At 41.3% G+C, this 57,671-nt stretch carries 50 protein-coding genes and 1 riboswitch (1 of these 51 running past the window's edge); of the genes, 17 read left to right on the forward strand and 33 right to left on the reverse strand.

The genetic code is table 11. The annotated features are described in order from the left end of the window. Positions 1-271: 271 nt before the first annotated feature. A complete protein-coding gene (locus AB4153_RS07390) occupies positions 272-1,174 on the reverse strand; it encodes a LysR family transcriptional regulator (RefSeq protein WP_371996886.1) in 903 nt (300 codons plus the stop codon). Between the two features lie 265 nt (positions 1,175-1,439). On the opposite strand from AB4153_RS07390, the gene AB4153_RS07395 reads away from it, so the two are divergent. Together AB4153_RS07395 and AB4153_RS07400 are read left to right on the forward strand one after the other, a co-directional pair. Beyond that, the gene (locus AB4153_RS07395; protein ID WP_102529620.1) at positions 1,440-1,844 is read left to right on the forward strand and encodes a VOC family protein; all 405 of its coding nucleotides are present in this window, start codon (positions 1,440-1,442) and stop codon (positions 1,842-1,844) included. Between the two features lie 62 nt (positions 1,845-1,906). Beyond that, positions 1,907-2,452, forward strand: coding sequence for an NADPH-dependent FMN reductase (locus AB4153_RS07400; RefSeq protein WP_303516399.1), 546 nt, complete (start codon positions 1,907-1,909; stop codon positions 2,450-2,452). Positions 2,453-2,471: 19 nt separating this feature from the next. Here the strand turns inward: AB4153_RS07400 and AB4153_RS07405 are convergent, their stop codons facing one another. The 3 genes from AB4153_RS07405 to AB4153_RS07415 form a co-directional block, all read right to left on the reverse strand. Then, positions 2,472-3,104 (reverse strand): GNAT family N-acetyltransferase, encoded by a 633-nt coding sequence (locus AB4153_RS07405; protein ID WP_371996889.1) that lies wholly within the window; start codon positions 3,102-3,104, stop codon positions 2,472-2,474. Positions 3,105-3,149: 45 nt separating this feature from the next. Then, a complete protein-coding gene (locus AB4153_RS07410) occupies positions 3,150-3,806 on the reverse strand; it encodes a Bax inhibitor-1 family protein (RefSeq protein ID WP_102529618.1) in 657 nt (218 codons plus the stop codon). A gap of 85 nt (positions 3,807-3,891) precedes the next feature. Then, on the reverse strand, positions 3,892-4,242 hold the full coding sequence (locus AB4153_RS07415) for a DUF4870 domain-containing protein (RefSeq protein WP_229370595.1): 351 nt from the start codon (positions 4,240-4,242) through the stop codon (positions 3,892-3,894). 439 nt (positions 4,243-4,681) lie between these two features. Here AB4153_RS07415 and AB4153_RS07420 point away from each other — a divergent pair, with 439 nt between their 5' ends. Together AB4153_RS07420 and AB4153_RS07425 are read left to right on the forward strand one after the other, a co-directional pair. Continuing rightward, positions 4,682-6,655, forward strand: a complete 1,974-nt coding sequence (locus tag AB4153_RS07420) for a diguanylate cyclase (RefSeq protein ID WP_303516394.1) — start codon at positions 4,682-4,684, stop codon at positions 6,653-6,655. Between the two features lie 357 nt (positions 6,656-7,012). Then, positions 7,013-8,467, forward strand: a complete 1,455-nt coding sequence (locus tag AB4153_RS07425) for a methyl-accepting chemotaxis protein (protein WP_371996892.1) — start codon at positions 7,013-7,015, stop codon at positions 8,465-8,467. A gap of 128 nt (positions 8,468-8,595) precedes the next feature. Here the strand turns inward: AB4153_RS07425 and AB4153_RS07430 are convergent, their stop codons facing one another. The 5 genes from AB4153_RS07430 to AB4153_RS07450 all read right to left on the reverse strand — a co-directional run bounded on the left by AB4153_RS07430 (position 8,596) and on the right by AB4153_RS07450 (position 16,179). Beyond that, the gene (locus tag AB4153_RS07430; RefSeq protein WP_102529614.1) at positions 8,596-10,338 is read right to left on the reverse strand and encodes a sugar phosphorylase; all 1,743 of its coding nucleotides are present in this window, start codon (positions 10,336-10,338) and stop codon (positions 8,596-8,598) included. 205 nt (positions 10,339-10,543) lie between these two features. Then, entirely contained in the window at positions 10,544-11,764 is a 1,221-nt protein-coding gene (locus AB4153_RS07435) for a glycosyl transferase (protein WP_102526971.1), read from the reverse strand. A 1-nt stretch (position 11,765) separates the two neighbouring features. Further along, positions 11,766-12,620 carry a mannosyl-3-phosphoglycerate phosphatase gene (locus AB4153_RS07440; RefSeq protein ID WP_102526972.1) on the reverse strand — a complete coding sequence of 285 codons (855 nt, stop codon included), beginning with the start codon at positions 12,618-12,620 and terminating at the stop codon, positions 11,766-11,768. A 371-nt stretch (positions 12,621-12,991) separates the two neighbouring features. Then, positions 12,992-14,914 carry a diguanylate cyclase gene (locus AB4153_RS07445; RefSeq protein ID WP_371996894.1) on the reverse strand — a complete coding sequence of 641 codons (1,923 nt, stop codon included), beginning with the start codon at positions 14,912-14,914 and terminating at the stop codon, positions 12,992-12,994. 395 nt (positions 14,915-15,309) lie between these two features. After that, positions 15,310-16,179 (reverse strand): LysR family transcriptional regulator, encoded by an 870-nt coding sequence (locus tag AB4153_RS07450; protein WP_371996896.1) that lies wholly within the window; start codon positions 16,177-16,179, stop codon positions 15,310-15,312. Positions 16,180-16,291: 112 nt separating this feature from the next. On the opposite strand from AB4153_RS07450, the gene AB4153_RS07455 reads away from it, so the two are divergent. After that, complete coding sequence (locus tag AB4153_RS07455; protein ID WP_371996897.1) at positions 16,292-16,687, forward strand: nuclear transport factor 2 family protein; 396 nt, start codon at positions 16,292-16,294, stop codon at positions 16,685-16,687. Positions 16,688-16,824: 137 nt separating this feature from the next. Here AB4153_RS07455 and AB4153_RS07460 read toward each other — a convergent pair whose 3' ends face one another. Next, a complete protein-coding gene (locus AB4153_RS07460) occupies positions 16,825-17,586 on the reverse strand; it encodes a class I SAM-dependent methyltransferase (protein WP_267869166.1) in 762 nt (253 codons plus the stop codon). A 139-nt stretch (positions 17,587-17,725) separates the two neighbouring features. Between AB4153_RS07460 and AB4153_RS07465 the strand changes: the two genes are divergently transcribed. Continuing rightward, complete coding sequence (locus AB4153_RS07465) at positions 17,726-18,568, forward strand: 23S rRNA (adenine(2030)-N(6))-methyltransferase RlmJ (RefSeq protein WP_102526976.1); 843 nt, start codon at positions 17,726-17,728, stop codon at positions 18,566-18,568. Between the two features lie 150 nt (positions 18,569-18,718). Here AB4153_RS07465 and AB4153_RS07470 read toward each other — a convergent pair whose 3' ends face one another. Genes AB4153_RS07470 through AB4153_RS07480 form a run of 3 tightly spaced genes read right to left on the reverse strand, consistent with a single transcriptional unit; the run spans position 18,719 to position 21,680 of the window. Then, on the reverse strand, positions 18,719-18,964 hold the full coding sequence (locus AB4153_RS07470) for a hypothetical protein (protein WP_371996898.1): 246 nt from the start codon (positions 18,962-18,964) through the stop codon (positions 18,719-18,721). A gap of 56 nt (positions 18,965-19,020) precedes the next feature. After that, positions 19,021-20,403 carry a M28 family peptidase gene (locus AB4153_RS07475; protein ID WP_371996899.1) on the reverse strand — a complete coding sequence of 461 codons (1,383 nt, stop codon included), beginning with the start codon at positions 20,401-20,403 and terminating at the stop codon, positions 19,021-19,023. 8 nt (positions 20,404-20,411) lie between these two features. After that, positions 20,412-21,680: a lytic transglycosylase domain-containing protein gene (locus AB4153_RS07480; protein ID WP_371996900.1), complete on the reverse strand. Its 1,269-nt coding sequence runs from the start codon at positions 21,678-21,680 to the stop codon at positions 20,412-20,414. A 595-nt stretch (positions 21,681-22,275) separates the two neighbouring features. Between AB4153_RS07480 and AB4153_RS07485 the strand changes: the two genes are divergently transcribed. After that, complete coding sequence (locus AB4153_RS07485; protein WP_371996901.1) at positions 22,276-23,907, forward strand: AbgT family transporter; 1,632 nt, start codon at positions 22,276-22,278, stop codon at positions 23,905-23,907. Between the two features lie 55 nt (positions 23,908-23,962). Here the strand turns inward: AB4153_RS07485 and AB4153_RS07490 are convergent, their stop codons facing one another. The 4 genes from AB4153_RS07490 to AB4153_RS07505 form a co-directional block, all read right to left on the reverse strand. Further along, complete coding sequence (locus AB4153_RS07490; protein WP_229370576.1) at positions 23,963-24,433, reverse strand: TlpA disulfide reductase family protein; 471 nt, start codon at positions 24,431-24,433, stop codon at positions 23,963-23,965. Positions 24,434-24,623: 190 nt separating this feature from the next. Beyond that, positions 24,624-27,776 carry an efflux RND transporter permease subunit gene (locus AB4153_RS07495; RefSeq protein WP_102526980.1) on the reverse strand — a complete coding sequence of 1,051 codons (3,153 nt, stop codon included), beginning with the start codon at positions 27,774-27,776 and terminating at the stop codon, positions 24,624-24,626. A 9-nt stretch (positions 27,777-27,785) separates the two neighbouring features. Further along, positions 27,786-28,940 carry an efflux RND transporter periplasmic adaptor subunit gene (locus AB4153_RS07500; protein ID WP_229370571.1) on the reverse strand — a complete coding sequence of 385 codons (1,155 nt, stop codon included), beginning with the start codon at positions 28,938-28,940 and terminating at the stop codon, positions 27,786-27,788. A 378-nt stretch (positions 28,941-29,318) separates the two neighbouring features. Then, positions 29,319-30,410, reverse strand: coding sequence for an MBL fold metallo-hydrolase (locus tag AB4153_RS07505; RefSeq protein WP_371996903.1), 1,092 nt, complete (start codon positions 30,408-30,410; stop codon positions 29,319-29,321). A 106-nt stretch (positions 30,411-30,516) separates the two neighbouring features. Between AB4153_RS07505 and AB4153_RS07510 the strand changes: the two genes are divergently transcribed. After that, on the forward strand, positions 30,517-31,137 hold the full coding sequence (locus tag AB4153_RS07510; protein ID WP_371996904.1) for a TetR/AcrR family transcriptional regulator: 621 nt from the start codon (positions 30,517-30,519) through the stop codon (positions 31,135-31,137). Between the two features lie 6 nt (positions 31,138-31,143). Here AB4153_RS07510 and AB4153_RS07515 read toward each other — a convergent pair whose 3' ends face one another. Both AB4153_RS07515 and AB4153_RS07520 read right to left on the reverse strand, forming a co-directional pair. Next, positions 31,144-31,833 carry a DNA-3-methyladenine glycosylase I gene (locus tag AB4153_RS07515; protein WP_371996961.1) on the reverse strand — a complete coding sequence of 230 codons (690 nt, stop codon included), beginning with the start codon at positions 31,831-31,833 and terminating at the stop codon, positions 31,144-31,146. A 43-nt stretch (positions 31,834-31,876) separates the two neighbouring features. After that, positions 31,877-32,431 carry a thioesterase family protein gene (locus AB4153_RS07520; protein ID WP_102526984.1) on the reverse strand — a complete coding sequence of 185 codons (555 nt, stop codon included), beginning with the start codon at positions 32,429-32,431 and terminating at the stop codon, positions 31,877-31,879. Between the two features lie 238 nt (positions 32,432-32,669). Then, a riboswitch (FMN riboswitch) is annotated at positions 32,670-32,845 on the forward strand. Between the two features lie 92 nt (positions 32,846-32,937). On the opposite strand from AB4153_RS07520, the gene ribB reads away from it, so the two are divergent. Then, a complete protein-coding gene (gene ribB / locus AB4153_RS07525; RefSeq protein ID WP_229370566.1) occupies positions 32,938-33,594 on the forward strand; it encodes a 3,4-dihydroxy-2-butanone-4-phosphate synthase in 657 nt (218 codons plus the stop codon). 175 nt (positions 33,595-33,769) lie between these two features. On the opposite strand, the gene AB4153_RS07530 is transcribed toward ribB, so the two are convergent. From AB4153_RS07530 to prlC, 5 genes are all read right to left on the reverse strand, one after another. Beyond that, entirely contained in the window at positions 33,770-34,630 is an 861-nt protein-coding gene (locus AB4153_RS07530) for an alpha/beta hydrolase (RefSeq protein WP_303516366.1), read from the reverse strand. Positions 34,631-34,657: 27 nt separating this feature from the next. Beyond that, on the reverse strand, positions 34,658-34,867 hold the full coding sequence (locus tag AB4153_RS07535; RefSeq protein ID WP_102526987.1) for a helix-turn-helix transcriptional regulator: 210 nt from the start codon (positions 34,865-34,867) through the stop codon (positions 34,658-34,660). Further along, positions 34,867-35,442 carry a DUF2975 domain-containing protein gene (locus tag AB4153_RS07540; protein ID WP_303516363.1) on the reverse strand — a complete coding sequence of 192 codons (576 nt, stop codon included), beginning with the start codon at positions 35,440-35,442 and terminating at the stop codon, positions 34,867-34,869. Before AB4153_RS07540 ends, AB4153_RS07535 begins: the two co-directional genes overlap by 1 nt. Positions 35,443-35,623: 181 nt before the next feature. Further along, positions 35,624-36,295 carry a PilZ domain-containing protein gene (locus AB4153_RS07545; protein ID WP_371996906.1) on the reverse strand — a complete coding sequence of 224 codons (672 nt, stop codon included), beginning with the start codon at positions 36,293-36,295 and terminating at the stop codon, positions 35,624-35,626. 248 nt (positions 36,296-36,543) lie between these two features. Continuing rightward, positions 36,544-38,598, reverse strand: a complete 2,055-nt coding sequence (prlC, locus tag AB4153_RS07550; protein ID WP_371996908.1) for an oligopeptidase A — start codon at positions 38,596-38,598, stop codon at positions 36,544-36,546. A 322-nt stretch (positions 38,599-38,920) separates the two neighbouring features. Between prlC and AB4153_RS07555 the strand changes: the two genes are divergently transcribed. The 3 genes from AB4153_RS07555 (at position 38,921) to gorA (ending at position 41,895) form a co-directional block, all read left to right on the forward strand. Continuing rightward, positions 38,921-39,646: a hypothetical protein gene (locus AB4153_RS07555; RefSeq protein WP_371996910.1), complete on the forward strand. Its 726-nt coding sequence runs from the start codon at positions 38,921-38,923 to the stop codon at positions 39,644-39,646. 121 nt (positions 39,647-39,767) lie between these two features. Continuing rightward, complete coding sequence (locus AB4153_RS07560; protein WP_371996912.1) at positions 39,768-40,268, forward strand: hypothetical protein; 501 nt, start codon at positions 39,768-39,770, stop codon at positions 40,266-40,268. Between the two features lie 271 nt (positions 40,269-40,539). After that, positions 40,540-41,895 (forward strand): glutathione-disulfide reductase, encoded by a 1,356-nt coding sequence (gene gorA / locus AB4153_RS07565; RefSeq protein WP_371996913.1) that lies wholly within the window; start codon positions 40,540-40,542, stop codon positions 41,893-41,895. 121 nt (positions 41,896-42,016) lie between these two features. Here gorA and AB4153_RS07570 read toward each other — a convergent pair whose 3' ends face one another. Next, positions 42,017-43,969 (reverse strand): BCCT family transporter, encoded by a 1,953-nt coding sequence (locus tag AB4153_RS07570; RefSeq protein ID WP_303516352.1) that lies wholly within the window; start codon positions 43,967-43,969, stop codon positions 42,017-42,019. A gap of 568 nt (positions 43,970-44,537) precedes the next feature. Here AB4153_RS07570 and AB4153_RS07575 point away from each other — a divergent pair. Both AB4153_RS07575 and AB4153_RS07580 read left to right on the forward strand, forming a co-directional pair. Next, positions 44,538-45,314 (forward strand): hypothetical protein, encoded by a 777-nt coding sequence (locus AB4153_RS07575; protein WP_371996915.1) that lies wholly within the window; start codon positions 44,538-44,540, stop codon positions 45,312-45,314. A gap of 25 nt (positions 45,315-45,339) precedes the next feature. Continuing rightward, entirely contained in the window at positions 45,340-45,978 is a 639-nt protein-coding gene (locus AB4153_RS07580; RefSeq protein WP_371996917.1) for a type 1 glutamine amidotransferase, read from the forward strand. Between the two features lie 58 nt (positions 45,979-46,036). On the opposite strand, the gene AB4153_RS07585 is transcribed toward AB4153_RS07580, so the two are convergent. After that, the gene (locus AB4153_RS07585) at positions 46,037-47,560 is read right to left on the reverse strand and encodes a DUF3612 domain-containing protein (protein WP_371996919.1); all 1,524 of its coding nucleotides are present in this window, start codon (positions 47,558-47,560) and stop codon (positions 46,037-46,039) included. 198 nt (positions 47,561-47,758) lie between these two features. On the opposite strand from AB4153_RS07585, the gene AB4153_RS07590 reads away from it, so the two are divergent. Both AB4153_RS07590 and cynS read left to right on the forward strand, forming a co-directional pair. Beyond that, on the forward strand, positions 47,759-48,277 hold the full coding sequence (locus AB4153_RS07590; RefSeq protein ID WP_102526999.1) for a malate synthase: 519 nt from the start codon (positions 47,759-47,761) through the stop codon (positions 48,275-48,277). Positions 48,278-48,535: 258 nt separating this feature from the next. After that, entirely contained in the window at positions 48,536-48,976 is a 441-nt protein-coding gene (cynS, locus tag AB4153_RS07595) for a cyanase (protein ID WP_371996921.1), read from the forward strand. Positions 48,977-49,069: 93 nt separating this feature from the next. On the opposite strand, the gene AB4153_RS07600 is transcribed toward cynS, so the two are convergent. From AB4153_RS07600 to AB4153_RS07615, 4 genes are all read right to left on the reverse strand, one after another. Beyond that, a complete protein-coding gene (locus AB4153_RS07600; protein WP_371996923.1) occupies positions 49,070-50,848 on the reverse strand; it encodes a protein kinase domain-containing protein in 1,779 nt (592 codons plus the stop codon). 70 nt (positions 50,849-50,918) lie between these two features. Then, positions 50,919-51,755 (reverse strand): formate/nitrite transporter family protein, encoded by an 837-nt coding sequence (locus AB4153_RS07605; RefSeq protein ID WP_102527002.1) that lies wholly within the window; start codon positions 51,753-51,755, stop codon positions 50,919-50,921. Positions 51,756-51,965: 210 nt separating this feature from the next. After that, positions 51,966-53,471 (reverse strand): cytochrome c oxidase accessory protein CcoG, encoded by a 1,506-nt coding sequence (gene ccoG, locus AB4153_RS07610; RefSeq protein WP_371996924.1) that lies wholly within the window; start codon positions 53,469-53,471, stop codon positions 51,966-51,968. Positions 53,472-53,661: 190 nt separating this feature from the next. Beyond that, on the reverse strand, positions 53,662-55,104 hold the full coding sequence (locus tag AB4153_RS07615) for a sigma-54 interaction domain-containing protein (protein WP_371996926.1): 1,443 nt from the start codon (positions 55,102-55,104) through the stop codon (positions 53,662-53,664). A 192-nt stretch (positions 55,105-55,296) separates the two neighbouring features. On the opposite strand from AB4153_RS07615, the gene AB4153_RS07620 reads away from it, so the two are divergent. Further along, positions 55,297-56,235 (forward strand): YeiH family protein, encoded by a 939-nt coding sequence (locus tag AB4153_RS07620; protein WP_102527005.1) that lies wholly within the window; start codon positions 55,297-55,299, stop codon positions 56,233-56,235. Between the two features lie 104 nt (positions 56,236-56,339). Here the strand turns inward: AB4153_RS07620 and AB4153_RS07625 are convergent, their stop codons facing one another. From AB4153_RS07625 to AB4153_RS07635, 3 genes are all read right to left on the reverse strand, one after another. Next, a complete protein-coding gene (locus AB4153_RS07625) occupies positions 56,340-56,558 on the reverse strand; it encodes a hypothetical protein (protein WP_102527006.1) in 219 nt (72 codons plus the stop codon). A gap of 182 nt (positions 56,559-56,740) precedes the next feature. Next, complete coding sequence (locus tag AB4153_RS07630; RefSeq protein WP_371996928.1) at positions 56,741-57,403, reverse strand: paraquat-inducible protein A; 663 nt, start codon at positions 57,401-57,403, stop codon at positions 56,741-56,743. A 160-nt stretch (positions 57,404-57,563) separates the two neighbouring features. After that, positions 57,564-57,671, reverse strand: the 3' end of a protein-coding gene (locus AB4153_RS07635) for an HD-GYP domain-containing protein (RefSeq protein ID WP_371996929.1). 1,071 nt of this gene lie beyond the right edge of the window; 108 of the gene's 1,179 nt are visible here — the last part of the coding sequence; its start codon lies off the right edge, out of view — the gene reads right to left on this strand; its stop codon occupies positions 57,564-57,566.

Consider the following 57,671-nt stretch of genomic DNA (forward strand, 5'->3'; position numbering starts at 1 on the left):
CAAAATGAAGTTTAAAGCTGGATCATTCTCCGTTGGAAATTTTGCTGTTTAAATTTCGTCGGAGCGGCAAGGGATATCGAAAAGGGAAATGCTGTTGTTTCCCTTTCGTCTGGTGTGGGCGAAGCGCCACGACCTTGATTAAGACCTTGATTAAGATCTTGATTTAGATTTTGATTTAGATTCTATTCAAATAAAATCATTAGCTAACTAAAGCTGCTAACAAGTTTTGGGGCAGAACCGTGCATCTTGAAGTAGCTTAGGCACGTGTGCTTTAAGCCGGCATTTGCTCCACCAGCAAATCAATAAAACTTCTAACTTTGGGGGTTAAATGCTTACGGCTTGGGTAGATGGCATAGATATCAATTTCAGGTTGAAGGTAATCTTCAAACAGTAATGTCAGTTTATTTTCTGCCAATGCATCGCCAAGATAAAACGATGGCAAGCGGCATATACCATGATGGTCGAGTACCATTGCCAGCTCCATATCAGCATTATTACAGCCAATGACTTGCGGGACATCAATGGTCACAGTCTCTTTTTCTCGATGCTCGAACACCCAGCGATTTGGCTGTTTTAGATTGCTATAACAGATGCATTGATGAGTAATGAGATCTGCTGGGGTTTGCGGTATTCCATACTTAGCTAAGTAAGCAGGTGTCGCAATGGTATAGGCATTAAATTGACTAATACGCTTACAAATCAGACTGGAATCATCCAATTGATGTGTCGCTCTAATCGCTAAATCATAACCATCTTGAACTAAATCCACATGGCGATCGCTGAAATCCAACTCTAGTTTAACCTCAGGATATAAGCGCATATACATCGATAGAATCGGTTGTAAGTGCTTTAGTCCAAATGTCACAGGACAGCTTAACTTTAACGTGCCCGAAGGCGTTTGCTGGCTACTGTCGAGCATGACCACGGCCTGCTCAGCATCACTGACGATTTGCAGGCACTGTTGATGAAACAGTTTTCCTTCAGGCGTTAAACTTAATGAACGCGTTGTACGGTGCAGTAATCTGGTTTTTAACCTTTGCTCTAAGCGGGTAACTGCTTTGCTAATATGCGAAGTTGAATGGCCCATTTTATCTGCTGCCTCTGAAAAACTGCCAGATTCAATCACCTGTGTGAAAATAACGATTCCGTCAAATAACTTAGTATCCAATTTCACTTCACATTCCTTTTCTAGCAACAGAGCTGTAATTCGAATTGTCTGCAGCCATTAGTGCGTTAATGAATAACCAATTTAGCAATAGTTTTAGTTCCAATAAAGCCAAAATTAAAACTTAAAATGGTTATTACGAGTCATATGGAAATAATAATTTCCCTTTTGCTGGCTTAATCATAAGCAGTTTATTGCGTAAAGTAGCTTCATGAGTTCCTAGTCATCTAGTCACTTAACTGAATAATTAATTGATACTGTAAGGAATAGCCCCATGGAACAGATAACACGCATTAATCATTACGGCTTAAGAGTTAAAGATTTCGAAGTATCAAAGGCATTTTATGCACAACTCGGATTTAACTATATTGCCGGCCCAATAGGACCTGAGCCGGTTGCGATTATCGAGCACCCTAGCGGTGTCAATATTAACTTTATTTTGAACGCCGCAGATACTGACACTAACGTGTTAATGGATATTCCGACTAAACATACTGGCTATACCCATGTGGCATTAGAAGTGACGAGCGCAGCAGCGGTGATAACTAGGCTAGCTGAATTAAACATTCCATTGAGTGGTGAACCAATTAAGCATGTCAATGGCACCTCTTTCTTTATCAGAGACCCTGATAGAAATGTGGTTGAGTTTATTGAATATAAAGGCTTAGATATCCATTAACCCTTTACAGAAACCATTAATGAACAAATAGAAAAACTGACTTAGACATATAAGGCAATTACATGAAAATTTTAGCATTCGCAGCAAGCAGTAGCCGTCAATCAATTAACAAACAATTAGCTAATTACGCCGCTAACCAAGCAGCCAAATTAGTCGATAACGCCGAAGTAGAATTACTGGACATTAATGACTATGAAATTCCATTATTCAGTGAAGATAGAGAGAAAGAGCTAGGCCAGCCAGCACTAGCTAAGGCTTTTTTCGACAAAATAGGTCAAGCTGACGCTATCGTTATTTCTTTTGCCGAACATAATGGTTCTTACACCGCTGCATATAAAAACTTATTTGATTGGACATCGCGTATCGACCAAAAAGTATTCCAAGGTAAGCCAACTTTACTACTAGCAACCTCTCCAGGACCTGGCGGTGCCAGCAGTGTTTTAGCCGCTGCAACGGGTTCAGCCCCATATTTTGCCGCAGACGTGAAAGGCTCAATGTCAGTACCTAGCTTTTATCAGAACTTTGATGCTGCAACAGGCGAAATAACCGACTCAGCGCTAGTACAACAGTTAACTCAAGCAGTCAGTGAATTGGTCAGTAACTCATAAAGCTTGAGCAGTTTTAGCTTCATTTACAAACCCGATAGCGCTGTACTATTGCTACAGCGTTATTAGATTGATTGCCATTGTCTGCTACTATCTCTATTTCTGAGTGCAATATGCCGCCATTGGCGATGATCATTTTCGCTGACGCCTGATTGTGTTTATGGCAATGAATGTGCAGTTCATTCATGCCTTTACCCTTTGCCAATGCGATAGTTTGCGCCATCAATTTAGCCCCTAAACCTTTACCCCGATAACTCGGTCTGATCCCCATACCAATATGACCACCACAGTGCCTTATGTTGTCATTAAGGGTTAAGCGTAAATTGGCTACACCGATTAAGTCTACTCCGTCGACTAGCCAATAGGTTTCGCTGGCAACATAGCCTTGAGGCAAATTAACCCCATCAGCAAAATCCTGATTTTTTTGTAGCATTGCCGCAAAATCATCACAGTCAAAATCAAGCGGAAATGGGTAACGTTCTTCATCAGCTAGTTCAGTAATGTAAGCCAAATAGCTTGCCTGATACTGCATACAAGGTTTAATCAATTTCATCTCGTTATCCTGCAAACTATTCTCCTGCATATCATTCTGTGACACGCCACTTTGAGCCATCACATCCTTAGCAAACACCCATTTATATTTTCGATAGCCCATAAAAAAGGGCCTTGCAGCCCTTAATGAATATCGGTAACAGGCAAATTATTTTCGACCTAAAATCCGTAAAATCCGCAGGAACAAGTTAATAATATCCATGTAGAGCGCTGCAGCACTGTCGATAGCATTATCGACGGTTTTTGGTATTTGATTAGCACGACCCCAGTCATAACCAATATAACCACAAAAAATCAGCACCACTATCCAATCTAATATGCCGTGATGAATACCAAATACATAGATTTCAATCAGTTCAACCACGATAACCAGCAAGAGTGCAATCGTCAGCGCACCGGCAATTTTACTGAAAAAAGCGGGAAACAATGTGCCTAAACACATCATGCCAATGGTGACCAAGCCAGTAATTCTAATCGCTTCAGACACTAAAGCCGCATCATACTGACTGACGACTAAATTGATGATAAAACCAAACGGCACCACAACAAAGTTGTAGCCAATAAAACTCACAATCGGTTTATCAGACGATGAAAACAGGTAAATACCGAGAAAACATGAAGCAAAATAGCCAATAAAAAACACCCAAGAATTAACTGAAGCAATGGCTTCTGGGGAGATGTTCGTTACCATCCACCAGTTCACGCCAAAACCCCAACAAAGGGTTAAACCTATGACCAAATTATACAGCGGCCCACTGATAATATTATCCGTGGTATGCCTACGGTCAAAAACATTTGTTTCCACTTAATATTCCTTTTAAGTGTGGCGCTTAACCAGCATGGCATAACGGCACCATGCTGATGTTCAAGCACTATGAATTTACTCTGATTTACTTAACTAAACGTAAAATATAAGGCACTTTGATGCTGTCACCTTTAGAGGCTGCAATTGCACCTAAAATACAAAATACTAGATTAAAAATACCTACAGCAAACATAGTTAACATGCCAATGACAATGATAAATAGCAGGCTTGAAATGAAGTAACCAATAATGACCGTAATCGATAAGTTTAATGACTCTTTTGCTTGTTCACGGACAAACTCATCATCAGTTTTCACCAGATATAAAACTAAACCAGGGATAAAACCAAAAAAGATGGTGCCAATCCAGCAAAGTAGCGCTAGGTTTTTAGAATCTTGGTTAATTTCTTCGACTTGTAAACTTGTTTCTTCGCTCATGTTGAATCCTTTTTCATTCGCTTTATGCTGTTTTAAAAAATAATTAAATTATTGTTATTGAAGGCATATTAGGAATAGTTTGTTACAGGAGGATATAGAAAGGCGTGAAGAAAAACCTTGAAAGCTCCTTTTCACTGACTCAATAGCAATCCTTCACTATTCGACTAACAATATGTTCTGCAGTTAGATTAACCAGCATAAGCATGTTCCGCAATAGTTCCAGCGCTTAAATTTCAATTTAATTTAATTTATTAATCATTTAAAAACATTGCCTTAGTTAGTATTTTATCTGCTCAGTAAAATGCCATCAGTTTAAAACATTGATACTCAAACTTGCTTTGGCACATAAAGGTAACTATCGGTTTCTTGGCCCATATAAAGTAGCAGCTGAAGAGATTAGTAACCCTAATTTCATAGCCAAACAAGTGAGCAAAGACCTATGCATAACACCCTGCGAAATAAGAATATCCGTGTATTCAAGCTTATTTTTAGCACAGTGCTGTTCTTTGCGATCAGTTTATCTTTATACGTATTCAGCCAATATCAACGGATTACATCCGATCAGCTGACTCGAATTAATGACAGTCATAAGCAACGTTTGGCTTTCTCATCTCAACGCTTATCAGATGTGATTGAAGAAGTTGACGACATCATCAAAAAAATATCCACCAGCCCACAGATTGAGTTATTCAGCCAAACGCCAAGCAGCCGAAATCGCACTGCACTAGAAAACATGTTTTATTTCATTGTTAAAAATGAAAATGTTTACTCACAAATTCGCTATTTGGATGCTTCAGGTATTGAGCTCATCAGGGTCAATAATAAGCAAAACAATATCGAGCGCATTCCTGTATCTCAATTAGAAAATAAGTCAAAACGCGCTTATTTTCAGCATGCACAAGCACTTAAACAAGGCGAAATAGGCACCTGGCCTGTTGATATTGAAACTGAAAACGGCCAGCTAATGAAGCCAATCCAAACCAGTTTACGGATCATCATGCCTGTTTATCACCTCAACGCACGTCAAGGCTATATCGTCATCAACCTCAGTGTGAATAACATCCTTAATGCCATTGAAGAAATGCAAAGCGACACCTTTATAACGCGGTTCATTGACGAAAACGGCAACTTACTCGCCAGTGACAAGCCATCTGAAGTCTTAGGCCATTTATTTAGCACGGATGAACAACATAATCTTGCCAATGATTTTGCTGTTTTATGGCAACAAATATTGTCTTCAGATGAAGGACGTTTAACCATCGATAGCATGGTTTACTCTTATACAGAGCTAGGACTCAGTGCCGTTTATGCACCATTAGGGAAATATATTCTTATTTCGTCGCCGACAAGTTCTGCGTATGTCACCGAACAAAAACAAAACCTACTAACTAAGGCTATTTTGCTGCTATTGCTCTTACTAGGATTTTGCAGCTATCTCTTCAAAATTTATAACAGCCATGAAAATAATCAAATGAATCAGCAACTCATGGAAGCTGCCTTTAATGGCATTGCCGGTGTCATTATTACCGATAAGCGCTTTAAGTTAGTCAAAACAAATCAAGTATTTGTGAGGGTTTCAGGCTTTACTGCTAATGAATTAATCGGCGAGTCACTGGCTAAGTTAAACCTGAAGTTTTCGCAAACGGAAATGGTCGCAATTCAACGTCATTTGCAAACAGATAATTGGCAAGGTGAAGTCATGGGAACCAATAAGTCAGGCAGTGAATACGCCTTGATGGTACGCATTCAAGTACTCAGAAATAGTTTTGGCAGCGTGAAAAAATATGTGGTTACGTTTACTGATATTACTCAGCGAAAGCAGTTGGAAGAAACCCTTAGAAATCAGAGTGAGTCTGACCCATTAACAGGTTTATGGAATCGAAGAAAGTTTGATGATGAACTGACTAAACTTAACATATTCACTAAGCGCTATAGTAATTATCAAGCCTGCTTAGGAATTATTGATATTGATTTTTTTAAAAAAATTAATGACCAATATGGTCACGATGTTGGTGATGTAGCACTTAAAAACTTAGCCAGTTTTCTAACTTCGCAATGCCGAGAAACTGACATTATTGCGCGTATTGGCGGGGAAGAATTTGCCATTTTGATGCCTCATACTTCTCTTGAACAAGCGGAGGCTGTACTTAATCGCTTAAAACAAATGATCGCTCACAGTGAATTGATGCAATTTACTGTGAGTGGTGGAATTTCGAAAGTACAAGATGATGCCACCTTAGCTTTTAAGCATGCTGACATTGCCCTATACACTGCTAAAGCGGCTGGGAGAAATCAGATTCAAGCTTTCGATGCTAACTCACTTGAACATAGTAAAAAGTTGACTGTCATTGCCCCTTTGAATCTTAAGCACGCCAACGATGATATCAGTATTAAACAGCCAGTTAATTTGTGAGTATGATCAAGTAAACTGATTAAACTATTTTTAAATTTAGCCGATACAAGTTGACTGTAGAGAGTTGCATTCACTAGATGATTTAGCTGAATTCGCGTTATGCCATAAACATAAAACACGCATACTGGGATCTCTCTCGAATTAATTGTTAATCATTGGCGTTACCATGCCTTGTTACATGATTCACAATATATGACTCAACAATATATTACCGAAAAGCCGAACTTTAATAACCTGTACATGGGCTCATACTGCTAACTAAATCATAGATAATTCAGATTCAACTAGAATAAATTATCGTGAGTTTAATAGACGAAGTCACTGCTCAAGTTTGGCTTTGGTAAAGGAATATTTAAGATGAAACAAATCAATTTTCGCAAAGTCGATGCCATACTGATCAAGTTAAGCTTAAATGGTAAATTTTGGGTAATTTGCACTTTAGTCACCCTGATTACCGCGACGGTGGCCGTTAGTACTTACTTTAATACCACCACAAACATCAAATCGGCCTCAGAGCAATCAGTCCAATCAAGAGCCAATGCACTGGCCGAAAGCGCTCAACTTCAATCCCTTGAAGGCCAAGAGCTATCTCAATATGCGCAACAACTCAATGCGTCTATAGGCTCGTTAATGCAACCGCGCCGCAGTGGTGACAATGTCACAGTGAGTGCCCCGATTAATAACCAAGCATTAGTCATCACTGTTAATGTCGCTAAACAAGAAGCCGATGCCCTCTCAAGCGCCAGTAACTCACTCTTATTCGCCTTTATCGGTTTACTGCCGCTGTACTTAGTGTGCTATTGGACTTCAACCTCTCTCGGTGGCGGATTATGGGACATGTATGTTGCCATCAAGCGCCTTGCTGACGGCGACCTCAGTCAACGACTTAACTTTTTTGGTACTGATGATTTCAGCTTAATCGCCCGTGAAATTGATCGTAGCGCCGATAATATGAGTGAAATGGTCACCGCAATTGCTGCTAATGCGCAAACGCTGTCTGAAGCGGCGAATGAATTTAATCAGCAAGCCAATCAAAGTGAAGAACTCACTCAGTATCAACACGAATTTTTAGATACGGTATCCGTCGCGATGACGCAAATGACAGCCGCTATTGAAGATGTATCCCATAATGCCAGCAGCACGTCTGAACAAAGCCAAGAAAACGCATCGCAAGCCAGTAATAGCCAAGCTCAAATTGCTGAAGCAGTTAATCGTATTGGTACCCTAACCAGTCGAATCTCAGAAGCTTCAACCTCGGTAGGCGAGTTATCTCAAGCGGCAGCCAATATTGGTGCTGTAGTGACCACGATTAATAGTATTTCAGAGCAAACAAATTTACTGGCGCTCAACGCGGCTATCGAAGCAGCGCGAGCCGGTGAACAAGGTCGAGGGTTTGCAGTGGTAGCAGATGAAGTGCGAACCCTGGCAAGTCGCACCCAACAAGCCACGGTTGAAATTCAAACCATGATTGAAGGGCTACAAAAAGACACCAATACCTTATCGCAAATCACCACGGATATTGTATCTCAAGCAGATCAAGGTAGAAGTGCAATTGAGTCAGTAGGTCATGATGTGGATAGTATGGTGACTTCAATTAGTAGTGTGTTTGATATGAGTTCACAAATAGCAGCTTCATCAGAAGAACAAAGCGCGGCATCACGTGATATTGCTGGTCAGCTAAACGATATTCGCGGCCAAGCAGAAACCATTAGAGAAACCGCTCACCGCTCAGTAGCACTTGCAGCCAATTTAACCCAATCGTCTGTTGGGCTTGATGACATTTTGAAGCAGTACACGCTTGCTGAAAAATAGCAGCGTCTACACATCAATGCCATAGTGTTTAGTATTAATTAAATGAGTACTTCACTAACTAAGCTAATAAAAAAACCAGCAATCATGCTGGTTTTTTGTTTAAATATCCAAAATTTATTTAACTGATATTACGCCACATTACTGATCCAAACGGTTTGGTAAGGCTCTAATAATTGCGTTGCAGTAATGTCATTAATCACTTCACCATCAATCAAATCAAACCAGGTTTCTGTGCCAATTAAATTAAGCTCGGCTAAGGGTAAGTCCATCGGTTGATCGGTGATGTTACTGATACAAAAAACACTTTGTCTTCGATCGCGGCTTTGACGCCAAAAACCAAATAACTGTAAGCCTAAATGCAAGGTAAATTGAGTCGCATTAGGGTTAAATGCTTTTTGATTCGTTCGAATGCTGATCAGTTTAGTTAATGACGCTAACACCTTACTGTGAACATTATTTTCATCAGCTAATAGACCATTAAGCGCCTGACAATCCCAGCGGTGACGATTGATAGAACGATTATGGGAGGTGTTAGCGAGTTTTTCATAATCATTCCCCGTACCGAGTAAACTGTGAATATAAATACCAGGGATACCTTCCAGCCCTAACATAATTGCATGGGCACAGGTAAATCGCGCCAAACCAAACTGATCTTTACCCTTTGTCGTCCCTTGCAGCGCGTCAATTAACGCTATGTTCATTTCATAAGGTTTTTTCTGGCCATCTTCGCTGGTTCGGCTGGAAATTTTGCCACCAAATAAGGTCATGGTGTCCACCAACACCTTGATCTCTTCATCTTCCAATATCCCTTCCACTGGCCGTAAACCAACACCGTCATGAGAAGCAATAAAATTGAAATAAGTGGTACCGTCTTGCGCTGGTGGCATACTCATTTGCCAACGCTTTAAATACAAACAACTACCTGTAATCAAAGTATTGATAAGTAACGGCGGCAAAGAGAAATTATAAATACAGTGGGCTTCGTTAGCATTACCAAAATAGGTCAAGTTTTGAGTATTAGGAATATTCGTTTCAGTGATAACGACTGCATCATGTTGTGCGTGCTCGATAAGCGTGCGCAGCAGGCGGATCACCTCATGGGTTTGCGGCAAATTAATGGATTTGGTGCCAACGATTTTCCATAAAAAAGCGACAGCATCTAAGCGAAATATATTCACTCCAGCATCAAGATACTGACGAATAATCCGCACAAATTCCAACAAGACTTGTGGGTTTCTAAAATCAAAATCGACTTGGTCATGGCTGAACGTACACCACACATGCTGCAAGCCTTTACTGGTTTGTGTCGGCTTGAGTAAATCAGAGGTTCTTGGGCGCACGACTTCTGCCAAGTCATCTTCGACATTGGCAGTAAAAAAGTAATCGTGACCGACTCCTTCACCTTTAATGAAGTTTTGAAACCATGCACTTCGGCTAGAGCAATGGTTTATCACTAAATCAGACATCAACCTGCGCTTTGCAGCAATCGTCTCAATATCAGACCAGTCCCCTAAGCCATCATTGACACTGGAATAATCGATAACAGCAAAACCATCGTCCGAGCTAAACGGAAAAAACGGCAATATATGCACCGAATTAATGCACTCAAGATGAGTGTCCATAAATTCAGATAAGGTCGCGAGCGGATTTTGATTCGGACACATGATGCTGTCACCGTAGGTAATCATCACCACATCTTGTTCTGACCAATGATTACTAAACGGTTTCGGGGTAAATCCACCTTGCTCGATACGCATTGCATCAATTAAAGCATCAGCGATCTCATCGCTTTCAAGCGCTAATTCAACATCTTTATAGATGCTATCAAGTTGCTGTGTAAGCTTGTGTTTTAAACATTCTAATTCTGTCATTTGTCTTTCTTCTAACCTGAGTCATTTCTACTCACTACCAAGCCCTTGAAGCCAGCGGCTTTAGCAACTAAATCTAAGCGCTAAATCTAAGCACTAAACCTAGGTACTAAACCTAGGTACTTAATCTAGGTACTTAATCTAAGTACTAAATCGTTTAAGGACTTTGCAGTGAAAACCATAGACCAGAAAACCCAACACTCATAACTTACATGAACTCGGCGTTATCTGCTTCGACAGCGGCTTTAAGCTGTTCGAGTACATCCGGCATTGCGCTAATCACGCGGCTCCACGTTGGCATGAACGGCGTTTCCATCGGATTATCTAAAAAGCGTTGCCCTGCTGTGACAATATTTTGGGTGAACATTTCTACTGCTTTTTCTTCAGTATGAATATCAGTAGTGAGCCCATTCATCAACGCATCATTATGATAGGTTTCTACGTAATCGAGTGCGATACGGTAATAAGTGGCTTTTAAGGTTCTAAAGGCTTCTGTATTAAAGGTTTCACCTTGAGTGGCGAGTTTTCTAAAGAAAGCCTTAGTGATATCGATCGACATTTTAGATAAGCCAGCCTCAGCATTATCTAAGGATAAATCCTGATGCTTATGATCATAATTATCCGCAATATCCACCTGACAAATACGATTATGAGCATAGTTACGGTGCATTTCACTGAGCACACCAATTTCGAGACCCCAATCGCTAGGAATACGCAGATCGTTTAATACGTCACGGCGAAATGAAAACTCACCCGCCAATGGGTAACGAAAACTGTCCATATATTCTAGATATTCATTGTGTCCTAAAACCCTCTGAAGTGCCTTAATCAATGGGGTCACTAGTAATCGTGATACGCGGCCATTGATTTTTCCATCCGACATACGGGCATAAAAACCTTTACTAAATTCGTAATTAAACTGTGGATTGGCCACTGGGTATAACAGACGAGCAAGTAATGATTTTTCATAAGTGACAATATCGCAATCATGCAGTGCCACCGATTCCGTTTTACCAGACGCTAAGGTGTAACCCATGCAATACCAGACATTTCGTCCTTTACCGAGTTCTTTTGGTGCTAAACCTAACTTACTCAGTTTGGCATCTAATGCCTGTAATCTAGGGCCATCATTCCACAATACTCGATGATGTTGCGGCAGTTGATTAAAGAAACCAAGCGCTTGCTTATATTGCTCTTTATCGGCCCTATCAAGCCCAATAACAATCTCACTGAGATAGGGTACTTCTTTTAACTTACTGATTATCTGCGGTAAGGCTTCGCCTTCAAGCTCTGAATATAATGAAGGCAAGATCAAGCCTAAAGGACGGGTTTTAGAAAACTTGAGTAAGTCCTTTTCCATTTCATCATGGGTACGCTGAGTTAAGTTATGTAGCGTAGTAACAATGCCATTTTGGTAGAAATCGGCCATATTATGCCTCCTCAAGTGTGAATGATGGTGTGGATGTCGATGACTCTAATAACAAGGCCTGCAAACATTCAGCCCAACCTTTAGGGCCATAATGCTCGCTCTGCATGGTTTTGTTGTCTGTGATGATTTTTGGAAAAGTATGAGTGGGTGACTTAATTTGAATTGCCACATCAGCGGCCTCTAACATGGCGCTGTCATTACCACTGTCGCCTAGGGCGATGGTTTGCACGCTGGTTTGATACTTGTCTGCATACACTTGCGCAAGCCAATCCATTGCGCGACCTTTATCTGTATGACCACCCACATGTAAAAAACGACCTCCTTGAAGCATGTTCGCTCCAAGGCTGTTCATATGTTCTATAAAGGCTCTTTTTCGGCTTTCATCGGCCGTCCAAAGTACAGGTTCGGAATAATGTCTCACTAAGGCTAAGGTCGCCTTTTCAGCTGATAAATCAGTAAATTCACATAACTCTTCTGCAGTTAAAGTTGAAAAGCCAATATAGTCGCTGGCAAAATCACTCGCCTTTGAATCTAATAGCTGTAGCCAATGTTCGCGGGGTTCACAAAACTCTTTTACCCAATAGTACCCTTGGGTAAATGTATCAGCAGGTTGGGTATCAAAATAGCCGATGGGGATATAAACCACCGCGCCATTTTCGGAAATAAAAGGAGAATTGAAACCAATTGTCTGTTGGATTTTTTCCATTTCAGCAAAGGTTTTACTAGTATTCGCAATGATGGGAATTTGTTTTTCTACCAAAGCCTCAATCACCCCGATTGCACTCGAAAAGCTATAATCGTAATGATCCAGTAACGTGCCATCCATGTCGGTAAAAATAAGCGGTCTTGTCGTCATATTTATTCCCTTCCGTTCGCAAACAAAAAATATCTCTGTTTAAAACGTTTCAGGTTATATGCCAGATCGTAATAGGCTGCACTAAATTGGAACAGACAGAGGCTTTAACCATTGAAAGTAATCAATAAATTATTGAGTGATATTTGCAAAACAAATACTGCTTTTGAGGTAATTAAGGGCATTGTTGCGAGGTTTTAAAACAACTTACGCACCAATAAGGTGCAAATTTGGTCATTGAGTTACTCAGAGAGAGCCACTTGAACCATCATCTTTTAAATAATAAACGAGGTAAACTTATGCGGCCCCAACGTTTGAATTGCTAGGCTATTTAATAAATTTTTAATGCTCAGTAAGAAAAACAACAGTTTACTTTAAGCACATTCAGCAAGGTAAACTTTATTTCTTCCTGAAAATTTAGCTTGGTAAAGCGCATCATCTGCCTGTTTAACTAATGTCGTTAGTGCTGTATGGCTGTCGCTTAGCACTGCAACTCCTAGGCTCACGGTGAACTCGACAGTCTCATCATCAAATTGAAATGATTGAGATGCTATTCCATTGCGTAATCGATCTGCAATATTAAATGCTTCTTCTTTATTGGTATTGTCTAGAATGATTAAAAACTCTTCACCACCAATACGTCCTACGAGATCATGCTTTTTAAGCCAGCTTTTTGCTCGTTTAGCGGTTGCATCAATCGCTAAATCACCAATATGGTGACCATATTGGTCATTGATCGATTTAAAGTTGTCGATATCAAAAATAATCACAGCGACAGGTTGGTGCTTCTTCCAGGCTTTTTCTACGATTTTTTGACCGATTTGAAAAGTATGACCACGGTTTGCAAGCCCCGTTAAAAAATCGGTTTGCGCCCTTACTTTTAAAGATTTTCTCGAAAAAAGTAAAAACAATACTATGCTAGCTAGAACAACCAGAATGACGATGAACAAGCTCATTTTAAGCTCATTGATACGTTCTTTATCTTTTACTGATGCCCAATTCAATTCATTGATGGCTAACTTATTTGCCAGTAATTCATTCTCAAAATCGGCAATTTTTGAATTATGCTCCAGCGAATTACTCACCACTTTGTTATCGATAACACTTTGATTAATTTTTCTTTCTATATCAATAACTTCAAACAGTTTACTTGCCGCGATAACAGGCTTATTTTCATCCAGTGCGATAATGGCATCGGCCTTTAGAAACATTGCTTTCATATTGGCGGCAAAGCGCTTGTTTAATCGAAACGTTCTTGCAGCTTCAGCAGCTTTTTTAGCATCGCCACTTTTAAAATAGGCCAAGGCTAAATACAAATAATTACTGGAGATAAAATACTTTTCTTTTGTGGTGTGTTCTAAAGAAACCGCATTTTCTAAATGGAATATAGCTTGTTGATAATTTTGAGTCCGTAATGCAATACGTCCTGCATTTAAATGAGCAAAAAACAGTAAATCTTTGGTTTCATCAACCATATTTGCTAGGGCAAATTGTGCTTCAATGCTCTTACGCGCTTTGTCCCAATCAGCTAACTTAATCGCTTGGCTGACCATGTTATGTTGCATGTTAAACATATCTTCAATGTCATTAATGCTTTGCCAGGTTTGATACGCTTTTTCAAAATTTTCATAGCCTCTTTGATGTAAGCCTACGCTCCGATATAAACTGCCTGTTGCGTTATAAATCATCGCTTTACGATGTACATTGAGATTCTCACTCTTATCAATAATCAGCATGGCTTCATCAAGTAAGGCAATCCCTTGATAAACAGTTTCAGGCTCACTGTAACAAAATGCATTTTGAGTTAAGGTTTTTGCGAGTAGTTCAGAGTTGTTATGTTGGCGGGCATAAATAAGCGCTTGTTTTCTATCGGCACAATACACAGCAGGATCATTGCTTTGTAAATACAAAGCAAAGGACTTTTCTAAATGACTATCAATAAGTACATCAGTAATTGGCAGATACTTTACTAATGCAATGCCTTTGTCATAACTGGCAATGGCTTTATCCAATTCACGAGCTTTTTCATATAATTGACCATAGAGAAACCACACTTTGGCTTGCAGCTCTGGTTTCAAGCCGTTATTTCCCAGACCAAACTGATCTAATAACGCTATACCTTCTTGAGGGCTGACAGATAAAGCTGACTCTTCTAATATATCTAGACTGTTTATATCATGAGAATTTATATCATGAGAATTTATATCACGAGAATTTATATCAAGAGTATTTGCAACTCCACTTGCACTGAATGCAAAAATGGCACAACACAGCCATACTCGCCAATTTTGCATCATTTAAAATCCCTATCCATCTCAATCCACTAACCCTTTAGCAGTATATCTATTTCAAGCCAACATAGCATTCCATTAAAGGTAGAATATTGATTTAAAGATATATTTGTGACGTATAGTTACATATGGAACAAAAATAATTACTGCTTCTAACGTAAAAATATGACTCTGTGAATGAGTAAAAATATGACACTGTCGAATAAACAAAATATCTACACTCGGCTTTCATTAGACCTCATTGTAAGCCTCGATTGATTTTAATATTTTTGGAGTGTTTCAGTATTAACATGCTGCCAAATAGAGATGTTAAATGCTTATATGAAGCGCTTATGTGCAATGTTTATGTGCAATGCTTTTGTAAATTGCTTAATCGTACATAGATCAAAAGCTATTTGGCATTATGCGGTCGCTAGGGTTAACTGCTGGCTAATGGCATCTAAGCACACTTTGACATTCAGTGGCATTCTATTGTCAAAGGGGTGTAAGCCATAGACACTATTTAACGCTAATTTCTGCCCCAGAAAAACTTCACATAACGCATGTTCAGACTTGGAAAAATAAAAATCTGGCACTATTCCTATACCGCTTCCTGATTGGATTAACGCTAAGCAAGTATGAAATGAGTTAGCAATACAGTGTGCTTGTGCTTGATAATGCCAAATTAATTTTTCTGAATTGATAAATTGATGGCTAATAGTTTTACTTTGCCATGAATTGGCGACATAGGGTAAAACTTGCCACGCCTTTGATTCAATGAGTGTTTTGTTGCCAACAAGTACATCTCTAAACTCGCCAATGCGTTTTTGCTTTAAGTTACTTGATGGTGACTGGCCAACTCGAATCGCTAAGTCAATGTCTTCATTTACCAAATCTAAATGTTGGTCATGGCTAATTAACTCTGGTTTTAATTGCGGATATTGCACTAACAGTTGTGTAATAGCAGGAGCAACGAGAGTTTCCATAAGCGCATTGGGTGCCGTTATTCTTACTTTACCTTGAGGCACATTCTTTGTTTCCTCAGCTTCGAGCCATGCGTCACTGGCGATCTGATTTATCGTTTTACATTGTTGATAAAACTGCTCACCTGCAGCGGTCAGAGCTTGCTTTCTGGTGGTGCGTTTTAACAATATGATGCCCAGAGAGGCTTCCAAGGATTTTAAATGCTGACTTACCACTGACTTTGATACTTCTAACGCTTCAGCTGCGGCGGTAATCGAGCCCATTTCAACAATATGAGCAAATACTGACATTTGTCGTAATCTAGACATTTATTGTTCTATTTAACTTAACAGTGAATATCAATATAGCTGTTTTTCAGAGCTAATGATAAGACTAATCTAGATCTCAATGACGAAATAACAGCTTATCAAGGAACCTCAAATGACAAATAACACAATTACTGGCACTGACAACGCAATATTAGCCGCATGCAAAAAAGGGATTGCTGCATGGCAAGTCGCATTTAACCATCAAGATGCCAAGGCTTGTGCAGCTCAATATCAACAAAACTGCATTATGACAGCAAGTCCATTTGGTGTATTTGAAGGGCGCGAAGCTATTGAAGCTTTTTGGCAAGGTATTATGGACCAAGGTTTTAACCAAGTTGACTACACTCAAGTGACTTGGGAAGCTGAAGGCGAAAGTGGCTATATTTTAACCTCGCAATGGACAATGAATAAAGCTTTTGGTGTTGTACATCGCGAACTTTGGGTTGTTGAAGCAGACGGACGCGCTAGACTCGCTAGCGACGAATTTGAAGTACAAGGCGAGCGCTAAACATTATGCTATCTGTTTATCTCCGTTGATGAATGCAGCTAACATGATTGACAGTTCATCGATTTACAACCTTTCCCTAAACTGTGAGGGAAAGGGTTGTTTAGCTTTATCAATGCCTCGGTTGGTTGCAGTTTAAACTATTTCATTGCTGCTTTTACATACACATCAAAACGGTTTTTCTTCTGCGCTAATACCATGCTAGGTTTTACCCCATCTAAATCTTCTGCATAGTCAGGCCGCTTAACCACAACACGTTTTGTTGCCAGTGCCTGAGCAGGTTTTAATAGTCCGTCAGCATCTAAGTCTGCACCCACTAAGGTTTGAAACACGCGCATTTCTTTTTTTACTAATGCTGACTTTTCACGATGCGGGTACATAGGATCAAGATAGACGACATCGATTGCTTCACCTGATTGCGCTGCTGCATCGGCCAAAGCCTCAATGCTTGAACCATGGAATAAACTCATGCGAGCGAGCATCCATTCACCAATTTCAGCATCTTCATAGGCGCGGCGAAGGCCATCTTCAAGTAAAGCTGCCACCACAGGGTGGCGCTCAACCATAATCACTTTGCAACCTAAACTGGCAAGCACAAACGCATCACGGCCTAAACCAGCGGTGCCATCTACTACCGTCGGCGTCACGCCTTGCTTAAGTCCCACTGCTTTTGCAATAGTTTGACCGCGACCGCCACCGAATTTACGTCGATGAGCAACGGCACCAGAGACAAAATCAACACTGATCCCATCGAGTTTTGGCTCGTCGCGTTTATGTAAACTCAAGGTGTTGTGTTCAAAACGCAGCTCAAAATCCGCCTCTTTGTCCCACACTAATCCCCAACGCTCAGTAATATCGATGAGAGAAGGATATTGTTGATTAAAAAAGATAGGTATTTGCAAAGGGATCCCGACAGTCAAAGTGATTCCTGTTTATTATGCCAAAAGCCTGCGGCAGTGAATACCTATACCTGATGCCATAGAAAACTTATAATGCAGCTATTACACAGCATTTTGCTGTTCAAATAAGTTGGGATCTCTCATGTTAAGTTATCGTCACGGTTATCACGCTGGCAATTATGCTGATGTACTCAAGCACACAATGCTGCTTCAAGTGCTTAAATTGATGCACAAAAAAGATAAGCCTATGGCCTATATTGACTCCCATGCTGGCGCGGGAGGTTATGCGTTAACTGATGAGTTTTCGAAGAAAACGGGTGAATACTTAGATGGTGTCGCCAAACTTTGGGAACGAGATGATTTACCTGAACCTTTGCAGCAGTATATTGAAGATGTAAAACACTTTAATCAAGGTGAAGAAGAGTTAGCGTTTTACCCAGGCTCACCGGCTTTTGTTGACATGAACATGCGCGAAAAAGATCGCATGGTATTGCATGAATTACACGGCACCGACTTTGCTTCATTAGATGAGCAATTTAGTAACGACCGACATGTTCGCGTGATTAAAGGTGATGGTTTAAAAGGCTTGATTGCTGCAGTGCCACCTCTAGAGCGCCGTGCTGTCGCGCTGATCGACCCAAGCTATGAAATGAAGACAGACTATCAAGATGTTGCTCATGCCATCATCAAAGCCCATAAACGTTTTGCAACGGGTGTTTATATGCTTTGGTATCCAGTTGTAGATAGAGCGCAAACAGAAGCGATGCTAAAGATTTTGACTGACAGTGGCATTAAGCATCAACTGCGAATTGAACAGTCAATTACTCCTGATAATAATGTGTTTGGCATGACAGCAGCGGGCTTATGGGTGATTAATCCACCATGGAAATTAGATATCGCGGCTAAAGAAACCTTAGACTATTTAGAGCGCTGTCTTGGTAAAAGTGGCGGTAAAACCGTTGTGAAATTAGAAGTGCCAGAATAATTAGCGACAAAATAATTTAGTACTCAATAAAAAGCCCATGTAATTTTAATTGCATGGGCTTTTTAGTTTCAATGTTTCTAGCTTCAATATTTCTAGCTTCAATATTTCTAGCTTCAATGTTTTTAGCTTCAGTATAGTGAAGTCAGCTTGCTAATCACCATTTAACGTCCGAGAAAGAGCACCTAAAATCGCACTAAAAAAACCAGCACTGACATCCTTACGGGTATTATTACTCGATGTCTGACTTTGGGGGCGAGACTCCTCAACTTCCCTCTTTTCAGCATTTCCATATGCACCAATAACAAAGTCGCTACCTGCATTTGAAGCCGTTCGTGCGGAACACGCTGTAAGTAACGGTACTAACAGACACGCCAATAAAATCCTTTTGTTCTTCATCATCCTTAACCCTTAAACTTAAAATTAAAATTAAAATTAGCCCTTAATCTTAATCATTAAATCACTTTAAAAAATGCCCCAGCCGCTCCAGGAAATACCACAGGGCTAGTGTTGCCATCTTTACCCACGGAAGCTACGCCATAAAGATAATTATCTATGACCATATTCTTTAGTATAAATTCACTCACATTGCCAACAAAACGGCTATGAGTCCATTCTGATTCTGTGGTTAAGCGCCAATAAACACGATAGCCCACCACAGCTTTATCTTTACTGGCATCCCACTGTATTTTAGTGTTTGGCTGCATAATGCCTTCAATCTTCACCCCCGTTGGCGGCGCAGGCGCCCATGCCATTGAAGCCAAACTGATCGCATTTAATGCTGTTAACTTAGCATTAAAGTCAAAATCGACTCCTTCAATCACATCGCCGTATTCAATGCCATTTTCAGTGCGTAAGTCTTGGTGTTGACGGTCGTAATGTTCATTGGTTTCCATCACTCTAACCGCTGGTAAACCCGCTTTGTTAAAGGGCAAATGGTGTCCACCACGGCCAAAACGATCTAGACGATAAACCAGCATTACATCTAAGTTGGTCATATACTGATCTGCTAAGGATTTAATGTTACGAGCTAAATTACGCGATGCAGAATCATTTTCGCCACCACTAAAATAACGCTCTTTCGCTTCTTCTTTGGTTTCAGCAATACGCACACCTTCAGAAAACACTCTAACGGTTGAATTATTGATAACGCCATTTATGCCAGCAATATTGCCGATCATGTCGTTATTCAACACAGCTTGAACCTGCCAATCATGCTTATTAGCATAATTAATCAGTACATCGCCGCCATATAAGCCTTGTTCTTCTCCTGAAAGCGCTGCATAAACAATCGTGCCATTAAATTGGTATTGCGATAATACGCGCGCAGCTTCTAACGCACCTGCCACGCCTGAGGCATTATCGTTCGCACCTGGTGAATCTGAAGTAAAGTCCATCGGGTCGGTAACCCGTGAGTCAATATCACCACTCATCATCACTACACGATTGGGATCTGTTTTACCTCTTTGTATTGCAAATACATTGACCACCTCAGTGGGTTCAGGAATACGTTTACCGCTAACGGTTTCTCCTACCATCACCACTTCAAGGCAACCGCCACAATCAGCAGAAATACGCTCAAACTCATCTTTAATCCAGCGTCTTGCCGCACCAATCCCACGGCTATCTGACTGAGTTTCAGACAAAGTATGACGTGTGCCAAAACTCACCAGTTTAGCCACATCATCATGTAAGCGGCTCGCTTGTGGTGCGCTGGCAATATCGTATAAACGCAGATCTTCTTGTGAAGGTGCAGGTGTTGCTGCAGCGCTTAAGCTGATTAACGACGTTAATCCGACTGCAGACGTGAAGGTTTTTATTAATGTTTTTTGGTTCATAACATCCTCTAACTTTGTAGTGCAGCGCGATAGCGTTTTAGTAATATTTTGACTCGCTCTACATAGGCTTGTGTTTCAGGATAAGGCGGTATGCCTTGATATTTAGTCACAGTTGTAGGGCCGGCGTTATAGGCGGCACAAGCAAGATCAATATCATTATCAAACCGGTTGAGTAAGTAAGCCAAATATTGACTTCCTCCCCAAATATTTTGTTTGATATCAAAGGCATCACTAACACCTAATTCTTTTGCCGTCGCAGGCATTAATTGCATTAGGCCAATAGCCCCCACTTTTGAGCGAGCTTTGGCATTAAAGGCTGACTCAGCATGAATGACCGCACGAATTAACGCAGGATCTAATTGAAACTGCTCAGCTGCATCGGTAACAAAGTCGGCATGTTTAAAAGTAAATAATGGAATGCTATGCCAATCGACCTGGGAGTTGACCTGACACGCAAAACAATCATAAAGCAGCACTTCAAAGTCTACAGAGTCAGGCACTATGTTTGAAAACGTTGTAATACCACCTTGCTCATATTGATAAATTTTGCGCTTCGCTTTGGTTTTACCTTGAGATAAATTTGTTGTAGACAAAGAAGCCGTTTTATTGGGTTTAATCCAAGCTTTTTTAGGCTTAGAAACCACTGATGTTGCCGGAGAAAGTTGAACACCTTTAGTTTCAATAACTCTCGTTTCAAGAATTGGCGCTTCGATTACTTTAGGTTGTAACACCAACATGGGTTTTGGTGATTCACTTGCTAGTGCAACAACAGAAGGATGAAGCACTTGCTGCTTTTTCGGCTTTAACTGCAATCGACTTTCAACATCCTTTGTAGATGAATTTTGCGTTGGTAACACCACTATCGGCGCTAATAACACTTGCTGTGATTTAGTTTGCTTTACAGGCTCTAGCTGTACTTGAGCCACTTTGTTGGGTTTGATGTGTTCTGTCACTGATTGCGAAAACTGCTTTTGCGGCTTAACTGTTTCAACATAGTGATATTGCTTAGTTGGTTTAGATGGCTTAGTTGGTTTAGATGTCAGAGTTGGTTTAGATTCTTTTAGTGTATTTTCTTCAGGCGAATCGGTGAAGTTAATATCACCAGCTACTGCAGTAGTTGGTGATAAGGTTAGCAAAGCCTTTTGCTGCTGTTTGCGCTCAAAATCAACTGCAACGGGTTTCATACTGAGTTTTGTTTTAGGCGTTGTAGAGTCTGACGTAGCGCTATCATTCGCCAGCACAGGGTTGGTCATGACAGTTAATACTGTAATAAACATGCTTAAGCTTTTGATTAGAAACTGTATTTTTCTCATTATGTTTAAACTGTAAAATCCTAATGCTCAAGCTTATGAAGCTCTATTTCTTTATTATTCAAGGTAATACCGAGCTCAGTTCACCTATTGTTATTGTTCATAATAGTCATACTTTGAACCAAAGTTCACCTTTAATAGCGTAACAAGCAGTGTTTTTTTATTGCGCACTTTTTTACAATCCATTCAAAAACCGGATAAAAAGAAGGGGTTAAACCAGTAAAAAAAGCAACTTTACAATTAACAGTCAATGAATTGCTTTATATACAACTAAATAATGAACAAATCACCCACGAACTAAATTTTACCGTTAAATAACAGCACCATAACCACAAACTGCCCTGGGTGTTTTTTATACCAGCTTACAAATAAATCATCACGATAGAGGCTGTTTTATCTTGGTTGAGTTGTGATAAAGTTAACTTCAATGAATAATGGTTGTTAAGTTATTTTTATCAACTTTTTCATCGTTAATTTAAGCTTAATTTAAAATAAATACGCTAGGCTGTAACTTGGCAAAATCTCAAACACATAATAATTAAGCCAAGCTAAAGGGAAGATCATGACCACAACTCCATCAAATACGAGCCCAACCGGTAATGGCGCGCCGCCAAATAATCAGACACCTCAAGATATTGCTTCTAGTGGTACTTTTGTAAAATTTCTTAATATTGTTGAGCGTTTAGGTAACCTGTTACCTCACCCAATTACCTTATTTGCCATGTTCTGTTTAGCCGTTATCGCTATGAGCGGTATTGCAGGTTATTTCGAGCTCACGGTCGCAGACCCTAGACCCATTGGTAGTTCAGGCCGAAGCGAAGATGGACTGATCCATGTCGTCAGCTTAATGAATGCTGAAGGCTTGAGAATGATTGTCTCAAACCTCGTCACTAACTTTACTGGCTTCACGCCACTAGGTACCGTACTTGTTGCCTTACTAGGTGTAGGGATTGCCGAACGCTCAGGACTACTTTCAGCCGCTATGCGTTTGTTAGTGATGGGCGCTTCTAAGCGTCTTGTGACACTCACGATTGTGTTTGCGGGTATTGTGTCTAACACAGCCTCAGAGTTAGGTTACGTCGTGCTTATCCCAATGGCTGCGATGATATTTCACTCCCTTGGTCGCCATCCATTAGCCGGTCTTGCTGCTGCCTTTGCAGGGGTATCGGGCGGTTATAGTGCCAACTTATTGTTAGGAACCGTCGATCCACTGCTTTCAGGTATTACCGAAGCGGCCGCTCAGATGATTGATCCTGAGTACATTGTTGGACCAGAAGTGAATTGGTACTTCATGTTCGTTTCCACCTTTTTAATCACCGGGTTAGGCGCATTAGTCACTGAAAAAATCGTTGAGCCTAAACTGGGGAAATATGACGTAGCTGAAGCCGCTGACGATTTATCAGAACAAAAAATGGATGTGGTGACTGCGGAAGAAAAACATGCGCTAAAAATGGCAGGCTTTTCTGTATTAGTCCTATCTGGCTTACTTGCTTTAACCATTGTTCCAGAATGGGGCGCACTTCGTAACCCTGAAACAGGGTTAGTCGCAGGTTCACCATTTCTGAAAGGGATTGTTGCATTCATCTTTATCGGCTTTGCTATTCCAGGCTTAGTTTACGGTAAAGTGGTCGGCAGCATGAAAAAAGACACTGATATCATTAATGCCATGTCTCACAGCATGAGCACCATGGGTATGTACATTGTGTTGGTTTTCTTTGCATCTCAATTTGTCGCATTTTTTAAATGGACAAACTTAGGCGCTGTGCTTGCGGTTACTGGCGCCGATGCATTGAGCAGCATAGGATTAACTGGCCCACTCGTGTTTGTATTGTTTATCATGCTATGTGGTTTTATTAACTTAATGCTAGGCAGTGCATCTGCACAATGGGCGGTAACTGCACCTATTTTTGTGCCTATGCTGATGCTTGTCGGTTATGCCCCTGAAACTATTCAGGCAGCGTACCGTATTGGTGATTCGGTAACGAACCTTATCACCCCAATGATGAGTTACTTTGGACTTATTCTTGCGGTCGCAAGCCGTTATAAGAAGAATCTAGGAATTGGTACACTGATCGCTACCATGTTGCCATACTCTATCGTGTTCTTTATTGGCTGGACTCTGTTCTTCTTCCTATGGGTATTCGTGCTTGGCTTCCCTGTAGGCCCTGGTGCTGCAACTTACTACACACCATAGAAAAGAGTGAAAACGCCTTAAAGCCAATGATAGCAATCAGTTGTCATTGGCTTTTTTATTGCTCCAGTAAATTCACTAGCTCTTGTTCATATTGAGAAGTCTGCTCCAAATTAAACCCAGTATGTTGCTGCACGAGTTCTCCTTGGCGATTGAAGATAAAGCTACTTGGCATCCCTTTTAAGCCAAATAGTCTTGCGACTTCACTTTCGGGATCATAACGAATCGTAAATTGTGCTGGTAACTGTTCTAAAAATACTTGGGCTAATTCGACTTCAACATCTAAATTAATCGCCACAACAGCTAAGCCTTGCTGCTGATATTGCTCATGCATTTGATTCATCCATGGAAATGATTTTCTACATGGCCCGCACCAAGATGACCAAAAATCCACATAAACGACTTTGCCTTTAAACTCACTCAAGCTAACCTTATTACCTTCTACATCCTCCACAAGATGATTTAATGAGGGCGCCGCTGATGGTATTAATGGCGCAATCAACAGCAATATTCCGATTATCATTTTCATCGTTCACTCCTACATCCAACACACATCCTTATTAATGCCAGTATCTTATAACTAAACTGATGACCATGTTACGTTTATCGGACACTATAAGGATCAGTATATTGCCTATTTGGACTTAACTATAATTTATGTTCGGACATAAAAAAGCCTGCATATTGCAGGCTTTTTAAGTGATAGTCAGTTAATACGATTAACTTTTCTCAGTGCTTTCCGATTCAGCTTCAGGCGGTTTATAGCCTTTACGCTCTTTTTTACTGAATATTCTCTCAACCACCACGAAGAACAGCGGGATTAAGAAGATACCAATAAAGGTTGAGCTCATCATGCCACCTAGTACACCAGTACCAAGTGCATTCTTACTACCAGAACCAACACCAGTACTGATTGCCAGTGGAACAACACCCAAACCAAATGCTAATGATGTCATCAAGATTGGACGCAAACGTACACGAACCGCATGCAATGTTGCCTCAATCAATCCTGCGCCTTTGTCGTAGAATTCTTTAGCAAATTCTACAATTAAGATCGCATTCTTGGTCGCAAGCCCCACTGTCGTCAGTAGGCCTACTTGGAAGAATACATCGTTCGGTAATCCACGACCGTTCATCGCTAATAATGCCCCGATAACCCCTAAAGGTACTACCAAGATAACCGCAAAGGGTACTGACCAACTTTCATATAGCGCCGCAAGTACTAAAAATACGACCAAAATGGATAAGGCATATAACGCAGGAGCTTGGTTGCCTGACAATCTTTCTTCATAAGATAGACCGTTCCACTCAATGCCGAATCCTGGTGGTAACTGCTTCACCATTTCTTCGAAATCATTCATAGCGTCACCAGTACTGTACCCAGGCATAGTGGCACCTTGAATATTGATTGCTGGTAAACCATTAAAACGTTGTAACTGAGGTGAACCAAACTCCCAAGTACCTGTGGTAAAGGCTGAGAAAGGTACCATTTCACCTTCTGAATTACGTACATACCAGCTATCTAAATCGCTAGGCTGCATACGGTATTCAGCTTCACCTTGAACGTATACTTTCTTCACTCGGCCACGGTCGATGAAATCATTGACGTATGAACCACCATAAGCGGTTGCCAGTACGCTGTTGACGTTATCAATATCGACACCTAAAGCGCGGATTTTGGCTTGATCAACATGGATTTCATACATCGGGGCGTCTTCTTGTCCATTTGGACGAACCCCCACAAGGTTTGGATTTTGCGCAGCCATACCCAGCAGTTGGTTACGCGCTGCCACTAAGGCCTCGTGTCCTTGACCACCGCGATCTTGCAGATACATATCGAAACCATTCGATGTACCTAATTCGATTACCGCGGGCGGCACAAAGGCAAACACCAATGCCTCTTTCATTTGCATGAAGCGACCCATAGCACGGTTAGACAATGATTGAACATCTTGCCCTTCACCACGCTCAGCCCAGTCTTCAAGACCAACGAAAGCAATACCCATGTTTTGACCAGAACCCGCAAAACTGAAACCAGCGACGCTAAATACAGATTTAACGGTATCGCCTTCTTCATTAAGGTAATAGTCACTGACTTCTTCAAGCACTTTAATGGTACTTTCTTGCGTCGAGTTAGTCGGCAAAATAGCTTGAGTAAATAAGATACCTTGGTCTTCATCAGGCAAGAATGCCGTTGGCATACGCATGAATATCCATGCCGTAGCAATCACAAGTACAAGATATACACCCATCATACGAACTGTGCGTTTCAGGATAGCTGCAACGCTGGCTTCATAACGCGATGTTAACTTGTCAAAGCTGCGGTTAAACCAACCGAAGAAGCCTTTATTCGTGTGAGTATGGCCTTTTGGAATAGGCTTAAGCATGGTGGCACAAAGTGCTGGAGTTAAGATCATTGCAATCAATACTGATAATGCCATCGCTGACACAATCGTAATCGAGAACTGACGGTAAATAACACCCGTTGAGCCTGACATAAATGCCATTGGAACAAATACAGCCGATAAGGTTAAACCAATACCAATTAGTGCACCGGTGATCTGGTCCATCGATTTTCGGGTAGCTTCGAGTGGACTGAGCCCCTCTTCGGACATGACCCGCTCGACGTTTTCCACCACCACGATGGCATCATCCACCAGTAGACCGATGGCCAGTACCATTGCAAACATGGTCAAGGTATTAATCGAGAAACCTGTCGCTGATAAAATCGCGAAAGTACCAAGTAATACAACAGGAACCGCAATCGTCGGAATAAGCGTTGCTCTGAAGTTCTGCAGGAACAGATACATAATCAAGAACACTAAAACAACCGCTTCAATCAGCGTATGTACAACACCCTCAATTGATTTCTCAACGAATGGTGTCGTGTCATATGGATAGTAAATTTCTAAACTATCAGGGAAGTAAGTTTTTAATTCATCTAACTTTTCACGGACATTCTTAGCAGTATCTAGCGCGTTAGCACCAGTTGCTAGCTGAACACCAACACCTGATGCAGGCTTACCATTATAAAATGATTCAACAGAATAACTTTCAGACCCTAGCTCAACACGAGCAACATCATTCAGGTAAACATTCGCGCCTGATGGGTCAGACTTAAGAATAATCTCGCGGAATTGCTCAGGCGTTTGTAGACGACTTTGCGCTGTTACTGTTGCATTTAACTCTTGACCTGCAACCGATGGCGCACCACCTAATTGACCCGCTGAAACTTGAGCATTTTGCTCTTGAATCGCAGCCATGACATCAATACTGGTCAGGTTATATTGGGTAAGTTTAAGCGGGTCTAGCCATATACGCATTGCATACTGGGCACCAAATAACTGGATTTCACCTACGCCAGGTACACGGCTTAATGGATCTTGAATGTTGGCAGCAACATAATCCGCGATGTCGCCTTTTTCTAAAGAGCCATCTTCAGATACAAATGCTGCAACCATCAAGAAGCCAGCACTTGATTTAACAACGTTAACCCCTTGAGACTGCACTTCTTGAGGTAACAAAGTCATCGCTGCTTGCAGCTTATTTTGCACCTGTACTTGGGCAATATCAGGGTCTGCTTCAGCATTAAATGTTAAGGTAATAGTCGCATTACCGAAACTGTCACTGCTAGAAGCAATATAGCGCAGATGGTCAATACCTGTCATACGCTGCTCAATAACCTGAGTTACTGTATCTTCCATGGTCTTTGCAGACGCACCTGGATAAAACGCAGTAATCTCTACGGTTGGTGGCGCAATACTTGGGTATTGTGCAACTGGAAGGTCTTTAATTGCTAAGACACCTGCCAGCATGATTAAGATTGAAATCACCCATGCAAAAATAGGGCGATCGATAAAGAAACGAGCCATAACGTTACCCTATTTAGTTTCAGTGGTTGCTTTAGTCGCTGACAATACTTGTGGAGTTACTTCCGATCCGTGGCGAATTTTTTGTAAGCCTTCAACAATCAATTTATCGCCAGTTTTCAAACCTTCAGTGATACGCCATTGGTGATTAATCACTTCAGCAGTTGTCACAACACGCGTTTCAACTTTATTGCCTTCACCAACAACCATCGCCACTGCTTCGCCTTTGGTATTACGTGAAATGGCTTTTTGCGGAACTAAAATCGCTTTAGGATCTTGACCAGCATTCAAAATCGCACGTACATACATACCAGGCAGCAATACACCATCAGGGTTAGGGAATTCAGCACGTAAGGTCACTGAACCTGTTGCTTCATCAACACTGACTTCAGCAAACTGTAACGTACCGATCTGCTCGTAAGTGCTGCCATCTTCAAGAATAAGCTTTACTTCGGCATTTTCACTTTGCTGTAATTTACCTGCTTTCAGCTTTGCTTTTAAACGAAGTAACTGGGCACTTGATTGAGCGATATCAACATTGATTGGATCAAGTTGCTGAATTTTAGCTAAAATCGTTGATTGGTTAGCTGTAACCAATGCACCAGGAGTCACACTTGATTTACCGATGCGGCCAGAAATAGGCGCTTTAACTTCAGTATATTCAAGGTTAATGTTGGCAGTGTTAATCGCAGCTTTGGCCACTGTCACATTCGCAATCGCTTCTTTATAAGCGGCATCTGCTTCATCAAAGTCTTGCTTACTAATGGCATTGGTTTGCACAAGTGCAGCATAACGATCAGCCGTTGCTTTTGCTGAACCTAAAGCTGCATTGGCGCTTGCTAAGTCAGCTTCTGCACTGATTAACGCAGCTTTATATGTTGCTGAGTCAATTTGATACAGTGATTGACCGGCTTCAACATCTTTGCCTTCAACAAAACCACGATTAGTGATAATGCCAGATACCTGCGGACGTACTTCAGCTTCTAAAAAAGCACGACTACGACCAGGTAGCTCAACTTGAATAGCTTGAGATTGCTCAGTCACACTCAACACTCCAACTGGAACGGGAGGTGCTTTTTGCTGGGTTTGAGCCTTATCGGCTTGACCACAAGCGGTAATCCATAAAGCCGCAGTGATTACTGAGGCTATTTTCAGTGCTTTGTGCATGACTGTTCTTACTCCTAATGACATCATCAGTAACCATTCGCTTCATTGCGTAACAGTTGCTAAATAGCGATATTCCTAACGTTTTAATTTACTTACTTTTTGATGGGCACTGTTATCGCACACCCATATAAACTCAACAACCATTTAAAATATTATAAATTGTAAACAAATAATAAACTTAGCTGACTTGTTTCGGGTTTGTTAACTAATCTGTGTCAACAAAAAATACAACTCTTTTATGTTACAAAAGCGTTACATTGAAACGGGTTATAAAAACACCAATATACAACATAACGTTAAAATAAATGCATATGAAATAGTATATTGTTTGGTTTAATTTAGGTTAAACCAGATATTTTCCTATTTTCTTACAAAAATTTACTGTGACTGCAAAACCAACTCTTCATTGGCAAGCATCTCACGCCACCACCGTGATTTAACTGTAGGCGCTTTCAAACTAATCGCCTCACCAAACACAGGAGTAATCACATTTACATTGGCTTTTTCACCTAATGCCACAATACGCTCCAATGGTTCAAACCAATCATGTAATGCTAAATCGAAGGTGCCATTATGAATTGGTAACATGGCTTTTTGATTAAACAGTTCGCCATTTAAATCAATGTGCGCCTGTAAACTTTGTTCAGGAAGCATATGGATCTCACTCCACATTTCATTATAGGCACCCGTTTCAATCATGGTGAGATCAAATGGTCCGTATCTTTCACCGATTTCCTTGAAACCAGAAAAATAACCACCGTCACCACTAAAAAATAGCTTACTTTGCTGACCTTGGATCACCCAACTCGCCCATAAAGTCGCATCTCGATCAAATAGCCCGCGCCCAGAAAAATGCTGAGCAGGTGTGGCGACTAAGGTTAACTCACCTAACGTCAACTCATCCCACCAAGCTAACTGTGTCACTTTGCTTGGTTCAATATCCCACTCAATTAAGTGATCGCCAACTTTTTGGGGCGTCACAAAATGCTCAACCTTATCTTCAAGTGCAATCACGGCTGCTTTATCAAGATGATCATAGTGGTCATGACTAATAATGACCGTCTTTATAGGGGGTAATTGTTCAATATTTATCGGAGACTGATGAAAACGTTTTGGCCCCGCCCATTGAACAGGTGATGCCCTTTGACTAAACACCGGATCTAAAAGGATATATTCACCATCAAGGCGAATAAGTAAGGTGGAATGGCCAAGTCTAAAAATTTCATCTTCTGTAGAAAAACTTAAACTAACAGCAGTCATAGGTTTAACTGGTATGTCTACTTCTGGGACTGGATGCAGTCTTTTAGTGGTCATATAGCTTTTAGCAATACTCCATATATCACTTAAACCTGACTGGTACTGAATATCGCTATTTTGGTATTTAGGTGTCTCTGTTTTATCAGCACCCAAAAATGACTTAATTGACAACCCCATCACTACGACCCCTATCAAGACAAGTAAATATTTCATTCATACCACCAAAAAGTAAACTACACGGTGCAGTTTATTAAACTTATATTGAAAAGTAAACTTCTCAGTGTAGAATATCCCGCAGAAGATGATTTGAGACCTAACGATGACCACTGAAAAAATGACCTTAAGCCAAAAAAAGCGCATCGCGATTATTGAAGCAGCCAAAATCACCTTTACTGAATTTGGTGTAGCAGCAACAAGCATGGATAAATTAGCGGAAGTCGCCAAAGTATCTAAGCGCACGGTTTACAATCATTTTGAAACTAAAGAAGCCATTGTCATGACATTAATGGCCGATCTGTGGGAACGTTCAATCAATCATAATGTCGCTAAATATCAGCTTGATGTTCCGCTACACCAGCAGTTAACGGACTTAGTACTCACTGAGATTAACTTCATCAACAGTAATGAATATATCGAGTTAACGCGCATGGCAATGGGACACTTTTTCTATTGTCCACAAGAAATGAACCAAGAACTGATGCGAGTTAAAAATCAGGAAGGGGCGACTTTACGCTGGATAAGAGCGGCAATGGCAGATGGTAAACTCGAGATAAAAGATGAGAATGTTGCTTTAATGCAAATTCACAGCCTGATTAAAGGACCATGCTTTTGGCCTCAAGTGCTGCAATTTTCAAAACAACTCACTGAGGCAGAGCTGCAGGAAATAGCGTCAGAAGTCGCATTGATGTTTTTATGTCGCTATGAAACGAAAACCAGTTAAACCCAGTTAAACTCGGTTATCACCTACACTCAGCGAAATAATCCGACTAATGTGTGCAAGGCTTAAGCCTGATTCTTGCTGCCAATGATTAAAAGCGGCTTGCGCTTGGCGTAAAGCCGTTTGTGACGTAAATCCAGCATCAACAACCTGAGTTGCTTTAAGGTATGACTGTACGTCATTGGTCAATAAAAACGTATCTTTACCAACATTGCGTAAAAAGTATGGCCCAGTATTCCCGCCTAAACGGCTACCTTTCTTTTTTAGAGCTTGCCACAGACCAGTAATATCCTCTTCAGGCCAGTTAGCAATAAACTCCGCAAAGCTACCGTGTTCCGCAGCAATTTGTTGGATCATATAAGCATTATCGACAATCGACTGGGTTTTCTTTTGATGACGAATGAGTGTCGCATCTGATGCTCTTTGCTGGATTTGATCCGGTGACAACATCAATACTTTGAGTGGCTCAAAGTCAAAGAAGGCTTTTTCATACGCTGGCCATTTATTTTCAACCACCCGCCATACAAAACCACTCTGAAACACTTGCTTGCTCATCGCTGATAACAACTGAGCATCAGAAAACTGTCCAATTTCGTCGGCTTCTAAAGTGTGTGGCATCAATAAGCCTAACGACTTAGCACCGCCTTTTCGCTCAGCTGCACGATCAAAAATATCACTAAACTTCTCTAATGTTGCCACAGTCATTCCAGTCAATGTTGAGCCTAAATACCTATCATAAACCTTATGATGCTAAACTCAATTTAGGCGCTTGATTTTGTTCTTTCTTCACCTGTAAAAACGCTTTCCACTTAACTAATTCAGGTGGCATTTCAGGAGTGGGGCCTTCATAACCTGCTGCGGCCACTAATTCAGTAATAGGCACTTGTTTACCCTTACACACAAATACACCACGAACATGCATGATGCAGTGCAAACCTCTAGCAGTGACAAAGCGCTGCTCGATATAAAAGTATTTTTCATCCCAGCTAACAATTCTGGTTTCAATCTCAAACTTTTCCATCGGCTTAATGTCGCGGAAAAAAGTAAATTCCGACGCATTCACGATGGGTAGCCATTTCAGCTTTAATAGCTTTTTCATGATGCCCATTTCGGCAATCATATGGGTACGCGCGAGATCCATAAACGCTGGATAGCGGGAGTTGGTTAAATGCATATTGATATCGCAATCAAGTGGCCATGCACGGTAACTAATACGACTGATATCTAAAAAGCCGATTTTTTTGGCTTTGCGATTACGCCAAAACATTAACCATATTAGACGGAAATATAAATTCATATACTACTACTCCTTTTGAGCGCATCAGGCTATCAGAGGTCATACCAGCTATCAAGTCCGTCACCTAAATTAACAAATCATAAAATAGAACACCTTATTACGAATTGAGCCCTGAAAAGTTCACCTGCCAGAGTTGAATAAATAATTACCATCTCTGTGAGCATTAGCACTTTTTTATCGCTACATTTTGGCTTACCATGACGGCGCTGTTTAATGCATAGGGCGTTAAGCAGATTATTTTAATTCTCAGGGCGGGGCGAAATTCCCCACCGGCGGTGATGCTATTTTACCTATATGTAGAATTAGCTAAGCCCGCGAGCGCTCGATTTTTCGAGGTCAGCAGATTTGGTGACTGAAGTGTAATACTTCATATTCCAGAGCCGACGGTTATAGTCCGGATGAGAGAGAATAGAAATACACCAGTTAGACTATGCTAACTGGTGTATTTCGTTTGGCGTAAAAACCCTCTTTAAAGCCCTGATTCTGGTATTTTTTAGGAGTTAACCATGAATCAGCTATCACTACTTGCGCCTTTTGGCGATCCTCTAGAACGTGTTGAAAAAGCCTTAGCCGCTTTAAGACAAGGTAATGGCGTATTGTTACTCGATGATGAAGATCGAGAAAACGAAGGCGATATTATCTATTCAGCTGAGCATCTTACCAGTCAGCAAATGGCATTAATGATCCGCGAATGCAGCGGTATCGTGTGTTTATGCTTAACGGATGCACAAGCGAGCAAACTTGAATTACCGCCAATGGTTACTGATAACAATAGCGCTAATCAAACCGCATTTACGGTGTCAATTGAAGCTAAAGAAGGCGTCACTACCGGCGTTTCAGCAGCCGATCGCGTAACAACAATCAAAACGGCTACTGCGGCAAATGCTAAAGCATCAGATTTAGCAAGACCTGGACATGTATTCCCATTACGCGCTCGCGCAGGTGGTGTACTCACTCGTCGTGGTCATACCGAAGGCACGGTAGATTTAATGCAAATGGCAGGTTTACAGCCTTATGGCGTATTGTGTGAAGTTACTAACGAAGATGGCACGATGGCAAAAGCGCCTGAAATTGTCGCTTTTGGCTTAAAGCACAATATGCCAGTGCTCACCATTGAAGACATGGTGATGTACCGTCAGCAATATGACCTTAAATTAGCTTAACTTTAATCGAGTTAAGCTTGATATCGGCCTGCTTTAAAAGGTGGTCGGAATTAACTTTAAGCAACATAATGCAGATAAAAATAAACGGTATAGCGTAAATACGCTGTACCGTTTTTTATTATTTCAGACGATATGATTTATCAGAAATTAAGCTCCGTATACACAAGCAACATATTTAAAGCTCGGCTATAAAGGCCTGATATTGCTGCAAGGTCTTTTTGCTATCTAACATACCTTGATGACCCACATTAGGCACCATTATCAGTTGTTTTTGAGCAGACTGACTAGCAGCAAAGAGTTTCTCAGATAACTCTGGCGGCACCTCTTCGTCATTTTCACCCGCAATAACTAATAACGGCCCTTGATAATGATTAGCCACCACTTGTTCATTGTCTATATTACGGAAATCTTGTGGCATTTCTAAGCTCATAAAAGGTGACATGTACCATGGTGTTTTTTCATCGACCCAGTCATCGGCATTTGTTGCAGAACCTTGTAATACCAATCCTGCAATCTTATTGTTTTTTGCTAAATCTGCGGCAATAAAACTACCCAATGAATAGCCGTGAATAATCACGTTGTCTGGCTGATATTGTTGATGTAAGTAATCTAGCTGCAGTTGTGCATCAGCAACAAGGTTGTAAATTCTGGGCTGACCTTCACTCGCACCGAGTCCGCGTCTATCAACGATTAGAATGTCAGTATTTAATGTCGATAACCTTGTTAGCGTATTAAGGGTATGAGGCTCGATTTTCATGCCATTACCTTGAAAGAACATAATGGTGGTTTTGCTATTAGGGTTATCAATATAAAAGCCATGTAAACGGGCTTGCTCGCTGGCATCTAAGCTTATTGGGTTAATGGTATTGTTAGGCATAACTTGTTGTAACTGCTGAGTAAACTCAGCGGTAAAAGGGGTGACGGAATCATCGCTGGCAATGAAAGTGTCTTCACTTAATCTAACCGTACAGGCTGTTGTCATAAGAACTGCTGCCGCAATAATGACACTAGACACTCTGTTTACTGAATTGTGCATACTATTTTCCTTAATAAAAAAACATGCTTACGTTTCGTCCTGATACACCAAAATATCGCCGGGCGAACATTGTAAGTGATGACAAATTGCGTCCAGCGTTGAAAAGCGAATAGCCTTAGCGCGACCACTGCGTAATACCGATAAATTTTGCGGGGTAATACCTACAAGTTCAGCCAACTGCGTTGACTTCATTTTCCGTTTTGCCAACATGACATCTAGTTCAATAATGATGGCCATTAAATGGTTAATTCCGCTTCTGCTTGCAACTCTACTGCTTGCTTCATAACCCAGCCGATACAGTAAAAGATCAGTCCAAATAACGCATATTCGAGTTCTTGACTGCCTAATGTAAAATACCCCGGCACCCCATCGGCGAGATCGGTTACATGAATGAAATAGGCCACCAGCATGGGGTAAAAAAGGCTGACAAAAATCCACACTAAAAAGACTTGAGCAATACGAGTTAAACAGCGGAAATTAGCTGAAGTGAATACCTGACCCTGTTGATAAAGGCTAAACAGTTGGAACAAGAAATAGTAAATGAATAAATAAGGCAATATTTCAACGCTGCCTAATATGATGCCAGGATGTAATCCTGCCGAATATAAATTCTCTGCGAGTGCTTGCCATGAAGACTCAAAACTGACACTTAAGAAACTACTGAAATATCCCCACCAGTTAATACTCATTGCGTATTCACCATCGCGATATTCGCCACTAAACATCACAGCAATATAACTGCCTAATTGCATCAATGAGAGCAACAGCAGCAATCCTTTAATCCATTTACTTAAGCGATTAATTCTATCCATGATTCACTTTAGGGCTAACTAATATTTAAACCCAAACTAGCGGATTGGTTATATAACAGCAATAAGTTATCGATAAACGATAATCAATTCAGTCTAAAGGTTTACTAAAGGTGATAGCACGATGGCAAAAGCGACTGAAATCAGTCGCTTTTTTCATTGAAATGGCATGCATGCTTGGGGGTTACAAATCAATATAAAGTTGATTTAGTAAGGTTTTAATCTGCTGGTCATTCTCTTCAAACTTAATCCCTACATTGACCTTGCCGTCTTCAAATCGGCTATTACAAACTTTGGCAGGAATGCTAATTCCTTCGTCATTTGGATTGCGGATCATCACTATGATGTCCTTCTGACTCACTTTTAGGTTAGGGTTATCTGTTTTAAAAACAAAGCCACAGCCTTTAGGCGAAATATCCGAAATAATGCCCTTTAATTGAGTGCCACGACTGGCATCATTTTCGTCTTTCGCTTGAATCGCGGCCGGCAAATGAGTGACATATCGTTGGTGAGTACGTAATTGCCGATTCTCAATTTGCTTCGGATATGAAAGGAAGATCAGTTTTTCAGGTAATTTGGTAATATTGCGGATGTTTGACTTGAATGCGTAACACTCGCCCTGCTGGCCTTCTAACAAGTAGCGCACCACCACGCCATTACCTTCAACAAACACATCGCTGTAGTTATTCATCTGCTGCGGTGCGGGATGTTTTAAGATGATGTACTTTCCTAACTCATAACCTACTAACGTTGCTTTGGTTCTAAATTTCACAGGAAAATCGATCTGCAAATCAACCGTTCGCCCTGGCGATAGGTTAAAAAAGATTTGTTGTTCTGGTGATGGCTGTTCGTTCAAAATAGAGTCCATTCAAATCATTCGATTATTTATTCGATAGTATTTATTCGATAGTATTAGTTCTATCGTTGTTTATATCTTAGCTTCCATCATAGTAATGTAACTTTCACGATAAAATAAGTTTATTTTGCAACCCAGCTAGCTGCGATGGAATAAAAATAATAAAAGGCACCCTAGGGCGCCTCTTCATTTTTAGCATTTCTTAATACGTATAAATGGCTTACACGTAAAATAAGAGTAAATGCAACTTAGGCATTGATCCCAGAGTGACGCAATAATGCATCTGTATTAGGCTCGCGTCCCATAAAGCGCACAAATAAAGTCATTGGTTCTTCACTGCCGCCCATTTCTAGGATGTTATTCAAGAAGCTTTTACCCGTTTCAGGATTAAAAATACCTTCATCCTCAAAACGAGAAAATGCATCAGCTGACAGCACTTCTGCCCACTTGTAACTGTAATAGCCTGCGGCATATCCACCAGCAAAAATGTGTGCAAAACCATGTTGGAAACGATTGAACTCAGGAGGTACATTCACCGCAACCTGGCTACGTACTTCATCCAAAATGCCTTGAATATCAGCGCCCTTTTCAGCATCAAACTCATGATGCATTCTGAAATCAAACAGTGAGAATTCAAGCTGGCGCAACATCATCATGCCTGACTGGAAATTCTTTGCTGCTAGCATCTTATCTAACAAGGCTTTTGGTAACTGTTCGCCGGTTTCAAAGTGACCAGAAATTTCAGCCAGTGCCTCTTCTTGCCAACACCAGTTTTCCATAAACTGACTTGGTAGCTCAACGGCATCCCAAGGTACGCCGTTAATGCCAGCAACACCGCCGACTTCAATTTGCGTCAACATATGGTGAATACCATGACCAAATTCATGGAATAAAGTGGTGACTTCATCATGGGTAAACAACGCGGGTTTACCATCGACTGGACCATTAAAGTTACACGTTAAGTAAGCAACGGGTTTTTGAAGACCAGAACTTGTTACACGACGGCCTCGACAATCATCCATCCATGCGCCGCCACGTTTACCGCTGCGGGCGTACAAATCTAAATAGAAGCTACCACGGTGAACCTTGTCAGCATCATAAATCTGGAAGAAGCGTACATCGTTATGCCAAGTATCCACGTCTTTTTGTTCTTCAATGCTCAAGCCGAATAAGCGTGACACGGTATAAAACAAACCTGATAAGACTTTGTCTTCAGGAAAATATGGACGCAGTAATTCTTGAGAGACTTCATATTTATGTTGCTGTAATTTTTCAGCATAAAAACTCAAATCCCATGAGGCCATTTCAGTAACATCAAAGTGATCTTTAGCAAAGGCTTTCAGTTCAGCGAGTTCTGCCTTTCCTTGCTCTTTTGAACGTAATGCTAATTCATTTAAGAATGATAAAACTTGGCTTGGGTCGTTGGCCATTTTAGTTGCCAAAGACTTATCTGCGTAGCTATCGAACCCAAGCAATTGCGCAAGCTCATGGCGTAAAGCCAAAATCTCATCCATATTGGCACTGTTATCAAACTCACCCGCATTCGGACCTTGGTCTGATGCGCGAGTAACGAAAGCACGGTAGCACTCTTCACGCAACTCACGGTTTTCGCTGTAAGTCATTACCGGTAAATAGGAAGGGAAATCCAGCGTGAATAACCAACCTTTTTGCTGTTTATCCTCAGCCATTGCCTTTGCTGCAGCAATTGCTGAATCAGGTAATCCAGCCAATGCAGCCTCATCAGTGATCAATTTAGACCATGCTTCTGTCGCATCTAATAGTTGGTTTGAAAAGCTGCTAGTTAATTCCGATAAGCGTTTTACAATCTCACCATAACGTACTTTTTGCTCATCATTCAAACCAATGCCTGACAATTCAAAGTCACGTAAGCTTTGAGTTAATAAGGTTTTTTGCGGGGTCGTCAGTTTTTCAAAATCTGCAGATTCTTGAATCGACTTATAGGCTTGGTATAAGCCTTCATGTTGGCCTACGAACGTGCCGTACTCAGACAATAATGGTAAACAAGCATCGTGTGCTTCGCGCCATTCATCTGTACTTGTCACTGAATTCATATGTGAAACTGGAGACCAAATTTTACTTAAGCGGTCATCGACTTCTTCAAGTGGATCAATCAAGTTTTCCCAAGTGTATTGGTTAGTACTTGCCAATACTTGTTCAATTTTACTACGACAATCGGCAATCGCTTGCTCAACAGCTGGCTGAATATGCTCTGCTTTAATGGCTGAAAACTGCGGCAGTTCGCTTTGTTTAAGCAAAGGATTATCTAGCAATGGGTTGCTCATAGGTGATTCCTCGGGAAATAGGGTAATAATTGCCTGTTACACATTAATAAGGGCTCAAGTGATTGAATTCAAGTCTAGCTCTTTATTGAAGTAAGAATTAGCCCTCTGTTTAAATGGCATTGATTGGCATAAACATGGCTAATTTTTCTTCTACCTGAAAATAACCTTAAAAAATGTGATGTATCACCCATATTCATTTACTCATAATTTACATATCAATTATTGACAAACTGATCGCAAATCTAACTCATTATCATTTTTAGCCCGTTAAGTTGATGTATTCTTGACTCATCTACCGACACTATTGAGAAACGTTACTGATATGAAAGTAAACATAACCCCTTTGTTCTTATCAATAATGACGATTACCGCTCTTTGTTCTTCCCATGCTAAAGCAGAAGATCTTGAGTTTGCTTTTAATGCGGGCTGGGATTCTAAGTATGTGTCAGAAGGTAGAAATAATTTAGACAGTGGTGGCATATATCAAGCTGGAGCGGCGGTGACGTCTGGTGATTTAACCACTTATGCCACTATGGTCAGGGGTGACTCTGAACATTACATCGAATGGAATTTTGGTCTTGAGTACGCTTTACACCTACATGAAGATATTGAGACTGTAATAGGTTACCAACGTTTAGAGTTTTATGGTGATGAACGCAGCTCAGACAATGAAGTCTTTGCCGTCATAGCCTACACCGGTGTCGACTGGTTGATCCCATCAGTTGCGTATACCTATGCAACAGAAGCTGGAGGATATTTTGTCGAGGTCAGCTTACATAGCCCTTGGCACTTGACAGAGCAGTTCACAGTAACCCCATATATTACTCAGGGCTTTGATTTTCAATATGCGACTGAAGAACACAATGGTGCTAACCATTTCCAAATGGGCGTTGAAGCAAGTTATGAACTCTCAAGCAATATCGCCGTCAGTGCTCACTTTAGTCACTCCATTGCTATGGACGATATCAAAGAACAAGCAAAAGTTGAGGGCCTTAGCGGTAGTTTAGATGAAAGTTACGCTGGCATTCATTTAACTTGGCGCTTTTAACTTCCATCACCCTCTCCCTCAAACTGGCATTAATACGCATCGCCTTCTAAGCTCACTGACCTAAGCCTGTTTGTTTTTACATTGCAAACAAGGCGCAAACTCACCAAGCAAAGGAATGCTTATGACATATTCAAAAGGATACTTGTGCCTCATTATCTGTGCTTTTTTCAGCTCAGCCACTCAAGCCAGTGACTTATCAACACTCACTAAAACTCAAACTGAATCTCAAACAGAAAGATTGCCCCAAAAATCACTTCCCATGGGCATGGTGCTCGACCATCAAGGCCAACCGATCTCACTGCCACCAGAACAAGGCTCGCTAAACTTTTCATCCACAGATATGCTTCGAGATGAATCCATTGCCCCTTATAATAAGCCCCAAATAACAGGTAAACCTGAACCAACAAAACTGAGCGCCAGCTCAGGAAAAACTGCCAACGACCCGAGTTGCCGCTGGCTTGGCAACCGCATAAAGCAGTTATCGAATCAACTCAAACACCATGATCAGGCGGCATACCTGCAAACTGAATTGTCACATCGTGAGACAGAATGGCAATGCATGGATTGTGAAGGCGAAGGTCCTTCACAAGGGCAACAAGCTGAATGTCAGTACCGCCGCTAATGATCAACTCATCATTTAGCACAGAGCTTTGCAGTCTTACTCACTGCAAAGTCATGATTGTTTGTATCTGTATTGTGTACCTGTCTTAAACTGAGTGTCAGTAATTCGCTGCAATAAATTCCCCGACTTTACGGTCTTTGAAACTAGCTTGTGATTGCATTCCACCCTACAATGGCTGCAATTAAATCATTCAAACTCAAATAAACACTTATTAAAGTCAGGCTGTAATTAATTGATAGCTTGGCAGAAGTAATAAATAGAGAGGGTTAACATGGCTCAACATTTTGACTATATCTGCCTAGGTGCAGGTAGTGGTGGTATCGCTTCTGGTAATCGCGCGGCTATGCGTGGCGCAAAAGTATTGGTTATTGAAGCTAAGCACGTTGGCGGCACTTGCGTAAACGTGGGCTGTGTACCGAAAAAAGTCATGTGGTATGGCGCTCATGTAGCCGAAGCAATGCATTTATTTGCTAAAGATTATGGTTTTGACGTCACCGTTAATAACTTTAACTGGAATACCTTAGTTGATAACCGTGAAGCTTATATCAGCCGCATCCATGATGCGTACGGCCGTGGCTTTGCAAGTAACAACGTCACCCTACTGAACGGTTACGGTAAATTCGTCAATAGCAATACTATTGAAGTCGATGGCGAGCATTACACTGCCGATCATATTCTTATTGCCACAGGCGGCGCGCCAACGATTCCAAATATTCCAGGCGCAGAGTACGGTATCGACTCTGACGGTTTCTTCGCGCTACGCGAACAACCTAAACGTGTCGCTGTAGTTGGTGCAGGTTACATTGCTGTAGAGCTTGCTGGTGTATTGCATGCCCTAGGCAGCGAAACGCATTTGTTAGTCCGTAAGCATGCTCCACTTCGTAATTTTGACCCAATTTTAACTGACACTTTAGTTGAAGCCATGGAAATCAATGGCCCAACGCTGCACACTCACAGCATTCCAAAAGCAGTAGTGAAAAATGCAGACGACAGCTTAACTCTTGAGCTTGAAAACGGTGAAAGCATCACTGTCGATACGCTGATTTGGGCAATTGGTCGCTCACCTTCAACGGGTAGTATCGGCCTAGAAAACACCGACGTTAAGCTTAACGCTAAAGGTTATGTTGTCACTGATGAGCAGCAAAATACCACAGCAAAAGGTATTTACTGTGTTGGCGACATTATGGAAGGCGGCGTAGAGCTGACCCCTGTTGCGGTTAAAGCTGGGCGTCTTCTGTCTGAGCGTTTATTTGGCAATATGCCAAACGCTAAAATGGATTACAGTGTCATTCCAACTGTCGTATTCAGTCACCCACCAATTGGCACTATGGGCTTAACTGAACCAGAAGCGGCTGAACAGTTCGGCGAAGATAACATTAAAGTGTACACATCTGGATTCACCTCTATGTACACCGCAATTACCGCTCATCGTGAAGCGTGTAAAATGAAGTTAATCTGTGCTGGCGAAAATGAAGTGGTTGTCGGTATTCATGGTATTGGTTTTGGCATGGATGAAATCCTCCAAGGCTTTGGTGTTGCGATGAAGATGGGTGCAACAAAAGCTGACTTTGATGCGGTTGTCGCGATTCACCCGACTGGCGCAGAAGAATTTGTTACTATGCGATAAAGATTGAGATAAATATTGAGATAATGAGTGCGATAGCACTTCAACCTCATTCTTCATCTTGAATAAAAAAGCCGCTTAATAGCGGCTTTTTTGTGGCTTAATTTCAGCAAATTAATCCGAATTAGCTTTGCGAGTTTAGTCTTGCTTGAATCGCAAGTTTTACTTCTTCTTGCTCAAGTAACAGCTCCTGTTCTTCCTTTTCTCTCATCAAAACATCAAAGGCGACACGAGCCTGCTGTGCAAGTTCAGATGCTGCAAGTTTTGCCTCTTTTGCTTTTAAAGCATCTACATTAAGCTGCTGCAAGTTAGCAATAATATCATCTGGTGCATCTCCTAAATCGACACTAGATTCACCGCGAGATAATGCCTCTTTTCGTAATTGTTTTTTCAACATCCAAATTGCTTCATTAGCTTCACGCTCTGAGTTGGCCGCTTCAATAGCATTGTCCCGTAAGAGTTCAAAACGAGCCAAAGCTTGGCCTTCTTTGCTCCATGGATCAACATCAGGCAGATCAGAAATATTAATCACAGGGTCAACATAGTCATCTTGATGACTCAAATCTAAAGAAGCCGCTTTAACACCAGAAATCATCAGCATGACTGCAATCACTAGCAAGGGTAAACCACCAACAATCGCAGCAGTTTGTAACGTGGCTAAACCGCCCATAAACATCAATGCTGAAGGCATGAGGGATAACGTAAAAGCCCAGAAAAGTCGGTTCCAGCGTAGAGGATCGTCGGTTACGTTGGTTTGCACGACAGACGCCAAAATATAGGAAATAGAGTCAAATGTAGTAGCAGTGAAAATGATACACAGTAGAGTAAATACCGTTATAACCAGCGTACTAAAAGGCAATTGCTCTAAAATAGCAAAAATTGCTCGGGTAGCCCCTTCAGTATTGAGGATTGACACCACATCCAATTGACCAGATAACTGCAATGATAAACCATAGTTACCCAGAATAATGAAGTACATTGAGCAACCAAGCGAACCAAAGAACACCGCACCAGAAATCATCTGTTTAATGGTTCTTCCACGAGAAATTCGCGCAACAAACAGCCCCATACTAGGTGCAAAAACCAACCACCAAGCCCAGTAAAAAATAGTCCAATCCTGTGGGAAGTGAGTATTTTCAAATGTCCCTAGGCCGCCAAAAGGCTCTGCCCACGTGGCCATCACAAAGAAGTTTGATAGCATTCGACCAATGGAGTCTAAGCCAGTTTCTAGCATGAAAATGGTTGGACCACACACCAGCACAAATAGTAATAACCCTAATGCACCCCAGAAATTAATATTACTAAGAATTTTAATCCCTTTATCCATGCCCATATAAGCTGAATAGGCAAAAATAGCAGTACACAGCATCAACACACCAATTTGGCTACCTGTCGTAGTAGGGATGCCAAATAAGTAACTAATACCTTCATTGATCAATGGCGCAGCTAAACCAAGTGTCGTTGCCGCACCTCCTAACAGACCAAAGATAAACAGAATATCGATAAACTTTCCCACTTTACCAAAACTGTGGGCTTCGCCAATCACTGGCATTAACGCAGCAGAGACTTTCAACACCGGCTGTTTGCGAACATAGAAAAAGTAGGCAATTGGGATTGCTGGGATCATATAGATACACCAGGCAATTGGTCCCCAATGAAATAGACCATAGGTGGCGGCCCAACGAATAGCTTCTTCGCTACCTGGCTCTAATTGAAAAGGTGGGTTTTGATAGTAATAAGCCCATTCAATGGTGCCCCAAAATAAAATACTTGCACCAATGCCGCCGCAAAAAAGCATTGCAGCCCAAGAGGCTAAACCAAATTCTGGCGATTCATCTGGATCGCCTAGTTTAATCTGACCAATATCAGAAAAAACGATATAGATCATAAAGAAAAATGCCGCTAACCCCAGAGCAAGGTAAGCAAAGCCTAACTTATCTGTCATGAAGGTTTTAGCCACTGCAATCCATTGTGCTCCCTCTACAGGGAATATCATCAAGGGGATCACAACTGAAAAAAGTAATATTAACGCACCAAAAAAGGTCGGTTTATCGATAAGCTCGAAGTGTTTGTTCATTTTCATTGTCCGAAACAATTAAAAACTCATTTGAGAGAGTCCACACCACACGTGCTTCCCCATGCTGCGAGACAGCCAGGTAGGTTTACTTTTTGAAGAGTTGGAATACTGTGCGTGAACCGTTGTTAAAACGCCAGGTTGTCTAATGCTTATTACATTAACGGCAATACAGGCACGCTAAAATAATGTTAATTTAGTAAACTGTCGACAAAATTTTGTTACAAACTTAACCGATATGTGAGCGAGTTCAAACAGCGAACATTTTTTATTGAAGCCAAAAGTAACCCTGCTTATGCAGTATGAAATGAACCACGCCTATCGAGCAAAAATGTTCCCCTCTCTCAATCTTCTAACCTGTTATCCACTCATCTAACGATTCAAAGCGCTCTCGAGATTTATGACAAGTTATCTACTTATTTCTACATCTACGAATTGTTATTAGTTTGTAGTAAAATGGTATTTGAGGACGACCTCAATTTACTTATACCTTCCACATAAGGGATGTATGCCAGTAGATATTCATCCGGGGACGGCCCCATCTGATTTATTTTCCAGATAGGAGCCGACAATGTACAACCTCAGATTTATCGCAGTATGTTTTATCTTCATCAGCCAGTTTATTTCTCCCACCTCCCATGCAAATGACAGCCATTTTGGTTTGCACGGCATGACCTTATTCGGTGGCGATGATGGCTTGTTTGCATCGCATTTGCCCATGTATCATCAACCTCATAATGTACAAATGGTCATGCAGTTTCACTTTAGTGATGCCGCAACCGACAAAGCGGTCAAACAGCAGCTAGCGCAACAATCAACCCAGTCTGAACAACTTTGGACGATTGTCCCTAAGCCCTTTGACTTAATGCGCTTACATCCCAACAGCGATAGCCCTCTCACCCATTTACAAATAGAGGTTGTAGAGGGACATTTTGAGCGAGGTGGAACATCACGCTTCTCATCGCAGAAGATTATTATCGATAAAGTGATCATCTTTACTGAACTCAGTATGCAAACCGCCCAAGAGAAGACCAACATTGCTCAATACTTAGTGGTTGCAGCCTCTAACCAAAGCCAGAATCAGTTTTTAATTAAATTACTTGAAAACAGGCCTGAAGCCGACCACCTTTTACGGGTATTAAACCCAGACCGACCAATGACTTATCAAGTGAATTCTGCACTTACTGAGCAACTTACAACTGAAAAACAAGCTGGGCCATTCACGGCTCCGATAACCCTAGAATTATCAAATTCGTTGCACGCATCAAAGGTTGAATTAGCTGAGCACTTGTCCATTTCGCCTGAACAGCTGATTGAGATTTACCTTGAAACAGGTGAATTGCAGTAGTGGAAATGACGATTAGGGAAAATATATGTCAAATTTAACCATAGCCATAATCCAACATCATCCAGCCGAAGGTGCTGGGAGAATTGCTGATTGGGCCAGCATTGAGGGGCACACTTTGGTGCACTTCATGGCGCCGAATAACTGCTTACCTAGATTAGATGAAATAGATGGATTAATAATATTAGGTGGGCCAATGGATGTGGTCGATAGTCCCTGTTGGATGCAAGCAGAGCTGGCACTTATCAACCAAGCTGTTCAGCGTAACATGCCTATTTTAGGAATTTGTTTAGGGGCCCAGTTATTAGCTTCAACATTGGGCGCAAGCTTAAGCCCTTTGAAAAAGCCAGAGTTAGGCTGGCAGCGAGTGATTTTTGATAATAACCAATTGATGCAGGTGCCTCAATGGCACTATCAAGGGTTTAATTTCACAGATGCTGCAGTAACAATTACGGCAAGCTCTTCCCTTTGGTCGCAGCAAATGTTCCATCATCAGCGGCAAGTAGGTGTGCAATTTCACCCTGAGTGGGATACAGCACAAATCGTGCAGCTACAACTCGCTTTTGGCGATGACTGTCCATTCAATAACAATGATGGGCAAATGTTATCAGCCCAACTACAGCTCGATACTTGGCTTAATAATTTGCTTAATCGTATGTTTACTTAACTGGTAAGCCCTATGCTCTGCATAGGGCTTATTCACATAACACAGCAAACAAAGGGCTTTATTCACACTGCGCTTTGCCACTGGCATAGCAGCTTGGCTGACGTGGACACACTGCACCACGTGAACAAATCACCCTAGCGTCATTTTCGATACCGCGTTCAATCCAATTAATATTGAGTATTTTAGCCACACTAGTGAGATCCGTTTTAATGGCTTTTGGAATCGCCACTAAGCCACCATTTTCAACACAGGCTTGCTTTAAATCTTCGGTAATTTTAACCGCATCTTTGCCTTGTGCTTCAATGGCAGGGTTCAGATCAATCCCAGCACACAACACATGTGGGTTACCTGCGGAATCATCTACTTTTATCGATTCACAACAATAAATTCGCGGTTCATTACCCACATTTAAAATCGATATTTGCGCTGATGTGCCTGTTGAAGGCTCATTGATTTTTCTAAACACAGCCCAGTGATGACAAGGGTCTTCAACAATGCGCATATTACCCCAAGGCAGTGGAATACCATTACCACGATAAACGGCCTTAAGCTTACCTGGCGCATAAGCATCAAAGTAATGCCAATGCGGATAAGGCGAAACCACCGTCATCCGTCTCATCGCCACAGAAGCCGAAACTTGCAATTGTTTATGGATATCAATCTCGTAACCGTGGCGGTCAAGTAGCTGTCTAAATGGCACCTTAGGGCACAACAATGCTCCTGCAAAAAAGCTAGATTCAAAATCACGCCAAGCGTGCAAAATATCTTGCGCATTTAGGGTATTTGATTGCATGGTGGCATCGTCATCAGCTTCAATACGTCGCCCTGAAGTCATGACACTTTTTAAGCCATCTTTATTGTGTAAAACACAATGACCAATATGCACTGCTAGGTCATATTTCAATCTTGGCGCATTAGATTTTAGGGCTTTATTAATAAAAATTGTCGCTGGCGGTTCAAAAAATGATGTCGTCAGCCGCGCAGAACTCGCCCCAGTTTCATCCAAGACTTCAGTAGGAATTTCATCAATCCACTTAATTTTTAGTCCCATACTTTTAGCTGTACTGAGCATTTCATCGGCGCTTAATGGCATTTGTTTTTTGCCGATATCTTCTGCGGCGCGTTCAAGATCAGGGAAGTGGTTTTGATGATGCTCTTGATGAGCACGAATAAGTAACTGCGCAAATTGCCTTCCTGATGTGCCGGTTTGTGACAACATTTCAGGGATCGCAATCTGTAGAATATCATTTGAAAATAAGAAGCTGGGCTCAAGTGGCATGCCACTTATACCGCCACGGCGACCTTTTTCTGGCGTAATGGATTGCTCTTCAGGCATGTCATCTAAGAACCATTCCACCTCTTTTTGAAACACTGTCGCAATCACAGCCAACATCCCAGCACTGGGCACACGCTTACCTCGCTCGATCATCGACAGATACGATACCGAAGGCGCAGAACTGGAATCGACACGAATACACCTGGCCGATAAATCTTCCATCGTCAGGTGATTTCGTTTACGTAGATTTCGAATCTTGGTGCCAAGAAAATGTGACTTTCTCATTAAGCTTTGATCATTACGCATTTTGTAAAATTCACAGTGTAAAATTTTTATTGTGAAATTGTAGTGAAAAATACTCTAGACTACAAATTAAGCAATCGGGAAACAGTTTTTAAGATTTGCTTACTGAACTTACAACATGAATCAGAAATAAATAGAAGTAACACTGAGCTGAGTTAAACAACCAGTCAGTGTAATGACCCAAGCGAAGAGGATAAGGTTATGACTATGACAACAATGCACACCAACACAGCCGCTCACAACCTTAACAACTTCATTGAAGAACAATTTGTGGCGACCAGTACTAACGCAGATAAAATTAACAATGCGAAAGTATTTTTAGATGACAATTTTCCACTTACAGAAGGCTCACATGCCGATGTCAGTAGCTATGTTATTTACTACACGCATCTTTTAGCGTTTATGAAAGATGGTAGCCAATGTGGATTACAAAATCCTTGTCAATTTGTTGCGCTAACCGGTCATAAAAGTGATCCAACTTCTATCGTACTAAAAAATAACGATACCCATGTTGAAGTAAGTTTTGATCGAAATGGCGAACTAGGTGCAAACGACCCTGCACACATTGAAGATATTCAAGTTGCACTGCCAATTAAAAACCTACCGACACCTTACAAGCAATGGGTAAGCATGTTGCATTCACGCTGTTTACCAACAGAAGGTAACTGCAAAGTGTTTACCGCTAAAGACGGTACTGATTACGCAATGCATCAGCGCTAGTTGCCGTTAGTAAACACTGTTATTAAGGCTGACATAATTGTCAGCCTTTTTGTTATCAGCACTTCTACCGCAGCCCTTCTTAGAGTCCCTCATCATTTATCACACCCATAATATCGCACCAATAATTAGCTGATCATGCACTAAAACAGACGCGACCCTACAATTTAAAATAGTAAACCACTGATTTTAAATAGGTTCAATCATGGTCTAACTCTTGCGACGTCTTATCTGTGTTTATCATCCCTATAGGAATATAAAATGAATAAAGAACAAGTCGTTGAAGCCATTGTATTAGCAAAACATGCACGTCAATTAAGTTGGCAAAACATTGCTGATGAATTAGGAATGGGCTGTGTTTGGGTCACGTCTGCTTGTTTAGGGATGAACAGCATGCCAGAGAAAGTGGCAGAAAAACTGTGCCAGTTACTGGAGCTTCCTGCAGGATCACAAGCTGCACTTAAGGCCTATCCCACCAAAAAATGGCAACGTGATGTACCACAAGATCCGCTAGTGTATCGTTTATATGAAGTGGTTGGTGTTTACGGTGAAACACTTAAAGAAGTCATCCAAGAACAGTTTGGCGATGGCATTATGAGCGCCATTGATTTCTCTATGAATGTTGAAAAGCAAACAGATCCGAAGGGCGACAGAGTGGTGATCACCATGAATGGTAAGTTTTTGCCTTATAAAGCTTGGTAATTATCGTTAAAAATGAATTAAGCTGAGCGGTTGACTGAATACTATTAACTTTGAAATCTTGGGGTTAGCTATTTATATTAAGTCATATTCAGCTTAATTCAGCAAAGCAATGACTAATCCTAGCCCCAACAACAAAGATAACCGCTGCCAAAATAAAATCGGGTCTTTATCAATAAAAGGCACGCTCTCTCGAGTCGCTTTAGGGTGTGGGTATTTGAGGTTATAAATAAACTCAGATACTTCTGCGGTGCGCTTTGCGGGATCCACTGCCAGGGCTTTTTCAAGTGCATAATCAACCCAGTGAGGCACGACAGCATTTCGACTTCGGGCTGGAATATATCGCAAACTTTGTTGCGCTTTTAATGTTGTCGCCTTAGCAACATTCGCGTCATAGGGTAAATAACCAGTGAGCATCTGATAGGTAATCACCGCCAGTGAGAAAATATCACTGCGATTATCCCCTAATTCCCCAACAAAGTACTCTGGACCACTGTATTGCGCCGTGCCCAGCATGTGATCATCAAGCCCTTGGGTTTCAATGATTCCAGCCACTGCCGCCGCGCCAAAGTCGATAATTTTAATCACACCAGCAGTATCTATCATAATATTTTCAGGACGTAAGTCTTGATGAACCATTTCTTGTCGGTGCAAAGCTTGTAAGCCTCGGGCTATTTGAATAACCAGATTTCTCACTGTGTCTAAGTCAGGTTGTGCGTGGTCATGGATCCACTGGGCCAAAGTACAGCCTTCAACATACTCAGTTACTGTATAAAGGTATTGTTTAGGCGATGTTGATACGAATGATTTTAATAAGTGAGTGTTAGATACTCTTTGTGCCACCCAATCTTCCATTAACAAGGTTTCTAAATGACCTTCATTGTGGCGCATTTCATCAGAAGGAACCTTAATGACCACCCGCTGGGCTGATGCTTTATCCTGAGCAAGGTAAACTCGACTGCGACTGCTAACATACAATTCACGCTGAATGGTAAAGCCTTCGAACTCTTGTTCGCTATGCAAAGCGGGCGGTAAAGGCAGTTGAGTCAACAATTGTTTAAACTCATTCACCTCATGGCTGGGCAACCCATCAACGCTGACAATTTGGATTGTCAGATTATCATCCCCCCCAGCAGCCAACGCTTGCGCCACCAAGTCTTGCGCAACTCGATCAAAATCAGCACCTTTTGCATCAATAGCTTTTTTATCAACAAGAGTTGTAACTGCACTAGCCCTTTTCTGTCCTCGTTCGACCTCTTGAATAATCGCATCAGCAATGACTTTAGCAGATAAAAACTCATGTACTCCGTCTGTCGTGAGCACAAAAATGTCGCCCTGTTTAACCGGATGAGCATGATAATCACAGCTTAACAATGGACTAATACCTAATGCTTGGCTCAGGTAACTTGTATCACCAACATAACGGCGATGATCCTTAGTCAATTGCTCTAATGACTGACCACTTAATTGATAAATACGTGAATCGCCACAGTGAAATAAATGCGCGGTATTAGATTTAAACACTAATGCGCTGAAGGTGCAGACATAACCTTTATTCGCATCATGGCGGTGCAGACCTTGTTGGCCTTGAGCAAACAACCAATGATTTAAGGCTTGTAAGACTTTATGTGCGGAGGTTTTAACCGACCAAGCGTCAGAGGTTGCATAGTAATCATTAAGAAAGTTACTAATCGCGGTTTCGCTAGCAATATCACTGACGTCACTGCTACTAATACCATCGGCAATTGCGACCACGGCACCTTTACTATTAAGCTGTGGGCTTTTCGGCTGTCGGCTGCCACAGCAATCTTGGTTAACAGGTTTAACCCCGCTAACGCTATGTTGGCCAATGGTCAGTTTGAGTGTTTTAGACATAGAAAATAAAAATGCTCTGCTACCGTAAGCTAAACCTGCTTAATGGCACAGAGCATTAATCATCAAAAGCTTATGCAAGCTTTTCGCGGCGTGCTTGTTCACGCTTACGTGCTGGGCTTTCTTTTACATGAGTAAGATAAAGCGGTAAACCAACTAACACAAATCCACCAACTAAATTACCAAGCGCGGTAGGGATTTCATTCCAAACAAGGTAATCCATTACAGTGAAGTCCCCCCCCATGATCATCGAGAATGGGAACAGGAACATGTTCACAATTGAGTGCTCAAACCCCATAAAGAAGAACAACATCACCGGCATCCACATCGCCATCATTTTACCACTGGCTGAAGTTGAAATCATTGCACCAACAACCCCCATAGATACCATCCAGTTACATAACATGCCACGGATGAAAATGGTCATCCATCCAGCAAAGCCATGTTCCTGGTAACCTAAGGTTCGTGACTCACCAATACTACTGACTTTCGCAGCCAACACACCACCATCGGTGTTATATCCATAAGTCAAAATGAACGATGCAAAAAAGGCCACAGTAAGGGCGCCGGCAAAGTTACCCACAAAAACTAAACCCCAATTACGCAGCATTTGGTCGACAGTACAACCATTTCGTTTATCTAACACAGCTAATGGCACCAGAGTGAACACCCCAGTCAATAGATCAAACTTCATTAAATACAGCATAATAAAACCTACAGGGAACAAAATTGATCCCGTAAGTAAGCTGCCTGTCTTAACTATCACAGTTATGGCAAAAAATGCCGCCAGACCTAAAATTGCCCCCGCCATAAAGGCACGGACTAAAGTGTCCTTGGTTGACATGAAGATTTTCTGCTCACCTGAATCGACCATTTTTACGGCGAACTCTTTTGGTTCAATATACGACATAGCTACACACTCCTAGACTTAATTCTGATCATGTTTTGCCAGTTCTATGCCATTATTAAAAAACCAAAAGAAACAAGTTGTTAACATATTGTGATGCTATAAGTTATTTATCTAAAGCACTATAATAGTTCGTTATTTGTTCAGCTCGCCCTAAAATGGAACGTTACAATTTTCCCGCTGTATCTTGTATTTATTGTTCTTTTTTATCTATTAAGGCCTAAAAAACCGCGATTCTTGAGACACTTGATTTAACGGTTTTTGAGAGTCAATTTCAGCCGCTGAATTCACTTCAGTGATCAAGAAAGTGAGTTCATCACGTGCATTACCTGCTGTCATGCCAAGATTATCTCTCATTACACTAGTGACCGTTACTGGATATTCCAACTGTTCAGCCGCCTTAATCAATACCAAGGTTTCGGTTTCAATCTCAAATTCATAAGCAGACACGTTGTCATAAGCAATACTGATATTATAAAAAGCCGCTTGCTGAGTTTTATTACGAATTTTCAGTAAATAACTATTCTCTATCACTTCATTATCCGACTGACTATTGATCACGCGATACAGAGTTTGGCGATCACGAATTACATTTAATTGAATATCAGTGCGACTATTCAAATCCATCACAATAAGCACCAACATCACTAATAGCGCACTCGCATAGCCCAGCGCTTTGACTGACCAGATAGACGGTTTCTGGCCTTTATCAAGGGCATTTTCGCTGGCAAAGCTAATAAGGTTTGGCTGATACCCAAACTTTTCCATCGTTTGATTACAGGCATCAACGCAGGCACCACAATTAATGCACTCATATTGCAGTCCATTACGGATATCAATACCAGTTGGACAAACATCGACACACAAATGACAATCAACGCAGTCACCTAAACCTTCAGGTTTAACGACTTTGTCGATGTCTGTTCCTCTTTTATTGCGCTTACGAGGACCACGATTTTCACCTCGAGCCGCGTCATAACTGACCGTTTTAGTGTTCGAGTCGAACATCACCGCCTGAAATCGTGAATAAGGGCAGCAATGCAAGCACATCATCTCTCGCATCCAACCCGCATTTAAGTAAGTACAGAGTGCAAAAAACCACACCCAGACTCCGGTCCAAAAACCGCTGCTAAAAGTGAAAATATCAATATACAAGTCGCGTGCAGGCATGAAGTACCCCATAAAACCACAACCTGTCACTAATGCAATGAATGCCCAAGCAGTATGCTTTGACAACCTTTTGCCCACTTTAGATGCAGATAACGGCGCATTATCTAATGCAGTACGGTGATGATGATTACCTTCAATTTTCGCTTCAACCCACATAAACATAGCTGTCCAGGCAGTTTGTGGACATAAAAAACCGCACCAAACTCGGCCCCAATACACAGTGACAAAAAACAGCGCGAATGCCGCGGCCATGAACAGCCAGGCCAACACAGTGAAATCTTGCGGCCACAAAGTAATATTAAAAAAGAAAAACTGCTGCTCGGTCACATCAAGCAAAATAGCCTGACGCCCGTTGAAATTGAGGAAAGGGATAATGAAAAATATGGCTATTAGCAAAGTATTAGTGTGCTGACGGATCTTTTGAAACACGCCTTGCTGTTCCCGCACATGAATTTTGCCTGAAGCGCTAACATTAACAACGGGAATGCGCTGGGTGGAAGAAGTGGGTAACCGACTTGATACTGGCTCTGACGATACTGGATCTGACATTGTGTGGTTCCTAGTTTTCTCTTATTAGCTGTACGCTAAATAGCAAAACCTGCGCCAATCACAATAAAAGCATAACCACATGATTTTAATCACTATAAATAATATCCGTTACTTAATAAGTCACGACATACCACCAATTGGCGATATACCGTGACTCAATCGAACTAATCTTTCTGTTTAACCAAATCATCTAGCGGCTAATGGATAACTTCTTCATTCTTGAACGTAAGGTACTTGGCGGCATATCAAGCACGGCTGCAGCGCCATGAGCCCCAGAAATTCGCCATTGAGTAGCCTCTAGCGTTTTGACAATATGTGCAGCTTCAGCTTGCGCCATAGTGAGGGATTGACTAGTCGATAAGTCAGCTTGTTGAGCAGAATTAAGCGATAAGCTCTTAAAATCCAGCATTTGAGTTTGCGTCAAAATGATTTCGCGCTCAATTAGATTTTGCAGTTCACGTACATTGCCAGGCCAAGCATATTGCTGAAGTTTCTTTAAACCCTGGGCACTCACTTTGGTGATTTTCTTGCCTAATTTCTGACTTAAAGAAGCGACTAAGTCGCTGACTAATGAAGGTAAATCTTCACGACGTTGTCGTAAGGGCGGCACGATAATAGGAAACACATTGAGTCGATAGTACAAATCCATTCTAAATAAGCCTTGCTCCACTCGTGCTTGCAAATCGTGATGAGTCGCGGCGATTAGTCGAATGTTGACCTTAATCGTTTCGCTGCTGCCGACTCGCTCAAAGGCCTGCTCTTGAATTACTCGCAATAGCTTTGATTGGGCTTCAAGGCTTAATTCGGCAATTTCATCGAGAAATAAGGTGCCATTATGGGCCAACTCAAATCGGCCTTTGCGTCTGCTAACTGCACCAGTAAAAGCGCCTTTTTCATGGCCAAACAGTTCACTTTCTAATATCGATGCTGAAAAAGCTGCGCAGTTCACGCTTACTAAGGGGTGATCTTTGCGGTGACTTAATTGATGAAGGCTTCGTGCCACCAGCTCTTTACCTGTACCATTCTCGCCGCAAATCAACACGGTACTGTCGGTATTAGCCACTAGGTTGATTTGCTGAGTTAAATGGCTAATTGCTTGGCTGTTACCAGATAACCCCATCGCACCTTGCTTTCCTTGAAGTTCAGTAAGTAAATATTGATTTTCATAGGCGAGTCGCTCCGACAGTGCCTGCACCTGTGCTAATGCCTCGCGCAGTGAGTCTTCGGTATGTTTTTGTATACTGACATCTCGAAATATCGCGATGACTCCAATCAACACACCGTTATCATAAACAGGGGTAGAGCTATAATAAACGGGAAAGCTAGTGCCATCTTTACGCCAAAAAACATCCTCCGATACCTGACGAGCAACACCATCGTGCAAGGTTCGGTAAATGGGGCAATCATGCTGAGGATAAGGGCTACCGTCAGCGTGACTATGGTGATGACAGTCATGAATATTTTTGCCAATTAATTCAGCACTTTCCCAGCCTGTCATTTGTTCTGCTGCTGGGTTAATAAATACGGCATTACCATTGAGATCAAAGCCGTAAACACCTTCGGTTATCGCATTTAGCAATAAAGTGTTCTCAGGCAAAAAGTGGGGAGTAGCTAAGTTTGCTGACGTTGTCATCTCTAATACCATCTGTAAAACTCATCATTAGTGCGGTTATTATAATCAAGTCACGATATTTCGCGACTAAAATATCACTCAAGCGCCGCAACACGACAAAAGTTATTCTAGCTGATGGTTTTTCATCTTCTGTTATCGTTCAATGTCTTTCGAATTGCTACAATAGATCATCAATTTTTTGAGTGACTGTTCATGACTAGTGGTTTTTCTGCGCAATTCAAATTATGGCTATTTATTGCTGTAGGTTTGATATGTTTAACACCAATTATCTCCTCTCCAATAGCCTTGCTAATGGGCTTTACTCTTGCCAGCTTAGGTATGGTGCCAGTCAGTATCGATTTAAATAAAGTCACCAAAAAGCTATTGGCTTATTCTATTGTCGGCTTAGGTTTTGGTATTAATTTACCTGAAGCAATTTCTGCAAGTAGCAATAACTTAGGCTTAATCGTTGGCTCTATTTTTTTCACCCTTATATTGGGTTTCGGGTTAACCCGATTAATGAAGTTAGAAGATAAAACTGGCCACTTGATTAGCTGTGGCACCGCGATTTGTGGTGGCAGCGCGATTGCCGCTGTCGCGCCTGCGATTAATGCTAAGAATGATCAAATTGCTGTATCGCTCGCCTGTATTTTTTTACTCAATTCAGCCGCATTGTTCCTCTTTCCAACCATTGGTCATGCATTATCATTGAGCCAGTATGACTTTGGGGTTTGGAGCGCGATTGCGATTCACGATACTTCTTCAGTTGTTGGCGCTGCGTCAGCTTATGGCGATGAAGCTTTAAAAACGGCAACCACGATTAAGCTAGCTCGCGCTTTGTGGATAATTCCAATCGCTTTACTCAGCGCCATTGCGTTTGGTGGTGATAAGTCAAAAATATCTATTCCGTACTTTATTGGTTTTTATTGTTTAGCTATTTTAACGGCTTATTTTATTCCCCAAGGCCAACCTGTCTATGACGTGCTTTTTAGCGTGTCGAAGCAATTATTGATTGTGTGTTTATTCTTGATTGGTGCGGGTATCACAGTCAGTAAAATGCGCGCCAATGGACCTAAGCCTCTGTTGTTAGGCGTACTACTCTGGCTAGCAATTGGCAGTTCATCACTGGGTTATATTTTATGGATAAGATAGTGAAGGGTAGTGAAGGATAGTGAAGGATAGTGAAGGATAGTGAAGGATAGTAAAAACATTAAAGCAGCACGAAATCTAGCAATGTGAATATTGCTGGGAGGTCGCTACTCAGCGTCCTGTGATGCTTGTGTCTGAATATAGGGCTTAGCTAACGCTAGCCCAATAAGCCCGCCAAAAGCTAATAGCTCTATCACCGCACGGGTTAGTCCTGTGGTTTGCACAGAAGCAACAATAGCAATAATGCACAAGCTGATAATCGCGATAGCTTTGTATATTTTTATTTTAGATTGGGGTTTTAACCCTGCTTTAAACAATGAAATCATCATTGCCTCGATTTAGGATACTCAAGGCAATTATCGGAAGAGTCTATTTAAGCCGCCAATACTGATTATTTCTAAGTTATGCTGAATTACACTGTAGTCATTTAAAGACAGGCTTATTGGATAATTTAAATAGTAATTTTTCAAAAAGTAATACAAAAATAATAGCTAAGCCGTCTCAGAATTTACGCCGTGTGGTTGTTAGCTAATTTATGAGACACATCTTCTGCTGAGTTGATAAATATACTCGTAACCACCCAATGACTGGCGATTGAAAAGACGCAATAAGCACTGAAAAAATAAAAGCCAGGTTCAAATTGAGCAGTGGTCTTTAATAATTCACCCATTCCCGCTGAAGCATTACCCGCCATATATACAATAATCAAGGCAACAACAAATACATCTGCCATTGACCACTTGCCGATTGCACTAATCACCTTAATCACACTTTGCTGCTGACGAGAAAACCATGGTAAACAAATAACCAGCATGAGGAGTAGCTTTAATGCAGGAAACACCATGCTAAATATGCCAACTAAAGCTGCGACAAGCACATTATTTGACTGATAAAGCTCATTGACAGTATCGACAATGCTGCGGGTTTTATAAAACACCTCGACTTCGCCTTCAATGGAATCAAACCCAAACATATTAATGGCCATCTCCATCATGCTGCGAGCACTACTTCGCGAACTTTCAGATAAGCTGTCAGTAAACATATTGACCCCAGTTTCAACCAACTCAGCTTTTTCGATGCTGCCTTGAATGGTCAAAATAGGTTGTGTCACCCCAGGAATAAGCAACGCTAAAGAAAGTAGAATGACACTAATGCTAACCAAAGATTTCATTTTATCTCCGAAAATGGATTGAGAGTAAGTCAAAGGGAATATACAACAAGAAAGCTAAAAAGGGTGACGCTGGTGAATGGGAACAATCAAAAAACACGGGTAAGTAATTAACTTCAAACGCTCTCATGAGTGTTCATTGAGCGTTTGTATTTATTGTGAATTAATAAAACGGACTAGGATCGACTCCCAATGAACTTGGAGAAATACCTCGCTCAATGTTTAAATCTGACTTACGTAAATCAACAAAAGTGACATCGGTATAACGTCG

Source organism: Shewanella sp. 10N.286.52.E4 (assembly GCF_041468785.1).
Lineage (GTDB): Bacteria > Pseudomonadota > Gammaproteobacteria > Enterobacterales > Shewanellaceae > Shewanella > Shewanella electrodiphila.

Coding starts and splice junctions, on each gene's coding strand:
- AB4153_RS07395 (WP_102529620.1), top strand. CDS start 1,440: ATGGAACAGATAACACGCATTAATCATTACGGCTTAAGAGTTAAAGAT.
- AB4153_RS07400 (WP_303516399.1), top strand. CDS start 1,907: ATGAAAATTTTAGCATTCGCAGCAAGCAGTAGCCGTCAATCAATTAAC.
- AB4153_RS07405 (WP_371996889.1), bottom strand. CDS start 3,104: ATGGGCTATCGAAAATATAAATGGGTGTTTGCTAAGGATGTGATGGCT.
- AB4153_RS07415 (WP_229370595.1), bottom strand. CDS start 4,242: ATGAGCGAAGAAACAAGTTTACAAGTCGAAGAAATTAACCAAGATTCT.
- AB4153_RS07420 (WP_303516394.1), top strand. CDS start 4,682: ATGCATAACACCCTGCGAAATAAGAATATCCGTGTATTCAAGCTTATT.
- AB4153_RS07425 (WP_371996892.1), top strand. CDS start 7,013: ATGAAACAAATCAATTTTCGCAAAGTCGATGCCATACTGATCAAGTTA.
- AB4153_RS07430 (WP_102529614.1), bottom strand. CDS start 10,338: ATGACAGAATTAGAATGTTTAAAACACAAGCTTACACAGCAACTTGAT.
- AB4153_RS07435 (WP_102526971.1), bottom strand. CDS start 11,764: ATGGCCGATTTCTACCAAAATGGCATTGTTACTACGCTACATAACTTA.
- AB4153_RS07440 (WP_102526972.1), bottom strand. CDS start 12,620: ATGACGACAAGACCGCTTATTTTTACCGACATGGATGGCACGTTACTG.
- AB4153_RS07445 (WP_371996894.1), bottom strand. CDS start 14,914: ATGATGCAAAATTGGCGAGTATGGCTGTGTTGTGCCATTTTTGCATTC.
- AB4153_RS07450 (WP_371996896.1), bottom strand. CDS start 16,179: ATGTCTAGATTACGACAAATGTCAGTATTTGCTCATATTGTTGAAATG.
- AB4153_RS07455 (WP_371996897.1), top strand. CDS start 16,292: ATGACAAATAACACAATTACTGGCACTGACAACGCAATATTAGCCGCA.
- AB4153_RS07465 (WP_102526976.1), top strand. CDS start 17,726: ATGTTAAGTTATCGTCACGGTTATCACGCTGGCAATTATGCTGATGTA.
- AB4153_RS07470 (WP_371996898.1), bottom strand. CDS start 18,964: ATGAAGAACAAAAGGATTTTATTGGCGTGTCTGTTAGTACCGTTACTT.
- AB4153_RS07475 (WP_371996899.1), bottom strand. CDS start 20,403: ATGAACCAAAAAACATTAATAAAAACCTTCACGTCTGCAGTCGGATTA.
- AB4153_RS07480 (WP_371996900.1), bottom strand. CDS start 21,680: ATGTTTATTACAGTATTAACTGTCATGACCAACCCTGTGCTGGCGAAT.
- AB4153_RS07485 (WP_371996901.1), top strand. CDS start 22,276: ATGACCACAACTCCATCAAATACGAGCCCAACCGGTAATGGCGCGCCG.
- AB4153_RS07490 (WP_229370576.1), bottom strand. CDS start 24,433: ATGAAAATGATAATCGGAATATTGCTGTTGATTGCGCCATTAATACCA.
- AB4153_RS07495 (WP_102526980.1), bottom strand. CDS start 27,776: ATGGCTCGTTTCTTTATCGATCGCCCTATTTTTGCATGGGTGATTTCA.
- AB4153_RS07500 (WP_229370571.1), bottom strand. CDS start 28,940: ATGCACAAAGCACTGAAAATAGCCTCAGTAATCACTGCGGCTTTATGG.
- AB4153_RS07505 (WP_371996903.1), bottom strand. CDS start 30,410: ATGAAATATTTACTTGTCTTGATAGGGGTCGTAGTGATGGGGTTGTCA.
- AB4153_RS07510 (WP_371996904.1), top strand. CDS start 30,517: ATGACCACTGAAAAAATGACCTTAAGCCAAAAAAAGCGCATCGCGATT.
- AB4153_RS07520 (WP_102526984.1), bottom strand. CDS start 32,431: ATGAATTTATATTTCCGTCTAATATGGTTAATGTTTTGGCGTAATCGC.
- ribB (WP_229370566.1), top strand. CDS start 32,938: ATGAATCAGCTATCACTACTTGCGCCTTTTGGCGATCCTCTAGAACGT.
- AB4153_RS07530 (WP_303516366.1), bottom strand. CDS start 34,630: ATGCACAATTCAGTAAACAGAGTGTCTAGTGTCATTATTGCGGCAGCA.
- AB4153_RS07535 (WP_102526987.1), bottom strand. CDS start 34,867: ATGGCCATCATTATTGAACTAGATGTCATGTTGGCAAAACGGAAAATG.
- AB4153_RS07540 (WP_303516363.1), bottom strand. CDS start 35,442: ATGGATAGAATTAATCGCTTAAGTAAATGGATTAAAGGATTGCTGCTG.
- prlC (WP_371996908.1), bottom strand. CDS start 38,598: ATGAGCAACCCATTGCTAGATAATCCTTTGCTTAAACAAAGCGAACTG.
- AB4153_RS07555 (WP_371996910.1), top strand. CDS start 38,921: ATGAAAGTAAACATAACCCCTTTGTTCTTATCAATAATGACGATTACC.
- AB4153_RS07560 (WP_371996912.1), top strand. CDS start 39,768: ATGACATATTCAAAAGGATACTTGTGCCTCATTATCTGTGCTTTTTTC.
- gorA (WP_371996913.1), top strand. CDS start 40,540: ATGGCTCAACATTTTGACTATATCTGCCTAGGTGCAGGTAGTGGTGGT.
- AB4153_RS07570 (WP_303516352.1), bottom strand. CDS start 43,969: ATGAACAAACACTTCGAGCTTATCGATAAACCGACCTTTTTTGGTGCG.
- AB4153_RS07575 (WP_371996915.1), top strand. CDS start 44,538: ATGTACAACCTCAGATTTATCGCAGTATGTTTTATCTTCATCAGCCAG.
- AB4153_RS07580 (WP_371996917.1), top strand. CDS start 45,340: ATGTCAAATTTAACCATAGCCATAATCCAACATCATCCAGCCGAAGGT.
- AB4153_RS07585 (WP_371996919.1), bottom strand. CDS start 47,560: ATGCGTAATGATCAAAGCTTAATGAGAAAGTCACATTTTCTTGGCACC.
- AB4153_RS07590 (WP_102526999.1), top strand. CDS start 47,759: ATGACTATGACAACAATGCACACCAACACAGCCGCTCACAACCTTAAC.
- cynS (WP_371996921.1), top strand. CDS start 48,536: ATGAATAAAGAACAAGTCGTTGAAGCCATTGTATTAGCAAAACATGCA.
- AB4153_RS07600 (WP_371996923.1), bottom strand. CDS start 50,848: ATGTCTAAAACACTCAAACTGACCATTGGCCAACATAGCGTTAGCGGG.
- AB4153_RS07605 (WP_102527002.1), bottom strand. CDS start 51,755: ATGTCGTATATTGAACCAAAAGAGTTCGCCGTAAAAATGGTCGATTCA.
- ccoG (WP_371996924.1), bottom strand. CDS start 53,471: ATGTCAGATCCAGTATCGTCAGAGCCAGTATCAAGTCGGTTACCCACT.
- AB4153_RS07615 (WP_371996926.1), bottom strand. CDS start 55,104: ATGACAACGTCAGCAAACTTAGCTACTCCCCACTTTTTGCCTGAGAAC.
- AB4153_RS07620 (WP_102527005.1), top strand. CDS start 55,297: ATGACTAGTGGTTTTTCTGCGCAATTCAAATTATGGCTATTTATTGCT.
- AB4153_RS07625 (WP_102527006.1), bottom strand. CDS start 56,558: ATGATTTCATTGTTTAAAGCAGGGTTAAAACCCCAATCTAAAATAAAA.
- AB4153_RS07630 (WP_371996928.1), bottom strand. CDS start 57,403: ATGAAATCTTTGGTTAGCATTAGTGTCATTCTACTTTCTTTAGCGTTG.